The organism is Aestuariivivens sp. NBU2969 (assembly GCF_019931125.1).
In the GTDB taxonomy this organism is placed as follows: domain Bacteria; phylum Bacteroidota; class Bacteroidia; order Flavobacteriales; family Flavobacteriaceae; genus Aestuariivivens; species Aestuariivivens marinum.
Window position 1 is genome coordinate 115,343 of record NZ_JAIOUU010000003.1, and the last position, 57,671, is coordinate 173,013.

Genomic DNA, 57,671 nt, shown 5'->3' on the forward strand with positions numbered 1-57,671 from the left:
ATAACTTCAATACTATCGTTACTATTAACCAAGTTTTTAATTTGATCTATTTGCAAGCCTTCATTCAATAACTTAGCAACTTTTTTAAGTGGTTTTTGTTTGGATGAAGATGCTACCAAAGCATTTATACTTTCTGGAATATAATAATTAGCCTTATGGCTGTTGTAAAAATCTCGGATTTCAATTGAATCGTTTGCAGCATTCCAAATGGTAGATTCCATAAGATCGAACAGTAACAACCCGTCACGATACTCGTTAACTATATGGGCAAAATCCTCATTTTCAAACTCCAAGTTATCCTCCTTATAGTTAACTAGACTACTGTTTAAAAAATTTTCATAGTTTTTTTCCACTACAACCGTAAAGGGCTCCCTCTTTTGAAAACTACGTTGGCTTTTTAACAAATATTGTCCAAAATCGTTATAACTAAGCGCATTATTACCAATTTTTAGCAGATGTTTATTAGCGGTGAAATCCTTTGGAAGCTCCCAATTTCTTTTAAAATAATTTTCATTTAAAATAGAAGTGAAATAATTAAGGGCAGGCTGTTCCTCTTTAATATCATATTGTTTTTTTAATTTACTATATAAGGCCTCATCAATCAATTTAGATCTGTCATCGCGTTTGACCTTTACTTCCAATTCTGGCTTTAATATCTTAAAAGGTGCAATTGGTGTTTTTTGGTAAAGCTTTATAATATGCCATCCGAACTTAGTCATAAAGGGTTGCGAAACATCTCCTATATTTTCTAATTCAAATGCCTTTTCTTCAAACTCTGGCGCGCTAAGTTGTCCACCAGAAAATGGATTTAGGAGACCACCTTTCGACGCCGAACTTTTATCTTCTGAAAATTGTTTCGCCAAGGCTTCAAAATCTTCTCCTTGGATTATTTTTTTATATATTTCGTTAATTCTAATTTCTGGATCTCCATTATCATCAGTACTATTTAACCCAATCATGATATGGGCTACGGTACGTTCTCCCCTAGATTTTCTTTTATCAAATACTTTAACAATATGATACCCAAACCGTGTTCTAAATGGTTGGGAGATTTCACCAACAGGTGTATTAAAAGCAGCATTTTCAAACTTGTACACCATTTTAAAACCAGTAAAATATCCCAATTCTTCACCAAAAATAGTCTTACCATTATGCACCTGCTTTCTTACCGTTTCAAAACCTTCTTTCATGGTACGTTCCCTTAGTTTAAGTATGTCGTTATAGGCTGCCAAGGTGTCTTGCGGACTTGCCTCTTCATCTACCCTTACCAGTATATGATTGGCATTAACATCATGTGAAATGCGTTCATAAGCTTCTTCAACCAAAGCATCGGTAACTTTAGTATCGGATATATAACTTTTAGCCAATTGTTTTTTATAGGTGTCGAGTTCCCGTTTATAGCTTTCTTTTTCATTTAAGCCCAAAGCCTTGGCCTCTTTTAGCTTTAACTTGTAATTTGTAAAAAGGGTTAAATATTCATCCACATCCTTTTGGGATTCATCCTGAACCAAATCAAGATTTTTATTATAAACCCTTAAAAATTCAGAAACATAAACTGGATCTCCATCGACCGAAAAAAGAATATCATTAGTAGCCGTTTGGGCATAGCTTTTAAAAACAAAACACAGAACTACTAAAATTGAAAAAAACTTAAATTTCACAGGTTTAAATTTTTTAATTATTTGATAATATATTTTTTACAAAATCAAGAACGTGTGCAAGCGCTCCTTTCTCTCATTAAAAATTTTAGATATTTCAATTGGTAAAGAAATTTATAAATTCTTAATGTTCATTTTATTTAAATATCAACTTTTAAGCCAGTCACAAAAATAGCAATATATACCTATAATACAAGTTGTTTAACATAACGTTTAAAAAGCAATTCTCGTATGAATTGTGAACTATAGGGTTACCATAAAATTTCATAAGCTATGATTAAACCATAGGTTTATATAAAGCTTCTAACAAAAAAAGCATGACGAAGAGCCATGCTTTTGAAATTTTATAATATAATATCCTTACCTCGAATAATTAGGAGACTCTTTGGTAATAGTAACATCATGGGGATGGCTTTCATTAATACCACTTGCAGTAATTTTAACAAAACGTCCTGTATCCTTTAAGGTCTTTATATCTTTCGCACCACAATAACCCATACCAGCGCGTAACCCACCTATAAACTGGTGGATACTTTCGTATAGATCGCCTTTATATGGTACACGACCTACAATACCTTCTGGTACTAATTTTTTAATATCATCTTCAACATCTTGGAAATAACGGTCCTTACTACCTTCTTTCATAGCTTCAACAGAGCCCATACCACGATAAGACTTAAACTTTCGTCCTTCATAAATAATGGTTTCTCCTGGAGATTCCTTGGTTCCAGCCAAAAGGGATCCTAACATCACACAATCTGCACCAGCTGCAATAGCCTTTGGAATATCTCCCGTATATCGAATACCTCCATCGGCAATTACTGGAACACCACTGCCTTTAATAGCAGCAGCCACTTCAAGTACCGCCGAAAACTGTGGAAAACCAACACCTGCTACCACACGGGTTGTACAAATAGAACCTGGTCCAATACCTACTTTTACTGCATCGGCACCTGCTTCAACCAAATATTTGGCGGCTTCGCCCGTAGCGATATTACCAACTATAACATCCAATTGTGGAAATTTGGCCTTTATATCCTTTAAAACACCTACAACACCTTTGGTATGCCCATGTGCTGTATCGATTACAACAGCATCAACCCCTGCATTAACTAGGGCTTCTGCCCTATTAACTGCATCAGCAGTAACACCAATAGCAGCAGCTACTCGTAAACGTCCATATTCATCTTTATTAGCATGAGGTTTCTGACTTAGCTTAGTGATATCCCTAAAAGTGATAAGACCGGATAATTTAAAATTATCATCAACAATAAGCAGTTTTTCAATTTTATTAGCCTGAAGAATCGCTTCGGCATCCATAAGTGATGTCCCAACTGGAGCGGTCACTAAGTTTTCACTAGTCATAACCTCAATAATAGGCTTATTGTCGTCATGTTCAAAACGCAAATCACGATTGGTAACAATCCCTTTTAAGGTGCCATCTTTATCTACAATTGGAATACCCCCAATACCATTCTCTGCCATTGACTGCTTTGCATCTATAACCTCGGCAGTAAGCGGCAATGTTACGGGATCTATAATCATACCACTTTCAGCTCGTTTTACCCGCCTGACCTTCATGGCCTGAGCCTCAATAGTCATGTTTTTATGAAGCACTCCTATACCACCTTCTTGAGCCATGGCTATAGCCATTTTACTTTCTGTAACCGTATCCATAGCTGCCGAAATAATAGGTACATTTATGGTAATGTTACGTGTAAATTTCGTTTGGATATTTACTTCACGCGGTAAAACTTCTGAAAATGCTGGAACTAAAAGGACGTCGTCGTAAGTAAGGCCTTCCCCTACTATCTTATTTTGATGTGCAGTCATTGCAATTACGTTATAATTGCGTGCAAATTTACATATTTTTTCCTTTCACTGCACAAAAAACCTTCTATTTTAAACAGGTTTCTTTTGAAATAATTGGTATAGTACAATAAAAACCGATAAGGTAAATGTTAAGGTCATTAAAATTCCCGAAATCATAACTATGTATTTCATCCACAGCATCCCATTCCATAACAAATATAATCCACCAAAGGTAAATACTACAGAGAAAAAGGGCTCGACCATCAAAAATAGCTTAAACTTATTTGGTAATTTGGTAATCGCCACAAGCACTCCTAATAAAAAGAATATAATGGCCATGGACAGGACATGGTTATGAACCAATCTCAGCATTTCCTGTTCACTCTTCTTAAAACGCATAACTTCAACATCTTCATCATGCTCATTGCCCAAATATTGTTCCTCTATACCATTTGGATTTGCTGAAGATGTTTCACCAACAAATAGTAAACCAGTATAAAAACCTATACTTAAAACCACTATAAATATACCTATTAGTAACTTTATTTCCTTTGGTAGTGTAACTATGACCCCGTTTATTTGCATCTATAATATATTTTTGGAATGGAGTATTTTTAAGGATTTTAACAAATTGTTCATTGCTGAAGTCATAGAACGAACTGATATGGTCGCTCCAGAAATTGCAACAATATTTTCGCCATAATTTAATTCGTCGTTTTGAGACTTCCCCACAAACTGTTTTAGCCAACGTTTACTACCAATTTCACCACCATAATCCTCGCGATATACCAATACCTTTGCTTTAATAACTATCAGGTTCTTATCAAGTAATACTAGGTAATCAAACTGTGCCGTTTTACTTGGTGCCTGACCGATATAGGCATAACCTAAAAAATTATGATTTTCTACAATTCTAAAAAAATTATCGGCTTTAAATTCTGAAGGTAAATCTTTAGATATACTTTCATCTATACTTTGACTGGCAATGGCATACATTTCTACCTGAAATGTTTCCTTAATTTCTTTATCAACTTTCTTTTTAATGTTTTTTGGCAAACCAAAAGACATCAAAACCATTACCAATAATAATATCGAAACTTGTTTAAAGCACATGATGCAAAAGTATTCTTTTTAAAGTGATGAAACAAGATACTCTATTTTTAGAATTATATTGAGTACCTTGTTTCACCTGTTATTCAATTCCTTATTTAGAACCAAACACCTATTCCAAAATTTAACCTATCGGAAACATTATCACCAGACAATGCATTATCCCTAAATTGATAATCCCCTTTAAGTACAACTCCAGGAGCTATGTGGTAACTCAATCCAGTGGTAATATCCGTTCTATTATAGGCATCGTTTCTAACAAAACTTCCTGCCGTATCTGCATGTGTATCATATTGTTCGTACCTCAAAAACGCAAATAATCGTTGCTGTTTTTCTAGAGGCAACAAATTATAAGCACCCTCAATATACCAGCCTTGCAAAGCACTACCTAAACCTTGATTAATTGGTCTATTGGTTGCTATGTTGTATGCTTCTGTATCACTAAGGCTTGCATAAATAAACTGACCACGAGCGGTAAACCTTTGATAGGCATAGCGTGCATCTAGTCCCAACATGGCAATACCAATATTAGCACCTTCAAGTTCTTCAATATTATCTTCTGCCTGTGTTTTTCCTGTATAACCAGCTAATCCTAAACGGAGACCTGGCAAACCGTAATAATCTAATTTTACTGACAAAGTAGGACTATCGATTGTAGACTTAATTGCTTTTTGACGCCCTCCTCGCAAACCACTTGATCCACTTAAAAAGCCACTTAAGCCACCCGCTCCATCAGAAGTAGTAGATTTAAAACCGTTGAAAACATAGGCTTGGTAACCTAAAGACAAATCATTGAACCTACCTGTAACCCCTACTCCAATCTCTCTCCAAGTAGTTGGAATAATAACATTATCTACAGCCGGACGTTCTACGCCATTAAATGTTGTTGGTTCATGAAACTCATTAACAATTCCCATTGGAACCAACATTAAACCACCCCTAAGGCTTACATTAGAAGCTATAGCATAATTAACAAAAGCTTGTTCTACGAAAACTTCCTCTACATGTTCTAATTCCAATTCCGTTACAAACTGGGTTTTGTCATTAAACTTATAACCAAATAAAAGTACTAAACGTTGTACATCCAATTCACCGTTTTTTGCCTCTGGCTGGTTATAAGTTATCTCACCATAAGCACCAACAGTGACGGCTTTACCATAATTACCAGATAAAAGACGTTGAGCTGCATTAATCTGCTTTTGGGGATCGAAAGTAATAGAATCCTGTGCTGTTTGTGCTTGAAGAAAAGACACCAATAAAAGTGCAATTAGTAACGTTAATTTTTTCATGATTTGATAAAATTTTATTTTTATTTAGATTAATTATAAATAATAGTTAGTTTATAGCCACAAAGATAAAACCCAAAATTACTTGTACAAAATTTATTTAGATTAAATTTAAATAAACTTTTATTAAAAAACATAACACTCTAATAATGTGTATTTTAACCAATGTGTTTTTAATGATAAAAATTGAATATTTTGGAAGCCTCATTAAAAGCACTCTCAAAACTAAAGGCGTTTAGTGTGTTAGTTTTGTTAGACGTAAAGTAAGATAATAGTTTTTCGGTTGGCATATTGCCTGTAAGTTCGTCTTTAGCCATAGGACAACCGCCAAAACCTTGAATGGCACCATCAAAACGATAGCATCCAGCCTTAAAAGCGGCATCAACTTTATTAAACCAACTAGATCGTGTGGTATGTAAATGGGCACCAAATTCAATATTAGGATATAACGGAATTAAATTTGAAAATAAATACGATATTGTTTCTGGGATCGCTGAACCTACCGTATCGCTTAACGAAAGTATGCTTACACCCATATTGGCCAATATCTCGGTCCACTTACCCACTATTTCCACATTCCATGGGTCTCCATATGGGTTACCAAATCCCATAGAAATATAAACAACCACTTCCTTGTTATATTTATGGGCAATTTCAAGAATTTCTGATAATACTACCACCGATTGAGCAATGGTTTTATGCGTATTACGCATTTGAAAGTTTTCTGAAATGGAAAATGGATAGCCTAAATAATCTATTTCCTTGTGCTTGCAAGCATCGTTGGCGCCTCTAGTATTAGCAATAATAGCCAACAATTTACTAGTAGTTTTACTTAAATCGAGTTGGGACAAAACTGCTGTCGTATCCACCATCTGAGGGATGGCCTTCGGTGATACAAAACTTCCAAAATCAATAGTATCAAAACCAACTCGCAATAAGGCTTGTATATACTGTACCTTTTTTTCAGTAGGTATAAATTGTTTAATCCCTTGCATAGCGTCTCTAGGGCATTCAATGATTTTGACTGGCTTGGTCATATTTGATTTTATAACGAGATAAAAATAGCACTATTTTTTGTAAGACCTAAGCTTTATTGCCGACATAAGAGTTGATTTTTCCAGATTAATATGAAGCACTTTTATTCATTAGGAGCCTTTCTTTTCTTATTTTCCATAACCTTTTTCCATACAGTTAATGGTCAAAGTTTTGCTGTATACAATTTTACGTTTACCAGTACTTGGAATGAAACTGATCATACATCAATTCCTAATAATGCGCATTGGTCTGATTTGGTTTGCGCAACACATAAGGTCATTAATGAATTTTTGGAAGAAGGGCAACCTGCTTCGATAGGAATTAAGAATGTTGCCGAATTGGGTTCAAACACGAATTTTGAAAATGAAGTCAACATTGTTATTGCTTCCAATAGGGCTAATCAGTGGTTGCAAGAGCCTTTTAATAACCATGCTGCTATTAGTACGGCTACACTAACAAATGTCCAAGTGAACGAAAACTATCCATTGTTAACATTGGTTTCAATGGTAGCCCCAAGTCCAGATTGGTTTATAATGATTAACAGTTTAAATTTAAGAAATGAAACTAATACCAATTGGAAGCCTTCTTTTTCAACTGATGTCTATGCCTTTGATGCTGGAACGGATGATGGTATTGATTACGAATCGAATAATATGGCAAGTAATCCGCCTGTAGGTATTTTCAAAATTAATGGACCACCTTTTAATGGCAATGTTATTGGTACGCTAACTGTTAGCTTACAATCTGTTTTGGATGTTAAAGAAGATACTTTTCAAAATTTATCAATCTACCCCAATCCAAGTGATGGAAAAGTAACTATTTCTCACTCCCAGAATATAACTTTTAAAGACATTGAAGTTTTTAATGTTATTGGAAAGCTTGTAAAAACCTATAACCATATAAAACCTGCTAATATAATTAAGTTAGATCTCTCACAATTAAACAAGGGGATCTATATTTTAAGAATTAATACAATTGATGGGAGAAGTAAAACACTAAAACTAGCACTTCAATAAAGCCCTATTTATAGACTTTACAAGTGAAGGTCCTTCATATATAAACCCTGTATAGACCTGAACCAAATCGGCACCTGCATCAATTTTTTCTAAAGCATCCTTAGCCGAATGAATTCCTCCAACACCAATTATAGGAAAGGCTTTGTTACTGTGTTCCGATAAATATTTAATCACACGCGTACTTTTATCTTTTATGGGCTGACCGCTCAATCCACCATTGCCAATAGCATCCAGTTGTACTTTCGATGCTTTTAAACCATTTCTATCGGTAGAAGTATTGCTCGCTATAACGCCATCTAATTTTGTATGCTTTACTAGATCTATGACTTCATCTAACTGGCCGTTGTTCAAATCTGGTGCTATCTTTAACAGGATTGGTTTTTTCTTTTCAAAACTGGCATTGGCCTTTTGCACGGCACTAATTAATTCCTCCAAATAGTCCTTGTCGTTCAGCTTGGCATGACTTCCAACATTTGGACAACTCACATTAAGCACAAAATAATCCACATAGGGGTGCAGGGCATTAAAACACTCCAGATAGTCCTTGGTATAATCTTCGGGTTTGGTCGCCGTATTTTTACCAATATTACCACCTATAATCAATTGGCCCCTATTCTTCTTCAACTGTTCAATGGCTGCTTCCACCCCCTCATTATTAAAGCCCATACGGTTTATAATCCCCTTATCATCCTTTAATCTAAACAATCTTCTCTTGGGGTTTCCGGGTTGAGCCTTAGGGGTTACTGTACCTATCTCAATAAAACCAAACCCAAAATTGGCCAACTCATTATATAATACCGCATTTTTATCGAAACCAGCAGCCAACCCAACAGGATTTTTAAATATTAGCCCAAATAAATGACGCTCCAAACGTTTATCATTTAGCACATACAAACTTCTAAAGAGTTCCTTAAGACCAGGAATCTTAGACATAAACTTTATTAATGAAAAGGTGAAATGATGGATTTTTTCTGGGTCGAACGCAAAAAATAGAGGGCGAAGTAATAATTTGTACATTCAGTATTATTTGTGCAAAAATACATAAAAATTTTCGTTTGTAAATTCATTGTAAAAAATGAAAAATTATATGTTTATCAAAATAAATTACTGATGTGAATACTATAGGTTATAATCGTGTAAATAAAAATGGATTGGGCTAAAGACAAAAAAATTAATAATCGTAACTTTATGGTTTAAAAAAGCTATCTATTATTTCAATTACTATTTTACTATGATTTCAAAAGAAGATATTATAAAACGTTTTATAAGTTATGTTACTATAGACACACAGTCAGACCCCAATTCCAATACCACACCAAGTACAGAAAAACAATGGGATTTAGCACACAAATTAGTAAAAGAGCTTAAAGCTATTGGCATGCAGGATGTGACTATCGATGACAACGCCTATATTATGGCAACCCTACCTAGCAATGTGGACCATGAAGTACCAACCATTGGTTTTATTTCACATTTCGACACCTGTCCAGATTTTACAGGAACGAACGTTAATCCCCAAATTTTTGAAAACTATCATGGTGGTGATATTTTATTGAATAAAGAAGAAGATATTGTATTGTCTCCAGATTATTTTGAGGACCTAAAACAGTATATCGGTCAAACGCTAATTACCACCGACGGCGCTACGCTTTTAGGAGCCGATGATAAGGCAGGGATCTGTGAAATTGTCTCGGCTATGGAATACCTTATCAATAGCCCAGAGATTAAACACGGAAAAATTAGGGTTGGCTTCACACCGGATGAGGAAATAGGTCGTGGTGCCCATAAATTTGACGTTGAAAAATTTGGTGCCGATTGGGCCTACACTATGGATGGGAGTCAAATTGGTGAATTGGAATACGAAAACTTTAACGCTGCCAGTGCAGTGGTAAAAGTTAAGGGTAAAATTGTGCATCCAGGTTATGCCAAAGGAAAAATGGTAAACTCGATGTACATCGCTACAGAATTTATTAGTTCCTTACCCAAAATGGAAACTCCAGAACATACGGAAGGTTACCAAGGTTTTTTCCATTTACATAATATGCATGGTGAAGTAGAAGAAACAACACTTGAATATATTATACGTGATCATGATAAGGCCCATTTTGAAGCACGAAAAGAGGTTATGCTAAAATTAACCAATGAAATCAATTCCCAATACGGGCGAGAGGTTATTATAACCAAAATTAAAGATCAATACTTTAATATGCGTGAAAAAATAGAACCTGTTATGCATATTGTAGATATTGCTGAAGAAGCCATGAAACAATTGGATATAGACCCACTTATTAAGGCCATTCGTGGGGGAACAGATGGATCACAATTGAGTTATATGGGCCTACCCTGTCCCAATATTTTTGCGGGAGGCCATAATTTCCATGGGCGCTATGAATACATTCCGGTTGAAAGTATGATCAAAGCAACTGAAGTTATTTGTAAAATAGCAGCGTTGACGGCTGAGAAGAATAGCGCTTATAAAACGGATTTTAAAAAACGCTAAAACATAGGTGTTGTAAGTATTTAATGTTCTTTCTTGCTTCTGAAAGTCCTTTTAGATTTTTTAGTTAGAAATGTATTTGCAAATTTAAACACAACACCACCAAACAATTTCGATTAAAAAATTAGAAGCCAATAACAAGTTACTTAGGTTTGAAAAGCTATTAATTGGACAAAAATAAAAAAGCCTCCTTTAAAAGGAAGCTTTCCTGAATTTTTAAATAATCTGCTCGGTATTATTTAGCAGGCGCATTCACTTTATTGCTCATTTCCATAGAAATTGCCGACCGATCAAACTTTAACTTTCCAGCTAAGGTTTCAATAACACAACTGTTATCCTTATCGTTCAATTCGGCTATCTTGCCATGCAAGCCACTTTTAGTAACCACTTTATCGCCACGCTTTAATTCTGCAGCAAACTTCTTTTCTTTTTTTGCACGTTTCATTTGTGGTGCTATCATAAAAAAGTATACCACAACAAACATTAAAATTAGGGGCAAAAAAGAGCCCATTCCTTCTCCCATATTTAGTTTTTTTGTACTGCTGTTGCAGCTGTTTTATTTGGATCTGGCTTAACAAAAGCCGTTATTCTAACTGTTTCGGTTCCTTTTTCGGTATTGGCAGTAACCGTAACGGTTTTAGATACCTTGTTGGTACCACTGCCGTTAAACTTAACCGTAAATTGTCCCGTGTCACCTGGCGCTAACGGCTCCCTGCTCCAATCCTTAGGTACGGTACAACCACAGGAACTCTTAATGTCTGTGATTACTAAAGGTGCCTCGCCTGTATTCTTGTAACTAAACACTGTTTCTACTGCTGTCTTGGCTTCAATTTCACCAAAATCATGCTCCGTTTTGTCAAATTCAATAACTGGGAATTTAGAGGCGACAGCATCTCTTTCAGCTGCTTGGGCTAAATTATCTTCGTCTATTTTTTTTGCTGCATTTTCTTTACAAGATGTAAAAGAAATTAAGCAGATTGCACTTAATCCTAAAATTAACTTCTTCATAATAGATGGTTTTAAATTTTTTGGTTGGTAAAAATAACAATTATTTACCCGATTAAAAATTTTTTACACATCTTAACAAAATTAAAGTAACCCTCTGCCAACTTTATTTAATGTATTCGCTTCTTGGTACTCCTTAACCAGCTTATCCAAAATACCATTTATGAAGATACTGCTCTTAGGTGTAGAGTATTCCTTGGCAATCTCCAGATACTCGTTAATAGTTACTTTTACAGGGATGGACGGAAACTCCTTAAGCTCACAAATGGCCATCTGTAATAACACAAAATCGATATTAGCGATACGGTCTGCATCCCAGTTTTTGGTCCTTTGTTCAATCTCTTTATTAAGTTTAGAGGTATTTAAGATTGTTTTTCTGAATAAATCGACAGCAAATTGCTTATCGTCCAAATCCTTGTATAATCTAGGTGTAAAATAACCTTCCGAAACGGTGGGCTTCACTTTCCTAAGTAATTTTAAAATGGTAGTATTAACTGTTGGAAGGTCATCCAACCAAGTTAAGTGTTTGTCTTCAATATAATCATAGAGTTTATCGTTAGGTGCAATAACATCCTTAAAAATATCGATTATAAATTCTTTATCTTCCTTAAAGTTAGAGGTTCGGGATTGCATATAAGTAGCATAGAGATCACTTGCTATAACAGCCTTAAAAATTACATCTACATACTCATCATCCAACTGCCAATTATTTATCTTATGGGCTTCAAGTTGTTCCTGCAATTGCTTATTGCCCCTTAAAAGGTGCAATAATTCATTATTCACAAACTTACGGTTTGGATTTTTATCCTCTTGGGTTGCTAAGTGTTTATTTTGCTTTTTTTGTAAGTCAGTTTCTGCTCTTTTTTGAACTTCTATTAGTAGTGATAACAGTAACAGATAGAGGTTGTACATATTATCAATACTAAACAAAAGGAACTTTTGGGGTTTTGATAAATCGTCGCTTGCACTACCACTAAATGCATATATGGATTGCATTACTTTTACACGAATATGTCTTCTGTTGAGCATAATTACAAAGAGCCTTTAAATAAAAATATGTTATACTAATAATCTTATTTTCGGTACAAAAATAATACTATTTTAAAAAACCCAGTTCAAAATAGTATATTAATTACATCTACTTAAAATGCTGTATCTTTGCTTTCTTATTTTTTGAAATAAAATTAGATTTGTTCATTTTAAATGAAAGCACTCCAACATTTAAATAAATACTTTTATAAGTATAAAACCTACCTAACTATTGGCGTTATTATTACTATTGTTGCCAGGATATTTTTGCTTTACACCCCTCGCTATGTAAAAAAGATATTTGTTGTAGTTGAAAAGGGGTTAGAGGGTTCGATTAACAAAGAGGTTTTTAAATCCGAGTTAATTGAAGCTGTTTTATATATTGTAGGTGCTGCTTTAATTGGTGGTATTCTTACCTTCTTCATGCGCCAAACCATAATAAATGTTTCCAGATATATTGAGTACGACTTAAAAAATGAAGTATACAGCCAATACCAAAAATTATCTTTAAACTTTTACAAAAAAAACAGGACAGGCGATTTAATGAATCGAATAAGCGAAGATGTAGGTAGAGTACGTATGTATGTAGGACCAGCTTTAATGTATAGTATTAATACGGTTACACTCTTTGTTATTGTAATTATTTATATGGTAAATGCATCTCCTAAACTTACATTGTACACCATACTGCCTTTACCCATTTTATCGGTTATAATTTATAAATTGAGTAAAGAAATTCATCATCGAAGTACTGTTGTTCAAGAATATCTCTCAAAGCTATCTACCTATACCCAAGAATCGTTCAGTGGTATCTCTGTTATTAAAGCCTATGGCATTGAACCTTTAACCAATAAAAATTTCAATGAGCTAGCTTTGGAAAGTAAGGAAAAACAGATAAGCCTTACCCGTGTACAGGCTTGGTTCTTTCCTATGATGATTCTGCTAATTGGTGCCAGCAACCTACTTGTTATATATATTGGTGGTATGCAGTATATAAATGGGGAAATTGAAAGCCTAGGTACTATTGCAGAGTTTATCATTTATGTAAATATGCTTACATGGCCAGTGGCTACCGTAGGTTGGGTAACATCTATCGTACAACAGGCAGAAGCTTCCCAAAAACGTATTAATGAATTCTTAAAACTTGAACCTGAAATTAAGAACAAGGAGGAAAATCCAACAGAAATTGATGGTGATATTGTGTTTAGCAATGTCTCTTTCGTTTATGATGATACCAATATTCAAGCTTTAAATAACATTAGTTTCACAATAAAAAAAGGTGAAACCTTGGCCATATTGGGCAAAACTGGTTCTGGAAAATCAACCATATTAGATTTAATAGGTAGGTTATATGATATCAATGCTGGCTCCATTACCATTAATAACACCCCCATAGACCAACTCAACCTGAATAATTTGCGTAATAGTATTGGTTATGTTCCACAGGATGCCTTTTTATTTTCAGATAGTATTAAGAATAATATTAAATTTGGAAATGAGGATGCCACCGACGATGATGTTGTTCTAGCAGCCAAAAAAGCTTATGTGCATAAAAACATCGCCAACTTCAAAAACGGATACAATACTGTTTTGGGAGAGCGTGGCATTACACTTTCAGGCGGACAAAAGCAACGGGTATCTATAGCACGAGCAATAATTAAATCACCCAAAATTTTGTTGTTTGATGATTGTCTTTCTGCGGTCGACACCGAAACTGAAGAAAAAATACTCAAAAACCTGAATAAAATTTCTTCCAATAAAACAACGGTTATTGTTAGCCACAGAGTGTCTTCAGTCAAAAATGCAGATAAAATTATTGTTTTGGATAATGGTAAGATTATACAGGAAGGCAAACATGAAAGCTTGATAAACACAGAAGGTTACTACAAGCACCTCTACTTAAAGCAACTAAGCGAGAACGAGGCAAATAAGTCTTAAGCACCCAATATTGCTAATTTAACCTGCTTCCTCTCTTAATAGAAATACAATAAAAACCAAGATTCTAAAAAGAAAAATTAAAAATTGTTGGTTAGTTTCGGTTTTTTTTAGATTTTTGGTGATTATAACCATAATAGTTATCAATTTTAAACAAACAAGAATAATAAATGATATGATGGAGAAAGAGGAAATTTTTTCAAAAGTTTTACGAGCAGGAAGACGCACCTATTTTTTTGATGTACGTGCAACAAAAGCAGACGATTATTATTTAACCATAACTGAAAGCAAAAAGTTTACTAACGACGACGGGTCTTTTCACTACAAAAAGCACAAAATTTATATTTACAAGGAAGACTTCGCTGAGTTTAAGGATATCTTAAGCGAAATGACCGATTACATTATAAATGAAAAGGGTGATGAGGTCATTAGCGAACGTCATCAAAAAGACTTTAAGAAAGAATATAATAATTCAGAAAACGGTGAAGCAATAACAGAAGACGCAGTTAAATCTACCGAAAGTTTCACTGATATTGATTTTGAGGACATTTAAAATCTAACTAATTTTTCAACTAAACTAAACTCAATTGAAAACCACTAAATATATTCTATTTAGTGGTTTTTTTATGCCTTTACTCGAACCAAAATAATTATTAAAGAAATTGCCAAAAAACCTGTTGCCACACCCCAGTTAAAAGCTAAAAATAATGCAATATAAACTATAAGAAGCCATAGCGGCACGAGTGTTATTGCCAAAGCAAACCTAAAAGTCGACACAAACTCCACCTCATCTATTTTAGGTTCTACGGCAAACTTCCAAATACCATAAGGCGCAAATAAAAGAGCAACAAACAAGACTTTAAATACCTTGCTTAAGAATCTCGGTGGCAATTTCTTTTTGAACTGACAATTTGAAAAATTACTAGCCATACAATCATTAACAGCTACTGGATTTAAAAAATCTGCACCAAGGGATTCCAATCGACTTAAAGTAGCATTATAATCCTTAGAAGGTATATGGGTTGTTAATTTTGAAATTTCAGTATGAACTCTAGTTTTTAACTGATTTACGGCTTCATTTTTATCGTCCAACAAAAAATCCTTAGCAGCTATTGCTTTGCCAAAAATAACAGTAACTCTATCAGGAAAGGTATCTGCTTTTTCAAAATTTAAACCTATAGGAATGAGTTGTAAATCGGTATCAGGATATTTTTCCAAAGTTTCAAAAACAATACGGGTAAACCCTTTACTTAAGGGACGTACGGTTCTTATAATATTATGGCTTCCTTCAGGAAAAATAGCAACTGCCTTGCCTTGTTGTAACAATAATGAGCAAGTATTAAAAATGGAATTGTTTTGTGTTAATGTATTCCACCCATCCCTAATACGGTAAACAGGCAACATTCTAAACGTGTGCAGCAGTTTACTTACCAATGGTTTTTTAAAGACCGCTGCACGCGTTAAAAAATATGAAAATCGACCACTCCTTGTGGCTATGAGCAAAGCATCAATTAAGGCATTTTGATGATTAGCCAAGAACAGTACCGGTTTATACTTTGGCACATTACTGTATTTAACAATCCTAATTTCTTTAAAGTAGAAGAACAGCCCTATCCTTAAATAAGCACGTATAGTATGTAACCATAATTTTCCCAAAACACTTCCCAAACCACTAAGTTTTGTTAGACCAATAAGACGCCAATATCAAGCCTGAAATAATATGCCAGACACCCCAAAAGGCAGCCAAAATGGCCATGCCCCCCAATCCGTCAAAAAAAGTAAAAATAAGCAATAAGCCCAATCCAGAATTTTGGATACCGGTCTCAATAGTTATTGTTTTTCTATTTTTAAATGACAATTTAAATAAATAGGCTACCATAAAACCTAAAAGTAATGCCACCATATTATGAAATACGGTCAAGGTAAATACCCTATGTATATATGCATTAAAAACATCTATATTTTTAGTAAAAGCCAAAATCACTATAACACCAAACACCATAATGGAAAAAGGCTTTAATAATTTTGATACCCTTATGGCCACAAATTCATTCTTATAGCGAAAAATCATTCCCAATACTAATGGAATTCCAAGAATTAAAACCACAAGCTTAAAGAGTTCAAAAAAATCAATTTCCACGGTCTTTAATAGGTGGGCCGTGGGTTGATAAAAACTACCGTAAAACTGGAAATTTAATGGAGTCATAAATACTGCCAAAAAAGTAGCTAAAGCCGTTAAGCTTACAGATAAAGCTGTATTTCCTTTGGCTAAGTGTGTCATAAAATTAGATATATTACCTCCGGGACAGGCAGCCACCATAAACATCCCCAAAGCTATACTGGGTTGGGGTTTTATTGAAAGTACTAAAACAAAAGTGATCAATGGTAGTAAAAAAAATTGCGACAAAACCCCTACCAGGAGTATCCTTGGTGCTTGTAGCAGCTGCTTAAAATCATCAACTGTAATACCCAGTGCAACACCAAACATAACTACTGCGAGTGCTATATTTAACACCCATAAACCTGTACCGTCGAAATTAATTTTTACTTGATCTATTTCCAACATAGTTTAAGCCACAATGCTTCCATTTTTAACTTTATGCTCTGGATTAAGCAATATAACATCCTTTTCCATTACCGCACCAAGTACTAAACAATCACTCATAAAATTAGCAATTTGTTTTACAGGGAAATTTACAACGGCTACTATTTGTCTATTCAATAAATCTTCCTTAGCATATAATGTAGTGATTTGGGCAGAGGACTTTTTTATACCTAAATCTCCAAAATCAATGGTGAGTTGATAGGCCGGTTGACGTGCTTCTGGGAATTCATTGACTTCAATGATGGTCCCCACACGTAAATCTACTTTGGTGAATTCTTCAAAAGTTAAAGTGTTACCCATGTTTTAAAAATACAAATTATTCCTAACTTTGAATAAAAGTTAAGCTCCATGGCCCGAACCCCATCAAACATGCTTCCCTTAAAAACAAAAGCTCCCGATTTTTTGCTCATAGATACTATTACCGATTCCGTTTTAGGTTTAAATGACCTGAAGGGAGACAAAGGGACTGTTATCATGTTTATCTGTAACCATTGCCCATTTGTAATCCATGTTAATAAGGCATTGGTTGCCGTTGCCAATGATTATAAAAAAAATGGAATTGGTTTTATAGCCATATCCAGTAACGATGTAGACAACTACCCACAGGACAGTCCTGAAAACATGAAAATTCATGCTGAAAGAGAAGGTTACCCGTTCCCGTATTTATATGATGAGAGTCAAGAAGTTGCTAAATCATACAATGCTGCTTGTACGCCCGATTTGTATCTGTTTAATAACGAATTAAAATTAATTTATAGAGGACAACTGGATGGTTCAAGACCTGGAAATGGCATTCCTGCCACAGGAGAAGATTTAAGACATGCTTTAGACTGCCTACTTAATAACAAAGCTAACAACAGACAACAAAAACCAAGTATAGGCTGTAATATCAAGTGGAAGATTAACTAAACTGTAACTGCCAAATGCCAATGGTTTGCCAACTGTTAAATTTAAAACCTACATCCTTTAATTCGGCTACTTTTTGAAATCCAAACTTTTCATGTAGTTTAATACTCGCATCGTTTGGTATGGTGAGTACCCCTAAAACCGTATGGTAGTTTTCTTGTTTTAGGAGCTTCAACAGTTCGGTATATAATTGAGTCCCTATTTGTTTGCCATGAGCATCAAACTTAACATATACGGTAGATTCTACAACATAATCGTAAGCAGGTTTTGGTCTAAATCGACTACCATAAGCATAGCCCAAAATGGTATTGTTTTCCTCAAACACAATGAAAGGATAGACTTTATTTATAACATTCAATTTCTTTACAAAGGCTTCTAAAGTTAGAGGCTCTATATCGAAAGTTACGGCAGTATTAATAACATAATAGTTATAAATCTCCAATAAGGCTTGGGCATCATCAATATGTACTGACCTAATCATTTAAATCCAACCATTTTGTTTTAATGCGTTTTCAATATGGGCGTAATGATGGTTACAATGCCATGCATAAATACCAACATTTAGCTTTAGTGGGACTTCGCTATTACTTTCTGGATGAATAAAACGTCTCTTCCAATCTGTTTCATTCAACCCCTTTAACAAATACACCAACTTATAGTGTACTGCTTTTAAATGCTCTAAAGACATCGCTATAGGTGCTGTTTTGGTATCGTGCAATTCTGCCCAAAGTGCTTCGTTATATGGTTTAATAATAGGTTTATTCTCTGTCAATGCCCATTTAAAACGAATATAACTATGATGATGGCTATCAGAAACATGATGTACCACCTGACGAATAGTCCAGCCACCTGGTCTATAAGTCGTATCCAATTGCTCTTTGTTCAAAAACTTAACCAATGCCTCTAATCGCAAAGGAAAGCGCTCTAAAGTTTCAATCCATTCATTTAATAACTCAGAAGTAATATGCTCTGGAGCTTTAAATATACCAATGGGATATCTTAGTTGTTGAAGTTCTTCGTATGTCATATATAAATATAAAAAAAGCACTCTAAATTTGGAGTGCTTTTAATTCATATTTTGAATCAATTATTCAAAAACTAATTCGTTGATTATTTCACGTTCATCAACTCAACATCAAAAATCAAAGTCGCATTTGGAGGAATTACACCCCCAGCACCAGCACTTCCGTAAGCTAAATGACTAGGAATTACAAAACGTGCCTTATCCCCTACTTTAAGCAACCCAATACCTTCATCCCAACCTGGAATAACCTGCCCAACACCTAAAGCAAAATCAATAGGTTGGTTACGTTTATATGACGAATCGAATACCGTACCATCTGCCAACTGCCCTTTATAATGAACAGAAACCGTTTTACCCTTTTCAGCTTTTGTGCCGTCTCCTTTTTGAATGATTTGGTAACGTAAACCACTATTGGTTTTATCAAAACCAGCAGCTAATTTTTCCAATTCAGCCTCTGCCTTAGCCTTTTCCTCAGCCAGTCGTTTTTCCCTAGCACCTTCAAAAGTCCTGAATGCTTCAACAGCATTAAACCCTTCTGCTTCTGTACCAACACGTACTATTTCCAAAGTCTCAATAACATCCCCTTGTGCAATGGCATCAACAACATCCTGACCCGATTGTACTTTACCAAAAACAGTGTGGTTATTATCCAACCAAGGCGTTTCAACATGTGTTATAAAAAACTGACTGCCATTAGTGCCAGGTCCCGCATTGGCCATAGACAACACCCCTGGACCATCATGCTTTAAATCTGGATGAAACTCATCATCAAATTTATACCCTGGATTTCCCGTTCCTGTACCTTGGGGACAGCCCCCTTGGATCATAAAGTCTGGTATAACCCTGTGGAATTGTAACCCATCATAATATGGTTTTCCTTGTGGTTTGACCGAGTTCTCTAAGTTACCTTCAGCCAAAGCCACAAAATTACCAACCGTTCCCGGAGTTTTTTTGTATTCTAAGGCAACAAGTATTTCTCCTTTTGTTGTATTGAATTTTGCGTATAATCCGTCTTGCATTATATTCTGTTTTTAAATGAGCCGCAAAGATAGACATTGCATCCCTATCTATAAAATCAATCTCCAAAAGTTTACCTTAGCATCTTTACTAGCAAAAGCTTTATTACATTTATTTTGATATATTTAGGTTTCAATTAATCCTTTTAAAGACCGAGATGCAATTACTTTTAAATTCTTTTAAAGTTTACCTGATTTTCACCCTACTTTCAAGCTATAGCTTTGCTCCTCAAAAAAAAGATCATAAAAAAAGACCAAACATTGTATTTATAATGTCAGATGATCATGCCTACCAAGCCATTAGTGCCTATAACGACAACCTCATCAAAACTCCAAATATAGATCGTCTTGCCAACGAGGGTATGCTATTTACCAATGCCTCGGTTACCAACTCTATTTGTGCGCCATCAAGAGCCGTTATTCTCACAGGTAAACATGCGCACATAAATGGTAAAATAGATAATTTATCTCCTTTTGACACCACTAATATTACATTTCCCCAGTTATTTAAAGAAGCGGGATACCAAACTGCTATGTTTGGTAAACTGCATTTTGGTAATAATCCTAAAGGATTAGATGAATTTAAAATACTACCGGGTCAAGGCGATTATTACAACCCAAAATTTATAACTTCAACAGGTGATACCATTATTAATGGTTATGTGACCGACATCATCACCGATCTCACTTTAGATTGGATGGAAAAGCGCAGGGACACTACAAAACCTTTCTTGTTGATGTATTTGCACAAAGCTCCTCATAGAAGTTGGCTTCCGGCAAATAGGCATTACAAAACGTATACCAAAAAAACATTCCCACTCCCTTCAACCTTATTTGATGAATACAATACGAGGGATGCAGCTTCAAAAACTGCTGAAATGAATATTTTAAGGCACATGCACCTTGGGTATGACAATAAATTAACCCCAGAAACTATAAACGAATTGAATATTGCGTATACAGGATTGCACAATCGTGCCATCGATCGTATGAATAACATTCAAAAAGCAAGTTGGGATTCCGTATACAAACCTATAAATGAAAATTTTAAAGCCCAATATCAAACTATGAATGATTCAACTCTAATGGTTTGGAAATACCAACGCTATATGCAGGATTACTTAGGTTGTATAGCTGCTGTTGATGATAATGTAGGCAGGTTATTAAATTATTTAGATGACAAAAATTTAAGCCATAATACTGTTGTTGTGTACACTTCCGATCAAGGATTTTATCTAGGAGAGCACGGTTGGTTCGATAAGCGCTTTATGTATAATGAATCGTTTAAAACACCTCTACTTATTAAATGGCCAAACAAAATTACCCCTGGCACTACAGAAGATGAAATGGTACAAAACCTAGACTTTGCCCAAACCTTTTTAGAAATAGCGGGGATTGAAGCTCCAAAAGATATGCAAGGCAAAAGCTTGGTGCCATTGTTAAAGGGAGAAAAAGAAGTCTGGGACAGAGATGCGGTTTATTACCATTATTATGAATACCCAGCAGAACATGCCGTAAAACGCCATTACGGCATCGCTACAAAGCAATACAAATTGATACATTATTATTACGATGTAGATGCCTGGGAACTATACGATAGGAAAAAGGATCCAAACGAAATGAACAATGTTTATATTGATGAAAACTATGCTGAAATAGCCACCAAACTTAAAGATAAACTAAACGATTTAAGAAGCTTATATAAGGACTCCGATAGTTTAAACAACCACTATATTCAAATATATAAGGATAAAGGTCATATCAAATAAAAGAGAAGGAACACTTCTTACTTACTTTGAACTTCCAACTTTAGTTGGCCACTTCACTTATAAATTTAATACGGTATAGTCGTAGTTCTTCATCGTCATAATCGCCTTCAAATTCGTCAATGGCAGCGTCTATACTGTCGGTATCAGATTCCATAAAATAGTCATGGATTTCCTCTTGCTGGTCTTCATCTAAAATATCATCAATCCAATAGCTTATATTCAATTTAGTTCCTGAATACACGATAGCTTCCATTTCCTTTATAAAGTCTTCCATACTCATACCCTTAGAAGAGGCAATATCATCAAGCGGTAGTTTTCTGTCTATATTTTGGATAATGTAAAGTTTATTGGCCGAGTTACTCCCTGTAGATTTCACTACAAGATCATCGGGTCTAATAATATCATTTTCCTCAACGTATTGTGCAATCATGGTAACAAAATCCCTACCGTACTTTTTAGCTTTTCCATCACCAACACCATGCACATTACTCAATTCGGCTATGGTAGTTGGATATTTTAAGGCCATATCTTCCAATGATGGATCCTGAAAAATAACAAATGGTGGCACACCTAACTTCTTAGCATTCTTTTTACGAAGATCCTTAAGCATTCCCATCAAAATCTCGTCTGCAACAGCTCCACCTCCTTTAGAAGCCGTTATGATACTGCCATCTTCCTGCTCCCCTTCATAAACATGGTCTTCGGTCATCATAAAAGATACAGGCTTGGCTATAAAATCCCTACCTTCAGTGGACAACCTTATTACGCCATAAGTCTCTATATCTTTTTTGAGAAAACCAGCTACCAAAAGCTGTCTTAACAAAGCCATCCAATACTTTTTATCTTTTTCATTTCCAGAACCAAAAAATGGTTGCTCATTGGTTTTATGGGAATTGATTAAGGCATTTTCTTTACCTACAATTACCATTACCAAATCCTTGGCCTTGTATTTCTCATTAGTACTTTTAACAGTTTCCAACAATAACTTTACATCGTCCTTGGCTTCATGCTTCTTTTTGGGATGTCTAACATTGTCATCCATATCACCACCTTCACCTGTTTCATTATCAAACTCTTCTCCAAAATAGTGAAGTATAAATTTTCTTCTCGAAATTGAAGTTTCAGCAAAAGCCACAACTTCCTGCAATAATGCATGACCTATTTCCTGTTCTGCAACAGGTTTACCAGACATGAATTTTTCCAGTTTTTCTATGTCTTTATAAGCATAAAATGCCAAACAATGACCTTCGCCTCCATCACGGCCTGCACGCCCAGTTTCCTGATAATAACTTTCTATGCTTTTTGGAATATCGTGATGAATCACAAACCGAACATCTGGTTTATCGATACCCATACCAAAGGCGATGGTTGCAACCACCACATCTACATCTTCCATAAGAAACATATCTTGATAATTCGATCTGGACTTGGCATCCAACCCGGCATGATATGGTACGGCTTTAATACCATTTACCTGTAGTACCTGTGCCAATTCTTCAACACGTTTCCTGCTTAAGCAATACACTATCCCCGACTTGCCTTGATTTTGTTTTATAAAACGTATAATATCAACATCAACCTGCTTGGTTTTTGGCCGTATCTCATAATACAAATTGGGACGGTTAAATGAAGCTTTGAAAACAGTTGCAGATTGAATACCCAAATTCTTTAAAATATCTTCTTGAACTTTGGGCGTAGCCGTCGCAGTTAATGCTATTATTGGAATATTATTTCCTATTCTGGCAATAATTTGCCTTAGATTTCTGTATTCAGGTCTAAAATCGTGACCCCATTCACTTATACAGTGTGCTTCATCTATGGCCATGAATGATATTTTTACAGAACGTAAAAAATCTACATTTTCATCCTTGGTCAACGACTCTGGTGCAACATAGAGTAATTTGGTAACACCTTTTACAATATCTCCCTTTACACGCTTAACTTCTGTTTTATTGAGCGACGAATTCAACACATGTGCAATACCTTCTTCATTGGACACTCCTCTAATGGCATCAACCTGATTTTTCATTAAGGCTATCAAAGGCGACACCACTATAGCCGTTCCCTCTTGCATTAAAGCCGGTAATTGATAACATAGGGATTTTCCACCCCCGGTAGGCATAATTACAAAAGTGTTATTTCCCGATAAAATGTTTTCAACAACACCTTCTTGCAGTCCTTTGAATTTAGTAAATCCAAAATACTTTTTTAACGCAGCATGCAATTCACTTTTTGCTATTAACATGAATCATAAAAAATTTATACGCACATACTAAAATACACTAAACTTTAAAAAAGCAATACGAAATTTAGTAATATTATTTAGAGACCCCTCAATGATTTTTTCGTTAGTTTTGTAACGAAATTTTCAAATCGAATTAGTTTTAATTCGATTATTAACTTAAAGATAACAAAATCTTTAAAAGCATCAACAAAAAATAAATAAATTTTGAGCCAAAAAGATTCTATAATTACTACGGCAAAACATACTATTGAAATGGAAAGCGAAGCCATTTCAAACCTGTCAAACCTGGTTAATGACGATTTTGCTAGTGCTGTCACTCTTATATACCAATCTAAAGGAAGGGTTATTATAACGGGCATTGGAAAAAGTGCTATAATAGCCAATAAAATTGTAGCAACTTTAAACTCAACAGGCACTCCTGCTATATTCATGCATGCTGCCGATGCGATTCATGGCGATTTGGGTTTGATTTTAGAGGATGATGTTGTCATCTGTATTTCAAAAAGCGGAAACACCCCTGAAATAAAAGTTTTGGTACCCCTCATTAAAAGTGCCAAAAACAAAATGATTGCCATAACGGGCAACGCCGATTCCTTTTTAGGGCAACAGGCCAATTATGTACTAAACGCCTATGTAGAAAAAGAAGCATGCCCAAACAACCTTGCTCCTACTACAAGTACCACGGCACAATTGGTAATAGGAGATGCTCTTGCTGTATGTCTATTAGAGTTACGCGGATTTTCAAGCAGGGATTTTGCAAAATACCATCCAGGTGGTGCTTTAGGAAAAAAATTGTATTTAAGAGTACAGGATATTTCTTCTGTTAACCAAAAACCAAAAGTTTTAAGCAGTACCAATATCAAGGATGTAATTGTTGAAATTACAGAAAAAATGCTTGGTGTTACTGCTGTAGTTGAACAAGACAAAATTATAGGCATCATTACCGATGGCGATTTAAGACGCATGCTTTCCAAGGCAGATGATTTTTCGCAACTAACCGCCAAAGACATTATGAGTAATAATCCAAAGCGGATAGTGGCAGATGCTATGGCGATAGATGCCAAAAAAATCATGGAAAGCAATGGGATTTCACAACTTTTGGTGGAAGAGCAAGGTAAATATGCAGGTGTCATCCATTTACATGACTTAATTAAAGAAGGCATTATATAATGGCAAAGCAAAAAAAGAATATTAATGAGATGTCCTTCCTAGACCATCTTGAGGATTTACGCTGGCATTTAATAAGGATTGTTGTAGCTATAGTTATTGTTGCATCACTGGCCTTTATGCTCAGTCGTTTTATTTTTGATAATATTATCTTTGCCCCATTAGATATGGGGTTTCCTACCTATGATCTGTTATGTCGAGCAGCTAATTATATTAATGTGGACACCACTTTCTGCGCTGAAAAAATTCCTATGATCATACAAAACCGCACCATGGCCGGACAATTTTCAGCAGATATCTGGACTGCAATTTTAGCTGGGTTCGTTATTTCGTTTCCTTATGTGATTTATCAGCTTTGGAAATTCATTAGCCCTGGTCTACACGAAAATGAGCGCAAACACTCTAGAGGGTTTATTATTATTTCATCACTATTGTTTTTTATTGGAGTATTGTTTGGATATTATATTATAACACCACTATCCATAAATTTCCTAGCCAACTATAGCGTATCTTCAGTAGTTGACAATCAAATAGACATAAGCTCGTATATTGCATTAGTACGTTCTTCCGCCTTAGCATCAGGATTAATTTTTGAATTACCTATAATTATCTACTTTCTAACCAAAATAGGACTGGTAACTCCTGAAATTTTGAAAAAATACCGAAAATATGCCTTGGTTATTGTGCTAATTCTTTCTGCTATTATAACCCCTCCCGATATTGCAAGTCAAGTTATTGTAGCCATTCCTATCTTAATTTTGTACCAAGTGAGCATTTACATTTCTAAGATAGTGGTTAAGAACCAACGTAAAAAAGAAAAACAACATGTCTGATATCGTAAAGGAATTTGACGATTATCGCTCTAAGATGAACGATAAAATCCTAGCGGATAACAATAAAATAATCAAGCGTATTTTTAATTTAGACACTAACGCTTACACCAAAGGCGCTTTAGACGTAAAAACCAAAGAGCTATTGGGTTTAGTTGCTTCTGCAGTATTACGTTGCGACGATTGTGTAAAGTACCATTTAGAAACCAGCTATAAACTTGGCCTAACAAAGGAAGAAGTGGTTGAAGCCTTAAGCATAGCAACTTTGGTTGGTGGCACTATTGTAATTCCTCATTTACGACGCGCCTACGAATTTTGGGATGCCTTGGAGTCCCAAAATAAATAACTGCTTATATCTGTTAAATATTTCCCATGAATAACAGTGGCTCTTTGAAATTAAGTTCACGATATCGCGTTAAACCTATTATAAATTCTATTACGGTATATCTGATTTTACTATTTTAGCACTCAAGCAAACAGTCTATGATTTTAAGAGCCGAAAATTTAATGAAGTCCTATAGCGGACGAAAAGTAGTTAAGGATGTTTCTTTGGAAGTCAAACAAGGTGAAATTGTTGGACTTCTAGGCCCTAATGGAGCAGGTAAAACCACATGCTTCTATATGATTGTAGGCCTGATAAAACCCAACGGAGGCCATATTTTCCTAGACCATACCGAAATCACCAAATACCCTATGTACAAGCGGGCACAAAATGGCATTGGTTATTTGGCACAGGAAGCCTCGGTCTTTAGAAAGTTGAGCATAGAAGATAATATTTTAAGCGTTTTACAGCTCACCAAATTGAGTAAAAAGGAACAGCACCTTAAAATGGAATCCCTTATTGAAGAATTTGGATTAAGCCATATTCGTAAAAACAGGGGTGATTTATTGTCCGGTGGGGAGCGTCGTCGTACCGAAATTGCACGTGCTTTGGCTACCGACCCTAATTTTATTTTACTAGATGAACCTTTTGCCGGTGTAGACCCAGTGGCGGTAGAAGACATACAACGTATTGTGGCGCAACTTACCAAAAAGAATATTGGCATTTTAATTACCGACCATAACGTACAGGAAACCCTGGCCATAACAGATAGAACCTACCTAATGTTTGAAGGAAGCATTCTTAAAGCTGGAGTACCCGAAGAATTGGCTAACGACGAAATGGTTCGTAAAGTCTACTTAGGCCAGAACTTTGAGCTTCGTAAAAAGAAAATCAGGGATTAGGTTTTAATTACAGTTCGATATTTATGGCAGCCCGAATTGTGTTAGGCACTTAACTCTTACTTTTCAATCATTAAACCAATAATAAAACCCTGTCATTCCTGCGCAGGCAGGAATCCATAACTACCTCTCATTAAAGCAATAGCTTTGCTAATCTATATTTGTATTATTTTTCTTATTTTTAATATTAATTGTCATTGAATCTACTGTTAACTTTAACATTAATGTATAAAACCATTCATCAATATTACCTTTATATTTTAACCAACAAAAGAAACGGCACATTATATATTGGAGTAACAAACGATCTAGAAAGACGGATGTTCGAACACAAAAATAAACTTGTTGAAGGTTTCACTAAAAAATACGGTTTAAATAGGTTAATGTATTATGAGACTTATCAATATGTAAACGATGCCATAAAGAGAGAAAAGAACATGAAGAAATGGAAACGAAAATGGAAAATCAATTTGATCGAAAAAGAAAACCCTAATTGGAAAGACCTTTCCAAAGATTGGACTTACTTATGTTAGTATTGGATTCCTGCCTTCGCAGGAATGACAAATAGTGACTATTTCGAGTTGCGTGAAAAGAAAATACGGGAGTAGTATTAGCTTTGCTCTTAATAAAAATGCTGTTAATTCTTTTAAAGCAGTCTTCTAATGGCTTTTAGAGCTTTTACCACTAAAAGTGCAGTGATCCCAACCAACAACCCCAATAAAAAGTCCCTTAATAAGCCTGGAATACTTTCTAAAAAGTGATGTAAAAAAGTAATATTATGAACAAAAATACCTCCAGCGACTAATAATAAGGCCATAGTACCAATTACAGAAAGCCCCTTAATTACCCATGGTAATGCATTTATTAAAAAAAATCCAACAGCTTTTAAAATATTCTTTTTATTGGCATTGACCTCAACCAACCTATATCCAAGGTCATCCATCCTAACTATTAGGGCAACAATTCCATAAACTCCCACAGTAGCTATTAATGCTACAATTGTCACCACTAAAACCTGAAAAAATATTGGTTTTCCTAATACTGTCCCTAGCGCTATAATTATAATTTCAACGGACAAAATAAAATCGGTAAAAATTGCCGATTTTATCTTCTTCTTCTCTATTTCCAAAATAGTTTTTTCACCGTCACTAGGCTTGATCTCAGTATCCTTTTCATGATGGTGAGGTATAAAATACCCATATATTTTTTCTGCTCCTTCGAACGCTAAATAAACACCTCCCAAAACCAAAATCAAGGTTACCGCCCATGGTACAAAAGCACTTAATAAAAAAGCAATAGGCAAAATGATAAGTTTATTAAGCATTGATCCTTTTGTAATCGCCCATAATACAGGCAATTCTCTTGAAGATATAAAACCCGTTGCCTTTTCAGCATTGACCGCTAAGTCATCTCCTAAAATACCAGCCGTTTTTTTTGTGGTAATTTTACTCATTACGACAACATCATCCATTAATGTAGCGATATCATCCAATAATGCAAAAAATCCAGATGCCATGAAACTTTTATTAAGATTTGGAAGTTAAATTATCTAAAACAGACATAATTATATACAATAAAGTAAGCAAGGGAATAGCTGCAAACTGTAACACAATAAGCAACACAATACAAAGCAAGACAAAAATATAACGGGTGGCATTCTCTTTAAAACCAAAGGTCTTAAATTTTAACGCAAACAATTTTATGCCGGAATTTAACAGATAGCAACTAAGCAAAGTCATTGCAATTAAAAACCATTTGTTTAGTATAATAGCGTTTAGAATGTCATTGTTTTGAAATTCCATAATAAGTGGCAAAGACAAAATAAGCACAGCATTAGCCGGTGTTGGTAAGCCTTTAAAATAAGTTTGTTGCTCCGTATCAATATTAAAGTTAGCCAATCGGTAGGCTGAAGCCAATGTTATGAATAAACCCAGAAGAGGCAATAAAGAATATTCAAGTCCGTTCCAGGATATAACAGTATCCCAACTACCACACGAACTATCAAAAGTTACCTCTCCTAATGTTAACTCCAACAACTTATACATCACTATCCCTGGCACTAAACCACTGGTAATTAAATCGGCCAAAGAATCCAGTTGTAGTCCCAATTCACTTTGCACCTTTAATTTTCTAGCTAGCAAGCCATCAAAAAAATCAAAAAAAACACCTAAGAAGACAAAAAAAGCTGCTGTAACAAAATTGCTGTTAACGGCATAAATAACACCTATACAACCACAAAATAAGTTTAAAAGTGTTAAGGCATTGGGGATATGTCGTTTCATATTTACGGTTTTACATTCAAGGTTTCAAGTTTTTGGTGACACGCCAAGGTATCAAGCCATAGCAACTTAAGACAATATGTAAAAATAACAAACAAAAGTTGACCAATCCAAGCTAAAAACAATATCTCTTCCAAATTCAAGTTTATAGATTGTAAATAATGTGCATATTTGTAAAAATTTTGTGATTGAAAGTTTACTTAACTACTATTCTTTGTATCCTAACACTGTTTGTAAGTGGTCAAACCACAAGAAAATATTCAAATGAGTTTATGAATATTGGGGTGGATGCTGCCGCATTGGGAATGAGCAGTGCAGTGACCTCCCACACAGCCGATGTTAATTCAGGCTATTGGAACCCGGCAGGTTTATTGGCGCTAGAAGATAACCAACTAGCCTTGATGCATTCCAGTTATTTTGCCAATATTGCCAATTACGATTATGCTGCCTATGCCATGCCATTGGACAACAGGAGTGCAGTTGCCGTATCCTTAATAAGATTTGCCGTAGATGATATATTAAACACTACACAACTTATAGACGAACAAGGCAATATAAATTACGATCGCATAAGTTTGTTTTCTACCGCCGATTATGGGTTGACTTTTTCTTATGCAAGGGCATTACCCGTTGAGGGTCTTAATTATGGTGTAAATGCCAAAGTCATTCGTCGAATTATTGGTGATTTTGCCTCTTCATGGGGCTTTGGGTTAGATTTTGGTATTCAGTTTAAAACGAAAAACGATTGGAAATTTGGGGTTATGGCTCGCGACATTACCACCACATTCAATGCCTGGGCGATTGATGAGGGTGAATTTGAAACCATTAGGGATGCCATTGAAGGGCAAAATCAGGAACTTCCTGAAACTACCGAAATAACCATTCCAAAATTGCAGCTAGGTGTATCTAAACTTGTTACATTCAATTACGATTACACCTTGTTAACAGCAGTTAACCTAAATATGCGTTTTGAAGAAAACAACGATATCATTTCTTCATCGTTTGCAAGTATAAATCCTGCATTGGGGTTTGAGTTTGGTTATATAGATATGGTTTATTTACGGGCTGGCATGGGTAATTTTCAAAATGAACTACAAATAGACAACACCCAACAACTTACCTTCCAGCCTAGTTTTGGCGTAGGGTTTAAATATAACGGTATTCAAATAGACTATGCCTTTACCGATATTGGCGATCAAAGTGTTGCGCTCTATTCGAACGTGTTTTCCTTAAAACTCGATTTTAGTATCTTTAGATAATTTCTTTTTTCAATGTACAAAAAACTACTTTTCTTAATTGCCTTACTACTTACCACGCATCATGTAAAAGGACAGCAAAGAACATTATCCTCAGAAGCAGAAATAAGTGTACTCACTGTTGGCCCTGGCATATCTTTAAACGATGCTTTTGGTCATAGTGCTTTTAGGATAAGAGATTATGTTAAAGGAATTGATTTCGTTTTTAATTATGGGGTTTATGATTTTAAAACGCCTAATTTTTACCTCAAGTTTGCTCAAGGAAAACTTAATTATTTAATAGGATTTGATTACTACGAAGATTTTTATGAAAGTTATGTGTCCCAAAACAGGACCATAAAAGAACAGATATTACATCTATCGCAAATCGAAAAACAACAATTGTTCGATTACTTAATAAACAATTATAAACCAGAGAACAGAGCCTATCTCTATGATTTCTTTTACGACAATTGTGCCACAAAAATGCGTGATGTCCTGCAGAAGGTAACAAACAATAACATTAAGTTCAACACCCCAGAACATTTTAAGGCCAAAACATTTAGAACACTTATACACGACAACCTTAACTTGAATTCTTGGGGCGCAGTAGGTATCGATATGGCTTTGGGATCGGTTATAGATAGACAAGCAACACCTTATCAACACATGTTCCTGCCCGAAAACATCTATCTCTTTTTTAAGGAAGCCACCTTTAAAACAAAACCCAATCAAACATTGGTAAAACAAAGTAAAGTCTTGTTCCAAAAGATGGAACAAGACCAAAAAACAAACTTTTTTACCAGTCCGTTATTTATTTTTGGGCTTATTGGTTTTTTTATTCTGTTTTTAACGTACAAGGACTATAAAAATAAAAAGCACACCATTTGGTTAGATGCTTTATTGTTTAGTACAACTGGACTTATTGGTGTTTTTATTCTATTATTATGGTTTGCAACAGACCACACCGGTACGCACCAAAATTACAATCTGCTTTGGGCTTTTGCACTTAATTTGTTTGTGGTTCCCCAGATTTTAAAAGAGCAAGCCTCTAAATGGTTTCCAAAATATATTAAGCTTTTAATCATATTACTATGCCTCTTAACCTTACATTGGATTATTGGCGTACAAATATTTGCCGTTACATTAATTCCTTTTTTGGTCGCTTTATTAGTCCGATATGTGTTTTTGGTTAACTGTTATAGGGTTTAAGGTTTATGGTTTGATCAAACTGAGACTGTAAACTGCAAACTGAGACTGCGACTCCCGTCATCGGTCATCGGTCCTCTGCCCTTACTGTTCTCGCCAAGACACAAAGACACAAAGTTTTTTACATATTGACACTGCAAACTGAGACTGCCAACTACCTACTAAAAAACTACTGCCCCCTAAAAAAAATAACGGTACTAATAGTTTTCATTAAAATATTAAAATCAAGAAAAAAACTGCGATGTTTTATGTAATACAGATCGTGCTGTAATTTAAGCAAGCTATCATCTACCGAGGAACCATAACGTGTTTTTACCTGCGCCCAGCCCGTAAGCCCTGGTCTTATAATATGTCGGGTTTCATAAAAGGGTAGTAATTGTGACAATTCACGAACAAAGTGCGGACGCTCTGGCCTGGGGCCAATCAAACTCATATCCCCTCTTAAAATATTAATAAACTGTGGAAATTCGTCCAATCTCGTGTTTCGTAAAAATTTACCAAAAGTTGTAATTCTGGAATCGTTTTTTTTAGCCCATACCGCGCCATTATCTTCAGCATTTTTAATCATGGTTCTAAACTTTATCATCCTAAATACATCTCCGTTTTTCCCTATACGATCCTGAACATAAAACAAGGGCCCTTTATTACTTATAAGGTTTCCTAAAAAAATGAATGGTATCAGTAAAATGCCAATTAAAACACCTACAACAGCAATTAAAACATCCATTAACCGTCTAAAAAATAGATACAACTTATTTTGGTTACTTCTACTAAACGGGAAATATTTATAAAAATCCTTACCTACAAATTGTACTGGAACCCTATGGGTCATTTCCTCGTAAACTTGGGTATACTCTTTTATTGAAAAACCGGTTTCCAAAAGGTTGATAAGGGTATGGTATATGTCTTGGGTTATATTTTCCGAATTATAGGTGGCCACAACTATTTCCTTGATATTATGCTCCTTGATCACTTTATGTATCTCATTGGAATTGAATTGTGGAATGCCTAAAAAACGTAAGCCTTCTTTTTGTTCTACTTCACAATTTATAAAACCAATAATCTTATAATTGGGATCGGCCTCATTAAAAGCATTAATAATCGACTCAATATTAGACACTTCACCCACCAGCAGTACTTTTTTATAAAATCGTGGCGAAACAATAAACGTGATATACATAAAACGCCAAAGAAGCAAAGCCACTAAAATTGAAAAGTAAAAGTAGACGATTTGCAATCTGTTATCTGGTAAAAACGGTGTATAAAACGGCGTTAATAAATAAAATAAAACGGTTAAGGATACTGTTAGTACAATATTAGAAGCCACCAATTCCAATTTACTGGATTTTTGCAAATCGTAAAGTTCGAAAACAGTTCCAAACACCGAAATATACAAGATGAGCACCAAAACCCAGGTCCAGTTTTCCTTAGTAAAACTAAAGTAATCAAAGTCAAAAAGGTAACCCACCAAATAAAGTACCCCTAACACAAATACCAAATCGAAAATTCGAAGCAGTACCTTACGCTCAGATATATTAAAATGAATACTTTGGTTGGGCATGTTAATAAAGATATGATAGCAATATGTAAATATACTATGTTAAAACGACAAGACCATGTTTATTCTAAAATACTAATCCACTGCGATTTTATTTCACGCCAATCGAAAGACTCAGCCTTATAACGTGCATTTTCTACCATTTGGTTAAGCGCTTTTGGGTTGGCCATCAAATACATAATCGCGTCAACAAACTCGTGTTCATTCTCTGAATCAACAAGAATTCCATCTTTACCATGGGTAATTAAATAGGGCATTCCACCTACATTAGTTGAAACAACCGGAAGCCCTAAGGCCATGGCTTCAACAACGCTAACCGGCATATTATCATAATGGGTGGTATTAATAAACACATTATAATCCTTTGAAAAGGCAATCCACTCCGGTTTACTCAACTTACCTGTAAACTTTACCGAAACCTGTAGTGCTTCAGCTAACCGTTTCGCAGCTTCTAAACTACCATCACCACTATCGGGCCCAACCATACAGAGTGTGGCCTTTACACCTTTATCAGTTAACCCCTGCAATACCCTTACAGCCAGTTCGGGATTATAAATTTTTGAGAAGGATCGTACCCAAATTAAATTTGCTCCATCCATAGGTCTTTGCCTAAAGGGGTATTCATCAATTTTAATCGTATTGGGGATATATTCAAGGTTTGAATAACCATACCTTTTAAAGCTGTCTTTTATAAAAACCGATGGGGCTATGTTTACAAAAGCATGTTTAAATATTAATCGGCTTAAAAAGGGATTGGTTCTTAGCCTTGACTCCAAGTTACCACCATGCAATATAGGTATGTAGCTTAACTTTAAGAACCTACATAATTGCGATACAAAAAAAGCATACCAAAAGTTTAAGGTGCTATAAGTATCAATAAGCACATAGTTGGCATGTTTTTTATTTACCACACATATTTTTAACATATCCCATAATCTCACAAATTTATTGGTTTTTGAAGACGCATAGCTCACAGAATAGCCTTCCTGTTCGAGCAATGGGCCCAACTGCCCCATACTTGTTAGATTGCGGCCATGCCTTACCAAATTATTGCCAATATACACTAGTGATATCATACCGTTAAAGGTACGAGAAAATATATCTCTTCTAAAAGCTAAAAGCTAAAGATTCTTTTCATGTCATCCAGAAGGCGACCGAGCGTTAAAAATTTATCCAGTGGATATATTTAGCGAAGAGCTAGCAGGCGGATAGAAAGACGACCCACTAAAGAATCTATAACAGCTTCCTTTAAGATTCTTCACTGCGCTGCACTTGTTCTGAATGACAGAGCCTAAATCGCAGGACCTTTGTCATGCAGAGTGTTACGCAGTGGCACGAAGCATTATTTTTTTAGACTAAGCACAAATTAGATTCTTCACTCTATTACTCTACGCTCTGAATAGCATAGAGATAGTTTACTACATTCCCAAACCTGGAATCGGAGTCATTATAAATACAAAACAACAACTACCTGTCGTAAACCAATTCATTTTTATAATCGTCTAGGGGGAAAAGGTAATAATAACTCTTTTGGATAAGGTACAGCCAAAAATGGATCACAAAAACAGGACATAAAGCTTTAAACCTATCTAAATAAACATCGTAAGTCTTACTATGGTAATTACAAATTAAAAAAGGGGCCCGGTCCCGTTGCAAATAATAAAAATTTATAAGGTCCACATCAGGTGGGTTGGTCTCTAAAAACGATTTAAATGTTATGGGCTTCTTCTGTTTATTACATTCAAACAATTCCATTACAGATAAGGGCACTAGGTTCCCTTCCAAATAAAACATGAGGGTTTTAGACACATCTATCAACACCCATTTTTGTAAGGATTCCGAATAAAACTCATTAAAGGCATGCCCTCCAAATTCTGAATTAAAAGGAAAGGATGTAATGCCCCATTCACGTACTTTTATATCATTAACCACACAAAAATTATTGAATATTTGCGCCATATCGCTACAGACTCCTCCTTCACCAGCCAACATTTTTTCCAATGCTTTTTCAGACGATAGGCTAAGCCCCCGCCCTCCTTTAATATTAACACGCAGCCAACGCGCCAATGCCAGGGCTTTATCAAAGTCATTAAATTTGCTTTTCCCCTTTAAAGCCAATACATTGACCACAGCGAAACTTTTAGGAATCGCATGCTTTGCATTAATGGTATTATAACAATAATTATCCAATTCTCCTGTGCTAACATTTTTGGATAAAAGTTTGAATCTTACATAATACAAGAAAGGATGCCTTTTAAAAATCCATTTTATTTTTTTTCTTATATGTAGCATATAAAGCATCGGTAACCATGCTAAAGTTAGAAAAACATTTTGACTTTTAAATAATCTTATCGTTTAACCCTAATTATTTACACATAAAATACTATAAATAAAATGGCAAATGAGATCTAGATTATTTGTTAAGACTGCGCGCAAATACCCGTTCGGGCACGACGTTTAAAAGAGCCAAAGCATACAATAAGGCTGGAGCTGCAATACGCATCCCGGAATGGTTAATGGTGGCAAACCAAAAGCAGAGAAAGGCATAAAAAAAGTAATTACGTTTGTTGGTTGTCCTATACCCTAAGGGCTTTATAATTAATATCATGATAATAATTATTCCTAAAAACCCGTGTTCCGATAATAAACGTCCTATTTCATTATGTGAGGGCAATGGGTTGTTATCCCGTTCTACCCGTATATCCTTAACTCGACTCGCTCCAATGCCCAAAAACGGACTGCTTAAAAAGCCCTCTATTTCCTCTTGAAACAATACAATACGACCCGTAGTAATGTCTTCTTTTTTAATACCCTGTGCATTTTCATTGGCATAGCGTTTATCTATCAACCCACTGGTTTGACTGGAACTAATCGTCCAGGCCACCATTACTGTAATACACAACAACAGAAAAGATGTCACAATTTGGGTTTTCATTTTATGGGAAGATCTGTAAAACAGCGTCCATAAAAAAGCCCCTATTACAATAATTGCTGCAAAGACCCCTCCTCGGCTAAAGGTAACAATAGCACGAAAGGTCATAGCTCCCAAAAGGGCTACATTAAGCACCTTTAAAAACAGCGTTGGCGATTTCATAAACAATCTAACTACCATAGCAAACATGCCCAAGCCTAATGCTGTTGCCACCTGGTTAGGACCAAAGCCTCCAGACAAGGCCGAATTTGAAGCCGTTCCCGATAAAGTATCCCTAATACTTGGGTTATATAAAAACAAATAGGTGGTCATGGTAATACAGGGTAAGGCCAAATACAAAATAATGTTTAGCAATTGCCTGTTCGTTACCTTTCTTTCATAACAAAATAATGCAGCTATTCCCAAACATACCGGACCACTTAACACAAAGGCAATATTGGTCCTAAAATTCGCAAAAAAACTTAAGGTTGTAGACGCAACTAAAATAGAAGGAACCAAGAGAATTAAATAAATAAAATAAGGATAGCCTTTGCCATTTACACCTCTAAAGAACATGCCCATCAACATAAATAAAATAACCAAATATTTTGAGGCCTCGTAGGCCATTCCGCCATCGGTCATCCTAAAAAAGACCTCGGCCCCAGAAAAATAGGCACAACCCAAAAACACATAATACGCCTTATAGGCATTTGGTGTCAAGATTATTCTAAAAATAAAATACCCCATAGCCACTAAAAAATAAACTTTCGACAGGGGTTCAAAAGCATATAGTACAATCCCAAGGGCCACATGCAGTAACACGGCCAACACATAATGGTCTTTAATATGTTTTCTAATTCTGGGCGTCAATGGGAAGACTGTTTAAAATTTCTGTCACTATTCGGTGGTTATAATGGGAAAACGTAAATCGTGATACAATGGAAGGAACATGGTCCATAAACGATTTGCATTTGGTTTCAGGCAAATATAATAGCTTTTGTAAAAGGGTACTTAAAACAGCAACTGTTACGGGTTGCATCAAATACCCATGAACATTGTGCTTTATATAATGGCCTATGGATGACCATTGTGAAACAATTGGAATACAACCAAAGTTCATCGCTTCTGCGATTACCTTTGGAAAACCTTCCGAAGCCGTAGTGGGCAATAAAAACACATGGCTTTGTTTGTACACCTCAACGACTTTGTTTTTAGGTAATGCGCCATGAAATATAAAATGAATTGAACTGGTCTTTACTAAATCTTTAAAATATCGGGACTCTTTTCCTTCCCCAACCAAATGCACAGTTCCAACCCGACCAAGCTCATCCTTAGCCAGTTCCAAAAATGCTTTAATAATGCGTTCCACACCTTTCTCCCGTTCCAGACGACCCACAAAACAGAATGAGAGCCGTCCACTAAAATCCTTTTGTTGCCTTATGGTATTACCTAACTCAATATCCTCATCTGTAAGACAGGGATTTTCAAAGCTTAAATGATGCTTGGGTTGCCCCTCCCAATAGCCGTTAATGGTTACCTTTCGGGATTGTTTCTTTAAGAACCACCGCTGCAGCGCATAACCCATTGGTGGATGTTTTTGGTTCCATTGCCCTGCATATTTATACCAGCCTGGTTTTTTAACAAAACACGTAAGGTAAGGAAGCAAATACACGCCTATACCTGTTGGTGTTCTTAATTGAAACACATCTACTTGTTTTAGTACTTTTGAAAGAATAACAATGGTTTGGGGGGCATACCATAAAATATGTAACTTACCAAATACGTTTTTACTCCCAACAGTAGGCACAGGCACAAAATGAATTTTATCGGATTGATAGGGTAAAGCACTGGCAGGTGCTGGTGTATCGTGTAGCATGGCAACATGGTAAACTTCTTCAAACACGGCTAATAAATTATTGATTTCATTTACCGTTGGTCCCCAACCTACCAATTCCCCTGTTGGAGTTTTGTAATGTTCGGTATGGGATATAATAGCCAGTTTCATGTTAATAAGCAAAGTTGCTATTTTTATTTAAATCTAAAAACTATTTTTAGCTATACCATCCAAAACTTCTTAGTTTATATCATACCCCGTAGTCCAGCCACAAATGTTCCTCCCGGGCCAAGCGTAAAAAAACAGTCTGGTAGACTGTTTTAGCGAAGGAGCCAGATGGCGCATGGCAAAGAGGTGGATGAAGGCCAACGCCTTCAGACGGAGGGTTCAAAAAAAACCTCTCATTTCAAAAACGTCTCTGCGAATGGACAAAGGGAGCGAAGCATCCCTCTTAGAATAGATTCTTCACTTCGCTGTGCTCGTTCTGAATGACAATAAATTCGATAGTATTTAGACAGAGGATTAAAATTAAATTTAGCCAAAAAATAGTTAAGGATACGCATTAATAGTATCAATATAAAGCTTAACAACCTTATCCCAACGATGTTGCTCAGCCCATAAAACAGACGCTTCCCTAAACTTTGATTTGTTGTGCATGATATTAGAAATAGCACTAATAAACGCATCGGTATCCATTCCATTAATTAGAATTCCAGATTTACCTTCTAAAATAGCCATTTCTACTCCACTTCCCCTTGCGCCAATAGCAGGAATTCCCAGTGCATTGGCTTCAATTACAGCAATACCAAAACCTTCGACATCACCAGATTTAGTCTCGCTATTTAACATAACAAAAATATCAGAAGCTTTTAAGAGCTGTTTCAACTCTTGGTGTGGTACTTCACCATGAAACGTAACATAATCTTCAAGGCCCAACGCTTTAACCGTTTTTAAACAAGCATCCATAGAATTAGCAATGCCCACGCAATGGTAATGAACTTCCGGAAACAGCTTAAGTAATTCAGGCAAGTGCCTTATAACGTTTATCTGGCCTTTGCGTTCAGAAATACGACCAACAGTAATAAGTTTAGGACTTCCTTTTAAGTGTAAACTTTTGTCTAATGGTTCATCTGTCCATTTAGAGGCATCAAACCCGTTAGGAATGACCTTAATACAATCCCGTTTAAATTGCTCCACCAAACCTTTGGTATAATTTGAAACGGCAATGATACGTTGAAAACGTCGCAGGGCCATTGCCGTTAATTTCCTAAAAATAACTGACTTCAAATTAACCTCAGACCCATGAATGATGGCCAAATATCTTTTATTAAAAAACAAGCTAAACAGCCCCACACTCCACAACGAAAACTTTCCAGATGCAATAACCAACTCGTTATGTCTTATATGGCGCCATAAAAAATACAGGCGTTTTACATACATAAAGGATCGAATAAACGATACTGAAATGCGAATCACTTTAAAGGGCAATGCAGCATCAAACGTAGCTTCCAGTTCACCAGAAACCGATCTGGAATCACTTATTACGGTAATTCCATATCCATGTTTACTTAACTGCATTCCCAAATTATAGGCATGATTGCCTATACCCCCAGGTTGTGGGGGAAATTCAGAACTCACAATAAGGATATGCTTAGGTTTTATCATTACTTTAAAGTATCAATTAATGGGCCTTGTTTTAATTTACAAGTAGATAAACGCCAAGATTTTATAACCTGAAACAATACCAAAGGTAAAAGTACCATCGATATCAAAGCACCCAATACCAATAGGGGTTTATTCTTTTTAAAGCGATAAGGCATTATAGAAAGGGGCACCAGCCTTAAAAGAGCTAGTTTAGCTCTTTGGTTTCCAAAATACCTTCTAAAAAAATAAAGCACACTGGGTATGGGGCGTGGGGCGTTCCATGTTTTGGTTCTAAAAGCATCCCAACTGCCCATATCGCGCAACCCACCAGAACCCACTTTTAAATGCAATCGTTTGGCATAAGGATTCGACACATTTAAAAAGCCATGCAAAAACACGCGTAACCCAAACTCACCATCCCCCATGCGCTGTTTTTCAAACTGACGGTCAAACAAACCAACCTGTTCAAAAACCGCTCTTTTTACCAAAGCATTACCCGTATCCAGCTGGTCACTTATTCTAAAAAACGAATAATTTTTAGGAACCTTATCGCCAATTTTTGAAATAGAAACCCCAGAAGACACATCGGCTTTAAAAAAGTCCAGACATTTCAGGTGCATACTAATCCAGTTATATTTAACACGGCTATCATCATCAAAAAACAGTAAATAATCGCCCTGAGCTTCTTTAACGGCTGTGTTACGGGCCAACCACAAGGCCTTTTCCTTTTGACGATAAACCCTCATATCTAATTTAAAAGAGCTATAAAAAGAAGCCTCGTATGGTTCAGATTGATCTACAACAATAACTTCAAAATCATTATAGTCCTGATGCTCTAAATCAATTAAAACATCTTGGAGGTAATTGTATCGGTTTAAGGTGGGAATAATAATACTAATTTTAGGCTTGCTTTCCAGTAGTTTAGATTGAAAACCATTCCAATTAGGATAAGGAATAGGGGTTTCTAAATACCTACTTCGCTTGATATATCGGCTGGAATAGTAGGCTTGTAACTCCCTAAAAGGGTTATTAAAACTTAGTAACCGTAGAGCCAACACATAAGCCACCCATGCTGTATGGAAATATTTTCGAATAAAGCGATATTGATCTTGTATAGGGATAGCTTCAATAGTGTTTATGGTTTGTTCTTGGCCTATATAGCCTTTTTGTATAAGCTGCCAAGAAACATCATAATTTTTAGCTATTTCAGAGCAATAGTCTTTATCTATTAAAGCATAATTTAAATCACCAGGAGGTAACGTTGAGACATCTGGAAACACAAAGCTACCATTTTGTCTAGGCAATCCAAAATAATGTGTCGGCTGTAAGTATGTTAATAATTTAAAAAGCATCTCTATTTTGTAAAACACCAAACCAGATGGTGATTACTTAATCCATATGTATTAATTAAATCTAATTTTAAATCTTTAACCTTTAAAGTTTTAGTTTTAAAACCAATAGCTTCAAATCTTTTGAAGTAGTCTAAACCACAACTTCTACAATGGTCATCATGTCCATGTATTTTCTCATAATCATAATAAGGCAATGTTTCATCTTCAAAGGTCGTTTCATTATCAATAGGATAAATAGGAACACTGACCAAAAACCTACCTCCAGATTTTAATATACTATACACATTTGAAATTGCTTTCAAATCATTTGGGATGTGCTCTAATACATGCCAAGCAATAACCAAATCATAATGATCATTAGGTAATGTCAACTTTGTTAAATCTTCAACAATGTTAATATGCTTAACAGCCCTATTATTTAATCTATCATATTGCGCCTCTTTTGAAATAAGGCTTTTTAAACAGTGGTATTCATTTAAATTTGGAGCTACATGCAATATTTTTTTAGCCTCACTTAACAAACCAAAGTACTTTAAGGCAAAAGGAACAAGGCGTGTACGTGGTAAGGAATTACATTTAGGGCACTTTCCCTTAAAAAAATGTTGCCCTTGCCAACCACATATTTCACAAACTACCACATTTCCTTTATAAAAACAGACTCTTAAACCGTTTATAATTTTACTTAAAAGTTTTTGTAAATAGGGCTTTGGGTTTGAAATGAGTTTTCTATAGTTCATTATTAATTAGGTTGTAAAAAAGTTACAAAACTCCATTTTTTGTTTTTCTAAACCAAACGCTTCAATGACTCTTGTTCTAGCTTGATTTCTAATCTTGTTTTTTGGAGCTTCTGACAAATTTATTATATCCAATAAGGTTTTAGCTAACTTTTTTGGTTTGCCTTTTTCAACCACCCATCCAGTTTTCTCATGCAATACATTTTCAGGCAAACCACCTCCATCTGAAACCACACATAGTAGGCCCATGGCCTGCGATTCTAAAACAGCGTTACAAAAACCTTCAGAGTAACTGTATTGAATATAGATATCGGCTTGTGCCAGTTCCTTTAAAGTCTCTTTATGGGCTAATTTTCCAACAAGTGCTACGTATTGGGATAATCCCAATTGATGAATGGTAAACATTAAGGTTTCATATTTTGGTCCATCTCCTATAATATGATATTTAAAATCCATTCCTTTAGCTTTTAACAAGGCCAAAGCTTCCAAAGTAGCCTGTAATCCTTTAATCCAGTGCAAACGTGCCACGGTTACAAACCGAACGGGATTATTTTTCACAAATGGCTCTTCTTTAAAAAGTGATAAATCTACTGCCGGAGTTATGATTTGATGTGGTATATTCTTAGGTAAACCAAGGGCATATGCCTTTTGTAATAAATACATAGAAATACTATGCACTTTATCCACCCGTTGCCATAGTAAATTATAACATCCTGGATGTTTTAAAGGATAAACATCAAGGTCAAACCCCCTAAAACTAACGGTCATATTAGCTCCTATGGCTTTTGCTACATGTTCACTCTGTATGGCTATGGTAGCAAAACCAAAATGCAACCAGTCGAGTTTAGCGGTTAAAATATGGACATTATTATAGGCGTTTTTTAGGCTTTGTATCAGTAGTCGTCCAGCCCGTTGTTCCAATTGTATAAAACGCCTAAACCGCTTATAATAAACTAGGAATTTAAAGAGGAAACAAACGGATACTAATAATTGTTTAAACAGTTTTTGTTTATAGAATTTTGGAGCTATTCTTACTTGGCATAAAGAAAAATCAGGGTGTTTGTCTTGTACAAATAGAGTTATATCAAAACCATTTGTTTGAAGCCCCTTTATTTTTGATATAAAAAAGGTTTCAGAATATTGTGGTGTTTTTGCAAGTACAATTCCTATTCTCATATATTAAAATTGAAAATAAATAAATTCCTGTTCTTTACCACCATATAAAAAAATACTTATAGCTATAATATAGTATAATGTCCATCTAACTATTCTAGGATATTTTAGCCATAAATGTTCTATTGCAAATAAACTGTGTCTGCCACACCATTCAATAATCAGGAATACAGCTATAAATATAATTAAGTAAGTAGGTCTTACTTGGGGTATAGTAAATAAAGAATCATTGTATAAACCAACCATATAATCAAAGCCTTGCGACAAGGTTTCTGCCCTAAAAAACACCCAAGCTAATGTAGTCAATACAAAAGTCAACAACATCAATATAATATCTTTAATCTTAGGCATTCTCTTGTTTTGAGCAACTATAGAAAGGTGGGCCCTGTTTTTTTTCATTATTAAAAGAGGAACAAAGTAAAATGCATGTAATGCACCCCATGCAATAAAAGTCCAGTTGGCACCATGCCAAAAAGCACTGATCAAAAAAACAATGAATACGTTTCTAACTTGTTGTAGTTTAGAACCTCTTGAACCGCCTAATGGAATGTAAATATAATCACGAAACCAAGTGGACAACGAAATGTGCCACCTACGCCAAAACTCGGCTATATCTCTTGAAAAATAAGGGAAAGCGAAATTTTGTTTTAAGTCAAATCCAAACAATCTAGCGGTACCAATGGCTATATCCGAATAACCTGAAAAATCACCATAGATTTGAAACGCAAAAAACACGGCACCTAGCAACAAAGTGCTTGCTGAATAATTAGTATAATTGTCAAAAATCAAATTAACAAACTGAGCACAGTTATCCGCTATAACTACTTTTTTAAATAAGCCCCATAAAATTTGTCGAAGTCCATTAACAGCCTGATTATAGACAAAATTTCGTTTTTTATAAAATTGGGGTAATAAGTTCTTGGCACGTTCTATGGGTCCAGCGACCAACTGGGGAAAGAAACTAACAAAAGCAGCAAAAGCAATGAGATTTTGAGTGGGCTTTAACTTACCTTTATAAATATCTATGCTATAACTTAAGGTTTGAAAGGTGTAAAAACTAATTCCTACTGGTAAAATTATATTTAAACTGTTCGCTTCGATTTTTGTTCCAAAAAGTGAAAAAGCCTCTACAAAATTTGAAATAAAAAAATTGTAATACTTAAAAAAACCTAGTAAACCAATATTTACAATAATGCTAGTCAATAGTAGAATTTTTCTGGTATTAGCATCGAACTGTTTTGCCATAAAAAACCCTACGAAAAAATCTACAATAGTGCTAAAGATTATAAGTCCTAAAAATCGCCAATCCCACCAGCCGTAAAACAGGTAGCTTGCAATTACAATAAAAGCATTCTGTAATATTAAATGTCGTCTAAAAACAAACCAATAGAGTAAAAAAACAATAGGTAAAAAAAGAGCAAAATCTAAAGAATTAAAGAGCATAATCTATAGCTTTAATAACTTTGTATAAAGTGTTTGATGATTTAAAACACATTGGTTAATGTTAAAATATTGAACTGCAGAAATACGCATAGTTTCTTCCAAAGACTCTCTTTCATTACTGGTCATATCTATAACCTTATTAATAATTTTTATTAAAGAGGTAACATTACCAGCTTCAAATAAACAAAAATCAAATGGTTTTAAAATATCAACAATACCCGAAATTTTAGAACCTATAACTATTTTCTCCATAGCCATGGCTTCCATTGGGGCAATGGGCAAACCCTCTTTTCTGCCTATATCTAAGGTAGGAATCACAAAAATACTGGCCAAAGCCAAATAAGAACGTACATCCTGGTGCCTCCCTAGAAATTGAACATTACTGCCTTTATATTTATGCTTCAAGTCATGACCGTAAGTGTTATGGTAATCTCCAATAATCAATACTTTTATCGATTCGTCATTTAATAAATTTACAGCTTCCAACAGGACCTCAATGCCCTTTACTGGCACTAGATTAGCAACAGATACAATTACAAAATCTGAGTCTTTGATATTTAAAGTTGATTTCAAAGTTTCGGAAGGAGGCTGAGGTTTAAAATAATTGATATCGACTCCCAAGGGCATATAAACAACTTTATAATTAAAGGGCTTTAAAAAGGTATTTACCATATCGGTATTAATGGCAATCACTTGAGTACTCAACTGGGTACGCCATTGCCATGCTTTATTGCCCCAACCCATAGCTTTCTTGGTATATATAAAGGGGATTCCCGCTAATTTTGCAGCTAAAGGCTCGGTAATATCTGAACTCCAATGCCAGGAATGAATGATATCGAATTGATGTTTCCTAAAAAACCGAAAAATCTTTAATATTCGAAACGGTAAACTTAAAAAAGGCCTGTATGGTTGGGCAAATCTAAAAATATGGATTTTAATCCCTAAAGCGGCAACCTCATTAAAAAACTCCCCTTTATCATGAAAGCAACATATTTCAGGCACAAAGATTGTTTTATCCAAACCTTTTACCAAATCATACACGACTTTACCACTGCCGGCAGTATCAAAATTAGGGATGGTAAATAATATCTTAATACGCTTAGCCATGAACCTGGGTTTTATAAAATTGGGATAATACCAAAAGCATATTCATAGGGTGTGCATATTGTAAGGTGTCTTTATTAAAAAATTCATTGTTATAAGTTGTTACCAACTCCTTTGGAATAAAATCATTAAAATCACGATCGTTTATACGTTTTAATAACTCTTCTTGGTTAGAGCGCCCTAAAAATTGAAGTTCCCAATTCCGTTGCACATAAGGTAATCCCTTAATCGATGAAATAACCCGTTGCATTTTTTTAAGGAAACGATAGGGCAAATTATAAGGCACTTTATCAAAATGGTAATTATATAAATGGAAGGGGCGATGGTCCTGCAACGTAATTTTAGCTAATGCCGGCGCATAACGTTTTATGTAAGCTATTTGCAGTTGGCGCCCTGTTAAATAATATTCTGGCAGGGTACATATAAATTCACATAGCCTATTATCGTAATAGGGCAAACTTATGGGAGCAATACGTTTAAACGTTGATAAACTCACGGAAGTCCATCGTGGCGCCCAATACAGACTCTTAAACGCCCGTAATTTCGCATTGGTATCTTCAATATCAATTTTGGATAACAGCCCTGAAATTCTAGATCGAAAATAATCCATAAAGTTACCTTGTAAACCCCAATACTGCCATAAGGCCTGAGCAAATTCGAGTCCTCCTCGTTTAATAAGTTTTTTCGGCAGTACTTCTACAGTTTCTTCAAAAGACAGTTGGGGTAGATTCATGGAATCAAACAGCACATCACCCCAATGTCCTAAGGAAAGCACGTCCCCTTTGCCTTGTAGGTTATTTATAACGGCCATTTGCCGCGGACTCGTAAAATCGGAATAACAATTATTAATGTTGGTCAAATCATCTATAACTGACCATAAATAACCCTTCGGAATGACATAATCCTCAAATTCAAAACCGCAGGTATTAGCGATTAGTTGGGCTATTTTTGTTTCGGGATAGCCATTCTCAAACGCATAACTATAACTAAAAACATCAGCATCTAATTGTTTAAGGGCCACCGCTTGAGTTCTGCTGTCCAGTCCACCCGAAAGGGGAAGTATAACTTGCTTGCCATTTGTTTGTTCCTTAACAATGGTTTCAAATAATTCAGAAAAGGCATCCAGAGTATCATTAAAGGATATGGCCTGTGGCGTATTATGCCACTTAAACCATGGTTCGGAATCTATCAAATAACCATCACCATCCAAGGTATGTTGCGATGCGGGAGATAAAACCGCCTGATCTTTCCAATAAGTATCCCTATCCAAAAAAAAGCCTATGGCCGCAAAAACGCAAATAGCTTCTAAATGCAATTCATGAGGAGCATTAACCTTAGCAAAGGTTTGGTGGGTTGGGATTATTGGGGTGGTTATTGTTCTCATGTAATACTAATGCAATATACAATTTAATAACATTGCCAAGCAACAATACGCACTACTAACTGTTAAATTCAAACATCATTGTAAGGTACTACATTGGGCTTGTCAAAATGTACGCTAGTGCCGTAACAATCTGCCTAATCCTAAACGTTCATTGTGAGGAGTCACAACAACCATTGGGACGACGTAACAATCTGTTCAATACAACTCCCATTAAAAAGATGCTTACGCTCAGATTCCATCTTCGCTCAGCATGACGTTCTCATACAAGGTCAAGAACTGGGCAATCGAGTCTTCAGCATCAAAGTGGTGTTTTACAAATTCATGCGCATTAAAAGTAATACGCTGCAATTCGGGTTCAGGTGTTTTCATCATACCCTCTATAGTCTTTGCCATTGCCTCTGGATCACGAACAGGTACTAACCACCCCGTTTCATTGTGAATAACAACCTCGGCCATACCCCCACAATCAGTGGAAATAACAGGTAACCCAATAGCCATAGCCTCCAAAACCACATTGGCGATGCCCTCACTTAAACTAGGTAATAATAGCACATCGTAATCTTGTAAGACTAAAAACAAATCATCTTGTCCAATACCCTTTTTAAAATGCACACAATCATTTAATTCAAGTATATTTTGTAAAAACAATAACGATTCAGGCACTAAGCCTTGTGCAATAATATCATATTGAAATGCCACTTCGTTTTCTTTTAACAAGGCCATGGTTTTCAAAGCATACTCGTACCCTTTTACCCAATGGTGCCTTCCTACTGAAACAATCTTTAAGAATGTGCTTTTATTAGCTTGTTTCTTTTTGAACGTATCGAATAAATGCGGACTAATTGTGGAATGAATACGATATAGCTTTTCCGCTGAAGCCCCGTATTTTTGGGCTTCTTGATTAATGGCATGGGACACGCCTTGAAAGGCATCCACCTTAGAAAAATGTTTACGATAGCTTGCCGCCAGACTTAAATCGGCTATCGGCGAATAATTAATATGCGAACCAAGCAGACTAAGGACTATTTTACAATTAAAATGCTCCTTTAGAAAAATCCAATGCTCTATATCTTTTGCCCATTGTATATGAAACACATTAGGCATATGCAACAAAACGGGAACGTACCGACTCCACCAACCCCATTTAGTCTTAAGTGAATGATATGTCGATATCTTATTGATCAGAATAAAGAATCGCTTTGGAAATCTTAAAAATAATAACAGTGAACGGAAACAAGTAACAAGAATATTGTAATACTGGTTTTTAGGAGTACCATATATAAAAACCGAACTTGGATAAGACATTCGGCGATATGTTTTGCCAAACAAATATACTTTTACATGGGCTTTAGCTAATGCAACGATTACATTTTCTATAAACGTGGTACTAGGTATTGCTCCCGAATAAATGGCAATCTTCATTGGCCTCTTACTTAACTGCTCTAACATAACTTTTTATAATAATTAAGTACCCTTTTACCAATGGATTCCCAAGAATATTCCAATGCTTTTTCTCTTGAAGATTTACCCATTTTTAAAAGCATCTCTTCATCTTTTAAAAGCATTGTTGTTTGTTCAATTAATTGTTCATGGTTATTCTTTGACACCATGACATTTTCGGTATTGGCAAGATAATCCGTATTTCCACCTACATTTGTGGTTATTATAGGCAATCCGCAAGCCATAGCTTCTAAAATACTGTTGCAGGCTGTTACATCTAACAAAGGCAAAAAGAGGAGATCGGCTTTTTGATAAAGGCCTTTTAACTTTGCATCATCAATATTAGAATGCATCGTAATAACCTCATGTTCATTTACCTTATCATAAAAATCCTTCCTTAAAACCACGTCTATCTTTAAGTCTTTAATCTTATTTGTAAGTACTGGAGCACAGAAATTTAATGCTTCAAAATCACGAAGGTGCTGACCAACAAATAATAATCTATTATTTCTTTTTTCTATTCCACCCGGTTTAAAAAAGTTAACATCTACACCGTGCGGAATATATTCAACGGTTTTAAGCCCCAACCATTCCTTTAAAAAATCGACCTGATTCTGCCCCACGGCAATAGCACCATTTAATTTTTTTAATACTTTGGGATTGGGTATTTGGGTTTTCAAAATTTCTGGAGGCTTATGGAATGTGGCACAAACAACAGACTGTTTTAATAAAAACTTCATTTTAAAAATAGATCTTATATCTCTTTCACCGTGTAAATAATGAATCACATCATCATTATTAAAAAAAGGAAACAACGCCTTAAACAAATGAATATCTTTATAAACACTGGAAGAATTATAAATTCCTTTGTTTTGGTTGTGGCTTTGCGCAATAAATTTTGCCATCCGATAAGGCAAAATGAATTGTTGTCCAGAAATCAACTGTCCATCAATATAGCCAACTAGCCTATCATATCCTGAAATAGAAGCATGATGCTGTGAACGGTGATGGACAAGTAACCTTTTCATTGGGATAATTTTATGCTCAATATATTCAAAATACGTTCAACATTCGCCACCGGGTGAACATACTTTTCAAAATATCCTCTTGCATTTTTAGATAACCTCTCCATTAATTCGACATCGTTTAAAACCCAGTGGATATTATTTGTCATTTCTTCATAATCATTAAAATATAATAAGTGCTTTCCATGCTCTAAGGGAATAGGTAATTCGGCTGTAAGATACTCGGCAATTATTACTTTTCCCTGCGATAGATATTCGGCCATTTTCCAAGCTGGAGAATTTGCCAAACCTCGAGTGTAAATTACTATTTTAGCTTCTTTTACTGCGTCCAAATACAGGTCTGGACGTGTTGGCACAGTCGTAACAGCATCTCCATATTTTTCCAGTGAAATTCTTGAAGGGACAAAGCCGCCTTTAAAACTATTGGGAAACTCTTTCTTTAATATCCTTATTATGTCATAACGTTGCTTGTGTATGTCTTTTGTGTCATCATAGTTTTCATGAGGAAAGCAACGGGTTTGAAAAAGTACAGCATTTGTATTTGAACGTTCAAATTGCTCAAAACTTGTAATGCTTCTAGATCGCCTTACAAATTTCCATTCACGTATTTGTACTTTATAAACCCTTAATAATCGATGAACTAAAAACCTGTCAAATTTTAGATTGGCATGCATGCTACCCAAAAGACCACCTATAAAAATGGTAAATAACTGTTGGCAAAAATTAGATCTTACACCAAATGTTAAACCTAATTTGTACATTTTTTTCTTATAGTTGCTTGGTAAGGAGGAAACATACTTGGTTTCGTAATTTCGTTTAAAGACAACATCACATGTTTCTAATGCATGAGTAGAAAACTGATCGGCCAAATCATATAAATCCACAGCAAACACAATGTGCCGTTTTGTGTTGTTATCTATTAGTTTATAGAATGACGTTTTCGGGTGGGGATGTAGTGTTCTTGTGACTGCACCTTTATTAGAAACTATGGTACGGCCAAGCTTTTTTTTAATATCCAACTTTACCTTAACACGAACCAATCCTTTTTGCTGTAATTCAAACAATCCCGTCTGTATATAGGAAGCATGGTTAAATTCTTGTGAGGTATAAATTATTACTTTATAATTTGGTTTCATATGGCCTATAGTACAGATTCAACACTATCCCTTAAAACCTTATTGGTTATATAACTGCTGTAGTTGTTTTCTACAGTCTTTCTGGCATTTTTTGACATAACAGCTAATCCTTGTCTATTATTAACGAGATTTAGTATTTCAATCGGGTAATTTGATGGATTGCACAAAACACCATCCACTCCATTAGTAATTATTTCTTCTGGTCCACCTGAGCCGTATAAAGCAACAACAGGCGTAGCACAGGCCATGGATTCAGTTATAACCATTCCAAAAGATTCATGTGTACTGGGCAACAACAATAATGAAGATTCTTGATAGACAGGTAATAAATCATCATGGGGAATCGCGCCTTCAAATGTAACTATATCATCTAGTTTTAATTGGCGAACCAAATCGGTCAATTCGGTATAATATGCACTATCGCTTATAGGTCCAACAATTCTTAAACAAGCTCTTATATTGCTGTTAGCCACTATATAATTAAGTGACTCAATACATAATTCAATTTGCTTTAAACGTGTTAGTCTTCCAACAAAGAGGAGTTTTACAACATCCCCACTTAACTGTTTTTTTGGTTTAAAAACTTCTGTATCTACCCCTAAGGGCATTATCCTAACATCAAAATTCTGGAACCCTTTTTGACTTAAAATCATTTGTTTTTGCGTCTTGGTATGCACAATAATATGGTGTGCATTATTGTAGTAATTTAAGCTTTTGGCATCAAAAGACATGTTTAAACCTCCAATCATAGCAATATAAGGTTTATCCCTCCCTTGCAAGATTTTCGCTAATTTAAACGTATATGGGCTTAAATGCCCAGACATATTGATAATGGTAAGGTCGGGAGGAAAAAAATAGTTAAACAACAAGTGCCATAACGATTGTTCTTTACGCCACCTTTTTTTAACATAAAAAAGAGGATAGGTGAGCGGCCAAAATCGTTTCTTCAAGCCGTCTACTTTTTTTATTTGTGGCAGCCAATTAGTATGAAAATAATCTACAGAAACCGAAAATCCTGCTTTTTGCAACTCTAGCATAGCCCTCACATGTGGTTTACTGTGCGAATACAATAGAACATTAAAGTCCAAGCCTATTGCTTTTGCCGAAAAGGGATGCAACAATACTATAGATATCGGCTTAAGCTCTGTCATTTAAAAAGTTTTCTGTAAACGTTAATTGCTGCTGGCTAGCTTTCCAGCAAAAATCAAATAATACCTTCTGCTCTTCTTCTATGTTCTTATAAAGAGAATCGATTTTATTTAACAAATACCCTAAATCCAACAGATCTGTTCTCATGGTTTTATCTTTACATCCCAAAGTTAATAGAAAATCGCTCATCTTTGATTCATATTCTATGGCAAAAAAAGGGGTGTAAGTAATGGTAGAAAAAACTATAGAATGTAATCTCTGACCAATAAAGACATCTATCTCCTCAAAGAACTTTAATGATTTTTTTAAATCCTTATGGTTATCATAAATAAGTATTTTTCTAGTAAGTTCTTCTCCTAATTGCTTTTTCATAAACTTGATATCGGACACGACCGTAGGATATAAATAAACCGTCCACCCCTGATCTAGTAATGCAATCACTAAATTCTTAAAAAATAAGCCCAGACCTTCTTGATCCTGCCCATAAATTCTTCCCACTATATCACAAAAATTTATCCCAATAACCTTGTTTTTACTTTTCTCAATTATTTTTGTTCTTCTAAACTGAATTGTCGGTTCATGCAGTATAAAAATTGGTTTTTTAATTACTTCAAACTTATCTTCCAATAATTTCTTAGAAAGTATTCCCCGAACTGAAACAAATTCACATAAATCAAAAAACGTTCTCCAGTCTTCAATGTTCGTGGGAAAGCCATTCTGCTTGGCCAAAATAGGATCAGCTACTCCAGTACCAAACACAACTAACTTCGCTTTAGGGTATTTATTTTTGTAACCTAGTATTATTCTCAAGAAGCTCTCTTTAGCATTCTTAAGCACCAGAGTTCCTCCTCCCAAAATGATATAATCCGGAGGTCTAAAGAAATATCTTCTAAAGAGTTTACCGGAAAATGGTTTTTGATAGGGCACTTTATATAAAAACAATTTCTGTTTTAACAAATGTTTTGTTGCTATATAAACAGCTTCATCTCCCAAATTTCCCATGCCTAAACACCCAACATAAATGGCTCTCTTTTTACCGGTAAACACATAAGAAATTCCCTGACTAAGCATTTTAAACTCAGCCATTAACTCCTTTAAATAATATTTTAGATACCTAAGCATTGAAAAACTATCATTTGTGTGATTTTATTTTCTTCAAATATTTACTTTTTAAGTCGCTCTTGAATATATCAACTCTTTTATTAAACAATAGAAGACAGAAATTAAAAATAAATAAAACTACAAAAAAGGGAACTAAAGCCTTTAACTGCATTTTAAAGCTATTATTGATCACACCAAATCCAACCACACCCGAATAAATTAAAGCAATTAAATAGTGAGATAAATAGAGAGGATAACTATATGTTCCTATTAAATCATCTATACTTTTTAGGGGCACCTTTGGTTTGTAATTAAATAGTAAATAAATTAAAATGAAAGCCAAAATCATATTACTATATATTGTCATTTCTCTTAAATAAGGAGGCAAATAAAGACCTAATATAGCATTAACATTAAACATTATAAAAACAGAAAAAATTGGGAATAATGATACCCTAAAAGGTTTTCTATTTTTTACAACCCAATATAAGCAGGCTCCTAAAGCAAAAGGTAAAGAAGCTGCTGGTATAGCACTATATCTATAAGTGGCTATATCATAATAAACATAAGTCCCTACATAATACAGAACGCTTAACAAAAACCATAAAAATGTTCGCTTCCAAGTTTTAGAAATCCCCATAGAAATTAGAAAATAAAAAACTAACTCATTAGTTAAAGCCCAAGAGGTAGGTGCTAATCTAGGCACAAAACGATGTGGAACAACATTGGGATATAACATGGTAATATTGGTAATCCATTCCCAAAACGTTTTAGGAAAAAACATTTGAGGGTTTCTAATACTATTCGGTAAAAGAACGATGGCTAACACTGTAAAACCGATTACCAGTAAATACATAGGATATAACCTTAATATCCTGTTTAGCCAAAATACTTTATAGCCACCTAATGTATAGCCATACGTTTCATGCATTATATAAGTCATTAAGAACCCTGACAATAAAAAAAAGAAAGAAACAGCATAGTTACCCAACACTGGAACACTAAAGATATGCAACAGCACAACATATATAGCTAATATAGTCCTTAATATTCCAAACATTATATTTTAGGATAATTTACCTTTTACTCTTCTAAGTAAACTTTTAATTTTTCTTTTGTTTAAATATATCCATAACCGAACTGTATAGCCATAAAAAATATTTTTTATCCTGTTAAAACCATGCGATAACCAAGTATGAGGCTTTAAATGTATTTTATTATAAGAAATATAGAACCTTTTAGGTGCATCAGCATATTCAAACTCGCATGTCTTTAAAAACTTCTTCCAGTTTATAAAGTGCAGGTACATATACTCTTTTACCCGACTCCCTTTATTAAGTGTATATATTTTACCATTATCATATTCCCAGACATCCAACAAATATTCTTGATGGTTAACGGCCTTAATGCCTTGATCTAAAACCAAAGGTTCCCAACAAATGTTTACTTTGTTATTTTTATCTAACTCAGCAATAACACCTGTAAATCCATATTCATCAAAACGTCTGTATACCGTGTCTTTAAATAACTTTTTATAAGTCTCTTTATAGGCATACAATTGGTTATTTTTAGTCGTGTTTTTAAAAATGGTAAAATGTCCTGCTATTTTTTGAGGTAAAGCGGTAAGAATATCATAATCCGCTAGCAGCTTTGGCGTAATAAACTTTCTAATATCTCCCCAAATAATATCTACATCACAAAAACCCCAAAAATCATAATCCTTTATATACTTGCTAAACACGTCTCCAAAAGCAGGACGAAATTCACAAACTTTATAAGCACTTAACAACGAAACCTCAAAACCTACAGTAATGCTAATCAAGTTTTTTAAGTCACCTAAACTGGACTTGTAAAAAATAACATTATTTGGTTTATCTATAGTTATATCGCAATCAGAAAAAAACAACCAAGTAATACTAGAGTTATTTTTGCAAGACACCAAAAATGCCGGAAACCATACTGGCCATTTGCCATAGTAAGGTACAATAAATGCTATGTTATGTGCTTTCAATAAAACTTATTTAAAGGTTTTAATATAGGCTTTTACAAACATTTTTAAATACACCCATAGTTCAGGACGCTTATAATATTTAGGTCTAAAAATTTTTTTACGGTACAATTCTGGATGTATCATAGCATTAACATGGTGAGTTCTCTGTAATTTAAACTGTTTGGAGGTTTCAGATTTTATATAAACCACCATATTTTGTTTGTACCACCAGAAGACCTCATCGTTGTTCCAAAATTTATCCCGCAAAATATCATAGGCATAAAACCCCTTTGCCTCAAACTTCGCCTGCCAATAACTAGGCCACTGTTCGTTTATATGATATTGACCACCTTGATTAGGGATAGCAGCCGAAAATATTATAATATCGCCATGGTCACACAAAGTTTCAACTATAACATCAGCAGCTTCTTCAGGTAAGTGCTCTGCCACTTCCAAGCTTAAAACCAAATCGAACACTTTATTCAATTTAATAGGTTTAGTTAAATCATGTTGTTGAAACTCATGATCATCAATAAGCATATCGGTATGATTAACCCTAACTCCATCTATTCCAAAAATAGTATTCACTTCTAATGTCTTTGCTGCTGCAAGCCAACTACCATTACCGCATCCAATATCCAATATACTTTTAGGATTAAACAATTGAAATAAATACGGCAACACTTGTAAAGCATCTTTTGTATTGTGGCGTTCATTAGTATGGATATAATTTATCTTATTCATTCTTAATTCTCTAAAATATTTTAAATTTAGATTTAAATTTCTCAAATGATATCAAGTTTAAACTCTCTTTTCTTTTTTTATTAAATATAGCGTATTCAAAAAAAGGGTTGTTAACTCCAGTAGGGATGCCTAGATCAACATATTTAGAGATAACCCCAATCCCCCAATCTGAATCTATGCAACAAGAATAATAATCATTACGCTGCCTAAACTTAAAAAAGGCTTTCCATACCGTACCATTCCAATACTGTTGTGCAGGGGATAATTTATAATCATAATTTTCCCTAGCATGAAATTCCGTAGGCGGATTACAATCATGCAAAACAATAAAACCGTCCTCAGTTAAATATTTTAATGCATTGTCAATATCTCTTTCAACTTGATTTGCCCTATGCATACCATCAATAAACACCACATGAAACTTAATCTCTTTGTACAGTAGCAGCCCCTGTTCCAGATTATCAAAAAAAGAGTCACTGGTTAATTTAAAATCAACTGGATTTTTAACATTCTCTATACCTGGGTCAACACTGTATTTATTGACAGCCATTATCTTGTTAAAGTTGTCTTCTGGATCCCTAACCCCAATTTCAAGATATGTGGTATCCTCTTTAAAAGTCTTCAAAATAAAATTGATAACTTCAAATCGCTTTATTTTTTTATTTTTTTCTTCCTCTGTTTTTTTTGAGCCTTCTAAATGAAAATCATCGATTAAAATTGTTTTTCCCAACCTATAGGATACTACCAAATATGTAATATGTCTTTTTAAGTGCTTTAACATGTGCTTATTTTTTTGGCTTACGCTTTGCTTTGGATATTAAATATCTAAAAAAATCAAAATCCAAGTACAATAGAGAATAGTAAATACTAAACACTAAAATGCCCCATTTATTACGGTAACCCAATTCAGTTTTTCGGCATATTTTTAATGCTGCTCTATACTCCTTTTGGGTTATTAAAACAGGGAAATGTATTTTGAAATCTTTTATCAGTTTTCTAGAGGCTTTAAATTGCCCCCATTTATTGGTTGTTACAGATGTACGGTCTACTTGTCTATTTATATGGACTAAAACTTTAGGAATACCATACACTTGGCTTACTAATGATAATCGTAAAACATAATCCCAATCTACATTAAAATTGCCATAGGTATTGTTAAAAGCTAAATTATTGTTTGTATGCACCGCCTTTCGTATCATCATACAAGTATTTACAACTTTTAACTGGTTTACATATAAATACTTAAACAGCTCTACTTGTTGGAGAAATTGTTTTCCATACACCAAAATACCGGGAAATAGTGTTTTTCTTTTTGAGTCAACAAATTCAGCAATACCCGATACCAATCCTACCTGTGGATGTTGCAGCATCACTTCCACTTGCCATTGTAAACGCTCAGGCACATAAACATCGTCCTGCTCGGCCATGGCGATAAATTCACTCTGTGGCGATATTAAGCTTATTAATTTATTTAAGTTATTCGCTAAGCCTAAATTACGAGGGTTTTCTATAATTTTTATCCTAGGATCTTTAAACGACTGGGCAATGATTTTAGAATTATCGGTTGTTCCATCTATTCCAATTAATAGTTCAAATTTGGAATAGGTTTGCTTCAATAAACTTTCCATAGTGGCTGCCAAAGTGTTTTCCCCGTTATATACGGGTAAAATAATTGAGGCAAATGGTATTTCGAGACTCAAAATCCTTTTAGCTTGAAAAAATTAATAATTGGAGAAAATAGAATTTTAAGCGCATGCTTTCTACTGCGCAATTCACTCTTTAAGTTTTTATTCTCTTCTATACCTTGATACATATAAGCATGAAACGACCCCAATTGTTCTACAAAAAAGTCGGCATGCTTTACACTTAAGTATTCTTTTAGCAGTTTCTTATCGTTAGCAGTTACTTGACGGTTTCTGGAATCATCTTTTATCCTATAATAAAAACCAACTTTATTGAGCTGAACCACATCTCCACCATATTTAAGCAAATGGATCCAAAATTCCCAATCCTCAAGACCTTGTGTCATGTTTTTATCATAACCGCCTATCTTTTGCCAA

Annotated in this window: 55 protein-coding genes (2 of these 55 running past the window's edge); 13 read left to right on the forward strand and 42 right to left on the reverse strand. The window is 34.9% G+C overall.

The genetic code is table 11. From position 1 onward, the window contains the following. The 6 genes from K7G79_RS03500 to K7G79_RS03525 form a co-directional block, all read right to left on the reverse strand. Positions 1-1,661, reverse strand: the 5' portion of a protein-coding gene (locus tag K7G79_RS03500) for a peptidylprolyl isomerase (RefSeq protein ID WP_223549190.1). 292 nt of this gene lie to the left of the window's left edge; only the first 1,661 of its 1,953 coding nucleotides appear in the window; it begins with the start codon at positions 1,659-1,661; its stop codon lies off the left edge, out of view. Between the two features lie 357 nt (positions 1,662-2,018). Beyond that, a complete protein-coding gene (gene guaB, locus K7G79_RS03505) occupies positions 2,019-3,491 on the reverse strand; it encodes an IMP dehydrogenase (RefSeq protein ID WP_223549192.1) in 1,473 nt (490 codons plus the stop codon). A gap of 69 nt (positions 3,492-3,560) precedes the next feature. Continuing rightward, positions 3,561-4,055, reverse strand: coding sequence for a hypothetical protein (locus tag K7G79_RS03510; protein ID WP_223549194.1), 495 nt, complete (start codon positions 4,053-4,055; stop codon positions 3,561-3,563). Continuing rightward, positions 4,056-4,583 carry an FMN-binding protein gene (locus K7G79_RS03515; protein ID WP_223549196.1) on the reverse strand — a complete coding sequence of 176 codons (528 nt, stop codon included), beginning with the start codon at positions 4,581-4,583 and terminating at the stop codon, positions 4,056-4,058. 95 nt (positions 4,584-4,678) lie between these two features. After that, a complete protein-coding gene (locus tag K7G79_RS03520; RefSeq protein WP_223549198.1) occupies positions 4,679-5,869 on the reverse strand; it encodes a hypothetical protein in 1,191 nt (396 codons plus the stop codon). Between the two features lie 170 nt (positions 5,870-6,039). Continuing rightward, entirely contained in the window at positions 6,040-6,903 is an 864-nt protein-coding gene (locus tag K7G79_RS03525) for a hydroxymethylglutaryl-CoA lyase (RefSeq protein ID WP_223549200.1), read from the reverse strand. Between the two features lie 90 nt (positions 6,904-6,993). On the opposite strand from K7G79_RS03525, the gene K7G79_RS03530 reads away from it, so the two are divergent. Beyond that, positions 6,994-7,917 carry a spondin domain-containing protein gene (locus tag K7G79_RS03530; RefSeq protein WP_223549201.1) on the forward strand — a complete coding sequence of 308 codons (924 nt, stop codon included), beginning with the start codon at positions 6,994-6,996 and terminating at the stop codon, positions 7,915-7,917. On the opposite strand, the gene K7G79_RS03535 is transcribed toward K7G79_RS03530, so the two are convergent. Beyond that, positions 7,903-8,934, reverse strand: coding sequence for a quinone-dependent dihydroorotate dehydrogenase (locus K7G79_RS03535; protein ID WP_223549203.1), 1,032 nt, complete (start codon positions 8,932-8,934; stop codon positions 7,903-7,905). The two genes, K7G79_RS03530 and K7G79_RS03535, sit on opposite strands and share 15 nt — an antisense overlap. A gap of 214 nt (positions 8,935-9,148) precedes the next feature. Between K7G79_RS03535 and pepT the strand changes: the two genes are divergently transcribed. Then, positions 9,149-10,417 (forward strand): peptidase T, encoded by a 1,269-nt coding sequence (pepT, locus tag K7G79_RS03540; RefSeq protein WP_223549205.1) that lies wholly within the window; start codon positions 9,149-9,151, stop codon positions 10,415-10,417. 232 nt (positions 10,418-10,649) lie between these two features. Here the strand turns inward: pepT and yajC are convergent, their stop codons facing one another. The 3 genes from yajC to nusB all read right to left on the reverse strand — a co-directional run bounded on the left by yajC (position 10,650) and on the right by nusB (position 12,448). Next, positions 10,650-10,937, reverse strand: coding sequence for a preprotein translocase subunit YajC (gene yajC / locus K7G79_RS03545; protein WP_223549207.1), 288 nt, complete (start codon positions 10,935-10,937; stop codon positions 10,650-10,652). Between the two features lie 2 nt (positions 10,938-10,939). Then, positions 10,940-11,422, reverse strand: a complete 483-nt coding sequence (locus K7G79_RS03550) for a DUF1573 domain-containing protein (RefSeq protein WP_223549209.1) — start codon at positions 11,420-11,422, stop codon at positions 10,940-10,942. An 81-nt stretch (positions 11,423-11,503) separates the two neighbouring features. Further along, the gene (gene nusB / locus K7G79_RS03555) at positions 11,504-12,448 is read right to left on the reverse strand and encodes a transcription antitermination factor NusB (protein ID WP_223549211.1); all 945 of its coding nucleotides are present in this window, start codon (positions 12,446-12,448) and stop codon (positions 11,504-11,506) included. Between the two features lie 174 nt (positions 12,449-12,622). Between nusB and K7G79_RS03560 the strand changes: the two genes are divergently transcribed. Together K7G79_RS03560 and K7G79_RS03565 are read left to right on the forward strand one after the other, a co-directional pair. Further along, on the forward strand, positions 12,623-14,386 hold the full coding sequence (locus K7G79_RS03560; RefSeq protein ID WP_223549213.1) for an ABC transporter ATP-binding protein: 1,764 nt from the start codon (positions 12,623-12,625) through the stop codon (positions 14,384-14,386). A gap of 172 nt (positions 14,387-14,558) precedes the next feature. Continuing rightward, positions 14,559-14,936, forward strand: coding sequence for a PUR family DNA/RNA-binding protein (locus K7G79_RS03565; protein ID WP_223549215.1), 378 nt, complete (start codon positions 14,559-14,561; stop codon positions 14,934-14,936). A 71-nt stretch (positions 14,937-15,007) separates the two neighbouring features. On the opposite strand, the gene K7G79_RS03570 is transcribed toward K7G79_RS03565, so the two are convergent. Genes K7G79_RS03570 through K7G79_RS03580 form a run of 3 tightly spaced genes read right to left on the reverse strand, consistent with a single transcriptional unit; the run spans position 15,008 to position 17,288 of the window. After that, positions 15,008-16,051 carry a lysophospholipid acyltransferase family protein gene (locus tag K7G79_RS03570; protein WP_223549217.1) on the reverse strand — a complete coding sequence of 348 codons (1,044 nt, stop codon included), beginning with the start codon at positions 16,049-16,051 and terminating at the stop codon, positions 15,008-15,010. A 4-nt stretch (positions 16,052-16,055) separates the two neighbouring features. Further along, positions 16,056-16,949: a bile acid:sodium symporter family protein gene (locus tag K7G79_RS03575; protein ID WP_223549219.1), complete on the reverse strand. Its 894-nt coding sequence runs from the start codon at positions 16,947-16,949 to the stop codon at positions 16,056-16,058. A gap of 3 nt (positions 16,950-16,952) precedes the next feature. After that, on the reverse strand, positions 16,953-17,288 hold the full coding sequence (locus K7G79_RS03580) for a tRNA-binding protein (protein ID WP_223549221.1): 336 nt from the start codon (positions 17,286-17,288) through the stop codon (positions 16,953-16,955). 48 nt (positions 17,289-17,336) lie between these two features. Between K7G79_RS03580 and K7G79_RS03585 the strand changes: the two genes are divergently transcribed. After that, positions 17,337-17,897, forward strand: coding sequence for a thioredoxin family protein (locus tag K7G79_RS03585; protein WP_223549223.1), 561 nt, complete (start codon positions 17,337-17,339; stop codon positions 17,895-17,897). Here K7G79_RS03585 and K7G79_RS03590 read toward each other — a convergent pair. The 3 genes from K7G79_RS03590 to K7G79_RS03600 all read right to left on the reverse strand — a co-directional run bounded on the left by K7G79_RS03590 (position 17,890) and on the right by K7G79_RS03600 (position 19,937). Then, positions 17,890-18,375: a GNAT family N-acetyltransferase gene (locus tag K7G79_RS03590; protein WP_223549225.1), complete on the reverse strand. Its 486-nt coding sequence runs from the start codon at positions 18,373-18,375 to the stop codon at positions 17,890-17,892. The two genes, K7G79_RS03585 and K7G79_RS03590, sit on opposite strands and share 8 nt — an antisense overlap. Then, positions 18,376-18,921, reverse strand: coding sequence for a YfiT family bacillithiol transferase (locus K7G79_RS03595; RefSeq protein WP_223549227.1), 546 nt, complete (start codon positions 18,919-18,921; stop codon positions 18,376-18,378). 83 nt (positions 18,922-19,004) lie between these two features. Continuing rightward, on the reverse strand, positions 19,005-19,937 hold the full coding sequence (locus K7G79_RS03600; RefSeq protein ID WP_223549229.1) for a peptidylprolyl isomerase: 933 nt from the start codon (positions 19,935-19,937) through the stop codon (positions 19,005-19,007). A gap of 269 nt (positions 19,938-20,206) precedes the next feature. On the opposite strand from K7G79_RS03600, the gene K7G79_RS03605 reads away from it, so the two are divergent. Next, the gene (locus K7G79_RS03605) at positions 20,207-21,703 is read left to right on the forward strand and encodes a sulfatase (protein WP_370634189.1); all 1,497 of its coding nucleotides are present in this window, start codon (positions 20,207-20,209) and stop codon (positions 21,701-21,703) included. 40 nt (positions 21,704-21,743) lie between these two features. Here the strand turns inward: K7G79_RS03605 and K7G79_RS03610 are convergent, their stop codons facing one another. After that, on the reverse strand, positions 21,744-23,948 hold the full coding sequence (locus tag K7G79_RS03610; RefSeq protein WP_223549233.1) for an ATP-dependent DNA helicase RecQ: 2,205 nt from the start codon (positions 23,946-23,948) through the stop codon (positions 21,744-21,746). 252 nt (positions 23,949-24,200) lie between these two features. Here K7G79_RS03610 and K7G79_RS03615 point away from each other — a divergent pair, with 252 nt between their 5' ends. From K7G79_RS03615 to K7G79_RS03635, 5 genes are all read left to right on the forward strand, one after another. Then, a complete protein-coding gene (locus tag K7G79_RS03615) occupies positions 24,201-25,118 on the forward strand; it encodes an SIS domain-containing protein (RefSeq protein ID WP_370634191.1) in 918 nt (305 codons plus the stop codon). After that, positions 25,118-25,948, forward strand: coding sequence for a twin-arginine translocase subunit TatC (tatC, locus tag K7G79_RS03620; RefSeq protein ID WP_223549236.1), 831 nt, complete (start codon positions 25,118-25,120; stop codon positions 25,946-25,948). Before K7G79_RS03615 ends, tatC begins: the two co-directional genes overlap by 1 nt. Continuing rightward, complete coding sequence (locus K7G79_RS03625) at positions 25,941-26,291, forward strand: carboxymuconolactone decarboxylase family protein (RefSeq protein ID WP_223549238.1); 351 nt, start codon at positions 25,941-25,943, stop codon at positions 26,289-26,291. Before tatC ends, K7G79_RS03625 begins: the two co-directional genes overlap by 8 nt. Before the next feature lie 137 nt (positions 26,292-26,428). After that, complete coding sequence (gene lptB / locus K7G79_RS03630; protein WP_223549240.1) at positions 26,429-27,169, forward strand: LPS export ABC transporter ATP-binding protein; 741 nt, start codon at positions 26,429-26,431, stop codon at positions 27,167-27,169. Positions 27,170-27,390: 221 nt separating this feature from the next. Beyond that, positions 27,391-27,699 (forward strand): GIY-YIG nuclease family protein, encoded by a 309-nt coding sequence (locus K7G79_RS03635; protein WP_223549241.1) that lies wholly within the window; start codon positions 27,391-27,393, stop codon positions 27,697-27,699. Between the two features lie 113 nt (positions 27,700-27,812). On the opposite strand, the gene K7G79_RS03640 is transcribed toward K7G79_RS03635, so the two are convergent. Further along, entirely contained in the window at positions 27,813-28,682 is an 870-nt protein-coding gene (locus tag K7G79_RS03640; RefSeq protein ID WP_223549243.1) for a DUF808 domain-containing protein, read from the reverse strand. Positions 28,683-28,692: 10 nt separating this feature from the next. Continuing rightward, on the reverse strand, positions 28,693-29,448 hold the full coding sequence (locus K7G79_RS03645) for a phosphatidylcholine/phosphatidylserine synthase (RefSeq protein ID WP_223549246.1): 756 nt from the start codon (positions 29,446-29,448) through the stop codon (positions 28,693-28,695). A gap of 185 nt (positions 29,449-29,633) precedes the next feature. Between K7G79_RS03645 and K7G79_RS03650 the strand changes: the two genes are divergently transcribed. Together K7G79_RS03650 and K7G79_RS03655 are read left to right on the forward strand one after the other, a co-directional pair. Continuing rightward, positions 29,634-30,704: a PorV/PorQ family protein gene (locus K7G79_RS03650; protein WP_223549248.1), complete on the forward strand. Its 1,071-nt coding sequence runs from the start codon at positions 29,634-29,636 to the stop codon at positions 30,702-30,704. A 12-nt stretch (positions 30,705-30,716) separates the two neighbouring features. Beyond that, positions 30,717-31,892, forward strand: a complete 1,176-nt coding sequence (locus K7G79_RS03655; protein WP_223549250.1) for a DUF4105 domain-containing protein — start codon at positions 30,717-30,719, stop codon at positions 31,890-31,892. A gap of 166 nt (positions 31,893-32,058) precedes the next feature. On the opposite strand, the gene K7G79_RS03660 is transcribed toward K7G79_RS03655, so the two are convergent. The 23 genes from K7G79_RS03660 to K7G79_RS03770 all read right to left on the reverse strand — a co-directional run. Continuing rightward, positions 32,059-33,450: a sugar transferase gene (locus K7G79_RS03660; protein WP_223549252.1), complete on the reverse strand. Its 1,392-nt coding sequence runs from the start codon at positions 33,448-33,450 to the stop codon at positions 32,059-32,061. 59 nt (positions 33,451-33,509) lie between these two features. Beyond that, positions 33,510-34,523, reverse strand: a complete 1,014-nt coding sequence (locus K7G79_RS03665; protein WP_223549254.1) for a glycosyltransferase family 4 protein — start codon at positions 34,521-34,523, stop codon at positions 33,510-33,512. A gap of 391 nt (positions 34,524-34,914) precedes the next feature. Then, on the reverse strand, positions 34,915-35,739 hold the full coding sequence (locus tag K7G79_RS03670; RefSeq protein WP_223549256.1) for a transglutaminase-like domain-containing protein: 825 nt from the start codon (positions 35,737-35,739) through the stop codon (positions 34,915-34,917). A gap of 121 nt (positions 35,740-35,860) precedes the next feature. Then, positions 35,861-37,228: an O-antigen ligase gene (locus K7G79_RS03675; RefSeq protein WP_223549258.1), complete on the reverse strand. Its 1,368-nt coding sequence runs from the start codon at positions 37,226-37,228 to the stop codon at positions 35,861-35,863. Next, a complete protein-coding gene (locus tag K7G79_RS03680; protein ID WP_223549260.1) occupies positions 37,212-38,363 on the reverse strand; it encodes a glycosyltransferase in 1,152 nt (383 codons plus the stop codon). Before K7G79_RS03680 ends, K7G79_RS03675 begins: the two co-directional genes overlap by 17 nt. A 378-nt stretch (positions 38,364-38,741) precedes the next feature. Further along, positions 38,742-39,857, reverse strand: a complete 1,116-nt coding sequence (locus tag K7G79_RS03685) for a glycosyltransferase family 4 protein (protein ID WP_223549262.1) — start codon at positions 39,855-39,857, stop codon at positions 38,742-38,744. After that, positions 39,857-41,188, reverse strand: a complete 1,332-nt coding sequence (locus K7G79_RS03690) for a glycosyltransferase family 2 protein (protein ID WP_223549264.1) — start codon at positions 41,186-41,188, stop codon at positions 39,857-39,859. Before K7G79_RS03690 ends, K7G79_RS03685 begins: the two co-directional genes overlap by 1 nt. A 2-nt stretch (positions 41,189-41,190) precedes the next feature. After that, complete coding sequence (locus K7G79_RS03695) at positions 41,191-41,925, reverse strand: bifunctional 2-polyprenyl-6-hydroxyphenol methylase/3-demethylubiquinol 3-O-methyltransferase UbiG (protein WP_223549265.1); 735 nt, start codon at positions 41,923-41,925, stop codon at positions 41,191-41,193. 6 nt (positions 41,926-41,931) lie between these two features. Beyond that, entirely contained in the window at positions 41,932-43,098 is a 1,167-nt protein-coding gene (locus K7G79_RS03700; RefSeq protein ID WP_223549267.1) for a glycosyltransferase family 4 protein, read from the reverse strand. Positions 43,099-43,101: 3 nt separating this feature from the next. After that, on the reverse strand, positions 43,102-44,538 hold the full coding sequence (locus K7G79_RS03705; RefSeq protein ID WP_223549269.1) for an MBOAT family protein: 1,437 nt from the start codon (positions 44,536-44,538) through the stop codon (positions 43,102-43,104). 3 nt (positions 44,539-44,541) lie between these two features. Further along, positions 44,542-45,645, reverse strand: coding sequence for a glycosyltransferase (locus K7G79_RS03710; RefSeq protein ID WP_223549271.1), 1,104 nt, complete (start codon positions 45,643-45,645; stop codon positions 44,542-44,544). Then, a complete protein-coding gene (locus K7G79_RS03715) occupies positions 45,638-47,026 on the reverse strand; it encodes an asparagine synthase-related protein (protein WP_223549273.1) in 1,389 nt (462 codons plus the stop codon). Before K7G79_RS03715 ends, K7G79_RS03710 begins: the two co-directional genes overlap by 8 nt. Before the next feature lie 228 nt (positions 47,027-47,254). Then, complete coding sequence (locus K7G79_RS03720; RefSeq protein ID WP_223549275.1) at positions 47,255-48,448, reverse strand: glycosyltransferase family 4 protein; 1,194 nt, start codon at positions 48,446-48,448, stop codon at positions 47,255-47,257. Between the two features lie 20 nt (positions 48,449-48,468). After that, positions 48,469-49,494, reverse strand: coding sequence for a glycosyltransferase family 4 protein (locus K7G79_RS03725; protein WP_223549277.1), 1,026 nt, complete (start codon positions 49,492-49,494; stop codon positions 48,469-48,471). Beyond that, positions 49,491-50,627 (reverse strand): glycosyltransferase, encoded by a 1,137-nt coding sequence (locus K7G79_RS03730; protein WP_223549279.1) that lies wholly within the window; start codon positions 50,625-50,627, stop codon positions 49,491-49,493. The genes K7G79_RS03725 and K7G79_RS03730 overlap by 4 nt, the downstream gene beginning before the upstream one ends. 5 nt (positions 50,628-50,632) lie before the next feature. Continuing rightward, complete coding sequence (locus tag K7G79_RS03735) at positions 50,633-51,778, reverse strand: glycosyltransferase family 4 protein (RefSeq protein ID WP_223549281.1); 1,146 nt, start codon at positions 51,776-51,778, stop codon at positions 50,633-50,635. Beyond that, the gene (locus K7G79_RS03740; protein ID WP_223549283.1) at positions 51,765-52,898 is read right to left on the reverse strand and encodes a polysaccharide pyruvyl transferase family protein; all 1,134 of its coding nucleotides are present in this window, start codon (positions 52,896-52,898) and stop codon (positions 51,765-51,767) included. Before K7G79_RS03740 ends, K7G79_RS03735 begins: the two co-directional genes overlap by 14 nt. Positions 52,899-52,908: 10 nt before the next feature. After that, on the reverse strand, positions 52,909-53,937 hold the full coding sequence (locus K7G79_RS03745) for an acyltransferase (RefSeq protein ID WP_223549285.1): 1,029 nt from the start codon (positions 53,935-53,937) through the stop codon (positions 52,909-52,911). A 6-nt stretch (positions 53,938-53,943) separates the two neighbouring features. Then, a complete protein-coding gene (locus K7G79_RS03750) occupies positions 53,944-54,888 on the reverse strand; it encodes a DUF6625 family protein (RefSeq protein WP_223549286.1) in 945 nt (314 codons plus the stop codon). 6 nt (positions 54,889-54,894) lie between these two features. Then, positions 54,895-55,611: a methyltransferase domain-containing protein gene (locus K7G79_RS03755; RefSeq protein WP_223549288.1), complete on the reverse strand. Its 717-nt coding sequence runs from the start codon at positions 55,609-55,611 to the stop codon at positions 54,895-54,897. Positions 55,612-55,621: 10 nt separating this feature from the next. Beyond that, positions 55,622-56,392 carry a class I SAM-dependent methyltransferase gene (locus K7G79_RS03760; protein ID WP_223549290.1) on the reverse strand — a complete coding sequence of 257 codons (771 nt, stop codon included), beginning with the start codon at positions 56,390-56,392 and terminating at the stop codon, positions 55,622-55,624. Positions 56,393-56,396: 4 nt separating this feature from the next. Then, entirely contained in the window at positions 56,397-57,311 is a 915-nt protein-coding gene (locus K7G79_RS03765) for a glycosyltransferase family 2 protein (RefSeq protein ID WP_223549292.1), read from the reverse strand. Then, a protein-coding gene (locus tag K7G79_RS03770; RefSeq protein ID WP_223549294.1) for a glycosyltransferase family A protein crosses the window boundary here: on the reverse strand, positions 57,308-57,671 show its final stretch. It continues 476 nt past the right edge of the window; only the last 364 of its 840 coding nucleotides appear in the window; its start codon lies beyond the right edge, outside the window — the gene reads right to left on this strand; its stop codon occupies positions 57,308-57,310. The genes K7G79_RS03765 and K7G79_RS03770 overlap by 4 nt, the downstream gene beginning before the upstream one ends.

What these genes read in the sequence shown, in the direction of transcription:
- K7G79_RS03730 (WP_223549279.1), bottom strand. Translation starts at nt 50,627, where the DNA reads ATGAAACCAAATTATAAAGTAATAATTTATACCTCACAAGAATTTAAC.
- K7G79_RS03515 (WP_223549196.1), bottom strand. Translation starts at nt 4,583, where the DNA reads ATGTGCTTTAAACAAGTTTCGATATTATTATTGGTAATGGTTTTGATG.
- K7G79_RS03680 (WP_223549260.1), bottom strand. Translation starts at nt 38,363, where the DNA reads ATGAAACTGGCTATTATATCCCATACCGAACATTACAAAACTCCAACA.
- K7G79_RS03670 (WP_223549256.1), bottom strand. Translation starts at nt 35,739, where the DNA reads ATGCTACATATAAGAAAAAAAATAAAATGGATTTTTAAAAGGCATCCT.
- K7G79_RS03690 (WP_223549264.1), bottom strand. Translation starts at nt 41,188, where the DNA reads ATGCTTTTTAAATTATTAACATACTTACAGCCGACACATTATTTTGGA.
- K7G79_RS03645 (WP_223549246.1), bottom strand. Translation starts at nt 29,448, where the DNA reads ATGAAACGACATATCCCCAATGCCTTAACACTTTTAAACTTATTTTGT.
- nusB (WP_223549211.1), bottom strand. Translation starts at nt 12,448, where the DNA reads ATGCTCAACAGAAGACATATTCGTGTAAAAGTAATGCAATCCATATAT.
- K7G79_RS03535 (WP_223549203.1), bottom strand. Translation starts at nt 8,934, where the DNA reads ATGTACAAATTATTACTTCGCCCTCTATTTTTTGCGTTCGACCCAGAA.
- guaB (WP_223549192.1), bottom strand. Translation starts at nt 3,491, where the DNA reads ATGACTGCACATCAAAATAAGATAGTAGGGGAAGGCCTTACTTACGAC.
- K7G79_RS03580 (WP_223549221.1), bottom strand. Translation starts at nt 17,288, where the DNA reads ATGGGTAACACTTTAACTTTTGAAGAATTCACCAAAGTAGATTTACGT.
- K7G79_RS03695 (WP_223549265.1), bottom strand. Translation starts at nt 41,925, where the DNA reads ATGAACTATAGAAAACTCATTTCAAACCCAAAGCCCTATTTACAAAAA.
- lptB (WP_223549240.1), top strand. Translation starts at nt 26,429, where the DNA reads ATGATTTTAAGAGCCGAAAATTTAATGAAGTCCTATAGCGGACGAAAA.
- pepT (WP_223549205.1), top strand. Translation starts at nt 9,149, where the DNA reads ATGATTTCAAAAGAAGATATTATAAAACGTTTTATAAGTTATGTTACT.
- K7G79_RS03530 (WP_223549201.1), top strand. Translation starts at nt 6,994, where the DNA reads ATGAAGCACTTTTATTCATTAGGAGCCTTTCTTTTCTTATTTTCCATA.
- K7G79_RS03565 (WP_223549215.1), top strand. Translation starts at nt 14,559, where the DNA reads ATGATGGAGAAAGAGGAAATTTTTTCAAAAGTTTTACGAGCAGGAAGA.
- K7G79_RS03715 (WP_223549273.1), bottom strand. Translation starts at nt 47,026, where the DNA reads ATGAGAACAATAACCACCCCAATAATCCCAACCCACCAAACCTTTGCT.
- K7G79_RS03755 (WP_223549288.1), bottom strand. Translation starts at nt 55,611, where the DNA reads ATGAATAAGATAAATTATATCCATACTAATGAACGCCACAATACAAAA.
- K7G79_RS03610 (WP_223549233.1), bottom strand. Translation starts at nt 23,948, where the DNA reads ATGTTAATAGCAAAAAGTGAATTGCATGCTGCGTTAAAAAAGTATTTT.
- yajC (WP_223549207.1), bottom strand. Translation starts at nt 10,937, where the DNA reads ATGGGAGAAGGAATGGGCTCTTTTTTGCCCCTAATTTTAATGTTTGTT.
- K7G79_RS03615 (WP_370634191.1), top strand. Translation starts at nt 24,201, where the DNA reads ATGGAAAGCGAAGCCATTTCAAACCTGTCAAACCTGGTTAATGACGAT.
- K7G79_RS03700 (WP_223549267.1), bottom strand. Translation starts at nt 43,098, where the DNA reads ATGAGAATAGGAATTGTACTTGCAAAAACACCACAATATTCTGAAACC.
- K7G79_RS03740 (WP_223549283.1), bottom strand. Translation starts at nt 52,898, where the DNA reads ATGCTTAGGTATCTAAAATATTATTTAAAGGAGTTAATGGCTGAGTTT.
- K7G79_RS03760 (WP_223549290.1), bottom strand. Translation starts at nt 56,392, where the DNA reads ATGTTAAAGCACTTAAAAAGACATATTACATATTTGGTAGTATCCTAT.
- K7G79_RS03550 (WP_223549209.1), bottom strand. Translation starts at nt 11,422, where the DNA reads ATGAAGAAGTTAATTTTAGGATTAAGTGCAATCTGCTTAATTTCTTTT.
- K7G79_RS03510 (WP_223549194.1), bottom strand. Translation starts at nt 4,055, where the DNA reads ATGCAAATAAACGGGGTCATAGTTACACTACCAAAGGAAATAAAGTTA.
- K7G79_RS03710 (WP_223549271.1), bottom strand. Translation starts at nt 45,645, where the DNA reads ATGGCTAAGCGTATTAAGATATTATTTACCATCCCTAATTTTGATACT.
- K7G79_RS03745 (WP_223549285.1), bottom strand. Translation starts at nt 53,937, where the DNA reads ATGTTTGGAATATTAAGGACTATATTAGCTATATATGTTGTGCTGTTG.
- K7G79_RS03685 (WP_223549262.1), bottom strand. Translation starts at nt 39,857, where the DNA reads ATGATAAAACCTAAGCATATCCTTATTGTGAGTTCTGAATTTCCCCCA.
- K7G79_RS03665 (WP_223549254.1), bottom strand. Translation starts at nt 34,523, where the DNA reads ATGATATCACTAGTGTATATTGGCAATAATTTGGTAAGGCATGGCCGC.
- K7G79_RS03625 (WP_223549238.1), top strand. Translation starts at nt 25,941, where the DNA reads ATGTCTGATATCGTAAAGGAATTTGACGATTATCGCTCTAAGATGAAC.
- K7G79_RS03725 (WP_223549277.1), bottom strand. Translation starts at nt 49,494, where the DNA reads ATGAAAAGGTTACTTGTCCATCACCGTTCACAGCATCATGCTTCTATT.
- K7G79_RS03560 (WP_223549213.1), top strand. Translation starts at nt 12,623, where the DNA reads ATGAAAGCACTCCAACATTTAAATAAATACTTTTATAAGTATAAAACC.
- K7G79_RS03705 (WP_223549269.1), bottom strand. Translation starts at nt 44,538, where the DNA reads ATGCTCTTTAATTCTTTAGATTTTGCTCTTTTTTTACCTATTGTTTTT.
- K7G79_RS03735 (WP_223549281.1), bottom strand. Translation starts at nt 51,778, where the DNA reads ATGACAGAGCTTAAGCCGATATCTATAGTATTGTTGCATCCCTTTTCG.
- K7G79_RS03590 (WP_223549225.1), bottom strand. Translation starts at nt 18,375, where the DNA reads ATGATTAGGTCAGTACATATTGATGATGCCCAAGCCTTATTGGAGATT.
- K7G79_RS03655 (WP_223549250.1), top strand. Translation starts at nt 30,717, where the DNA reads ATGTACAAAAAACTACTTTTCTTAATTGCCTTACTACTTACCACGCAT.
- K7G79_RS03605 (WP_370634189.1), top strand. Translation starts at nt 20,207, where the DNA reads ATGTCAGATGATCATGCCTACCAAGCCATTAGTGCCTATAACGACAAC.
- K7G79_RS03720 (WP_223549275.1), bottom strand. Translation starts at nt 48,448, where the DNA reads ATGAAGATTGCCATTTATTCGGGAGCAATACCTAGTACCACGTTTATA.
- K7G79_RS03525 (WP_223549200.1), bottom strand. Translation starts at nt 6,903, where the DNA reads ATGACCAAGCCAGTCAAAATCATTGAATGCCCTAGAGACGCTATGCAA.
- K7G79_RS03635 (WP_223549241.1), top strand. Translation starts at nt 27,391, where the DNA reads ATGTATAAAACCATTCATCAATATTACCTTTATATTTTAACCAACAAA.
- K7G79_RS03575 (WP_223549219.1), bottom strand. Translation starts at nt 16,949, where the DNA reads ATGTTGGAAATAGATCAAGTAAAAATTAATTTCGACGGTACAGGTTTA.
- tatC (WP_223549236.1), top strand. Translation starts at nt 25,118, where the DNA reads ATGGCAAAGCAAAAAAAGAATATTAATGAGATGTCCTTCCTAGACCAT.
- K7G79_RS03595 (WP_223549227.1), bottom strand. Translation starts at nt 18,921, where the DNA reads ATGACATACGAAGAACTTCAACAACTAAGATATCCCATTGGTATATTT.
- K7G79_RS03600 (WP_223549229.1), bottom strand. Translation starts at nt 19,937, where the DNA reads ATGCAAGACGGATTATACGCAAAATTCAATACAACAAAAGGAGAAATA.
- K7G79_RS03640 (WP_223549243.1), bottom strand. Translation starts at nt 28,682, where the DNA reads ATGGCATCTGGATTTTTTGCATTATTGGATGATATCGCTACATTAATG.
- K7G79_RS03520 (WP_223549198.1), bottom strand. Translation starts at nt 5,869, where the DNA reads ATGAAAAAATTAACGTTACTAATTGCACTTTTATTGGTGTCTTTTCTT.
- K7G79_RS03585 (WP_223549223.1), top strand. Translation starts at nt 17,337, where the DNA reads ATGGCCCGAACCCCATCAAACATGCTTCCCTTAAAAACAAAAGCTCCC.
- K7G79_RS03660 (WP_223549252.1), bottom strand. Translation starts at nt 33,450, where the DNA reads ATGCCCAACCAAAGTATTCATTTTAATATATCTGAGCGTAAGGTACTG.